A 57,671-nucleotide genomic window follows, 5' to 3' on the forward strand; every position below is an offset into this window, starting at 1 on the left:
CCACCTGGCTGGCTTCCTCGGCGTGCATGCCGATCTGCTGCAGGCCGGCCTGGACTTCGCGGCGCAGCAGGCCGGGATCGTCGGTGGGCAGGCGACCCAGCAGTTCGTCGGTGACGCGCAGGCGCTGCATGAAGAGGGGGCTGCCTTCGCCGTGTTGCAACACGGCGAGCGCCAGCACGTCGGACCAGGCGCGGTCGAGCAGGGTGCGCAGCAGGCCGCGCGGCGGGTTCTCGGCGTAGCGCTCGGCCAGCAGCTCGCTGGCGCGATGACGGGCCAGGTCCAGTCGCTCGCGGCCCTGCATGGCCTCGACATGGCGGCGCTCGGAGGTCTGGGCGCGGCGGCTCAGCTGAGCGAGGTGGTGCTCGATGTCGGCCAGCAGGCTGGTGTAGAGCCCGGCGCTGGGCGGCTCCCTGCGCGCGCGCTCGACCAGCTGGTTGAGCCGGGCGGTGAGTTGCTGGTCGGCATCGCCGTCGGTGCCGTCCAGCCAGTCGTTGGCGGCGTCGGCCACCACGCCGAGCAGGCGGCGTGCGGGGTGCTCCTGCTTGTCGAAGAAGTCGCGGTCGGTGACGGCGAGGCGCAGCATCGGCAGTTGCAGGTCGCCGAGCACGGAGCGGGCCTGGGGACCTTCGTGCAACTGCTTGCCGAGCTGCTCGAACAGCATCGCCATCAGTTCCACCGTATCGTCCTGCTCGGGGCTGAGCCGGGTCGGCACGGCGCCCGCGGGTTTGCCGGCGTTGAGTTGCAGCAGGAGTTCCTCGCGCAGGCGCTGGGCGCTGCGCAGCTCGCGGCTGGCGTTGTCGGTGACCTGGGCCAAGTGCTGCTGCAGGGCGCCCAGCGCGGTCTGCAGTTCGTCCGGCGAGGCGGCCTGCCCCGCGGCGACGCCACCGCCGCCGCCGGTGCGGCGCTGGGAGAGCAGGTCGCGCAGGGTTTCCAGCACGGTGATCGGCGCCTGCGGCGCGCCGTGGTTTTCCGCGCCGGTGGAAGCGGACGTTTCGCCGCCGGGCGTGGTGCGCGCGCCGGGCGCGGGACGCGGCGGGGCGTAGGGGCGGAGTTGCGGCAGCAGGCCGTCGTCCAGCAGCAGGGTGTTGACCACCGTGTACAGCGGCTCCGCCGCCGTGATGAGCGCCTGTTCGAAGGTCTGCAACAGCAGTTGCCGGTGCTCCGACGGCAGGTCCAGCGTGCCCATGGCGACGCGCAGGGCTTCGGCAAGCCCGACCGGTCCGATCGGCAGGGCCGCCCCTTCCAGCGGCGCGGCGCCGACCAGCACGGCGAAGCGGTAGGAGAGTTCGGTCAGCAGCTGGCCATGGTGCGCCTCGCCGCGCGCGGCGAGCTTGTCCAGCGCGGCAAGCAGTTCGTGTTCGCTGAGCTCGAGCAGGCGCAGCGGCTGGTGCATGCGGGCGGTGTCGTCGCTTTCCTCGACTTCGCCCAGGCGCGCGAAGCCGTCGCGCAGGTGGTCGGCATAGGCCTGCATGAAGGCCGGGCGCTGCATCTGCAGCTGCGCGCGGCTGTCGATGCATTGCTGCTGGGCGGCGTGGCTGCGCGCGTGCTCGGCCATCTGGTACAGCTCCTTGTCGAAGCGGTCCAGGCACTGTTGCAGCGCGGGTTCCAGCCATTGCGCGCACTGCGGCCCGATCACGTTGAGCAGGCGCTGCGTGCGCGCGGGCCAGCGCGGGCGGATCGGTCCGCCTGTCGCGTTGGTGGCTTGTGGTTTGCGGTGCTCTGCGTCCATGACGCTTTCCCGATGATTCCCCTGCGCGGCAGTGTAGGCGGGTTGCCGCGGGGCCGCCATGGCCGGGGCCGCTCCCCGGCGCCTGCGCACGGTCCCCATGGTTCATGCCGGGAGCCGCCTGCGCGCAGGCCAGGGAAGGGGGCAGCGGATGTCCGCCCGCGCTCAGTCGAGGAAGCTTGCGATCACGTCGTTGAGGAAGCGCTGGCCCAGTGCGGTGGTGCGCAGCTGTTGCGCGTCGTCGGCGAGCCAGCCGCGCCGGCGGGCCTCGGCCAGCGGCGCGGCGATGCGTTCCGGCGGCAGGCCGGTGCGGGCGGCGAAATCCGCCAGCGGCACGCCGTCGATCAGGCGCAGCGCGTTGAGCATGTATTCGAACGGCAGTTCGTCGGCGCCCACGATGCTGTCGCCGCCGATGCGCTGGGCGCTGGCGCCGGCTTCCATGTAGGCGCGCGGGAGGCGGGTCTTCCAGCGGCGGCGCACCGTGCCCGCCGCGGCATCGCTGAGCTTGCCGTGCGCACCGGCGCCGATGCCGAGGTAGTCGCCGAACTGCCAGTAGTTGAGGTTGTGCGTGCAGCGCCGCCCCGGCTGCGCGTAGGCGGAAATCTCGTACTGGCCGTAGCCCGCCTCGGCCAGGCGCGCCTCGCAGGCTTCCTGCATCGCCCAGGCATGGTCGTCGTCGGGCAAGGGCGGCGGGTTGGCGGCGAAGGCGGTGTTCGGTTCCAGCGTGAGCTGGTAGTGCGAGATATGCGTGGGCGACAGCGCGACCGCGCGCTCCACGTCGGCCAGCGCGCCGTCCAGCGTCTGCGCGGGCAGCGCGTACATCAGGTCGAGGTTGAGATTGGCGTAGCCGGCATCCTGCGCCGACTTCACCGCCGCCTCGGCCTCGGCGGCGGAGTGGATGCGGCCCAGGCGCTTCAGCTTGTCGTCGTCGAAGCTCTGGATGCCGAAGGAGAGCCGGTTGACGCCGGCCTTGAGATAGCCGTCGAAGCGGCCGTGCTCCACCGTGCCTGGATTCGTTTCCAGCGTGGTCTCGCAGCCGGCCGCGAACGGCAGGCGCGCGCGCGCGCCGTCGAGGAAGCGCGCGACCAGTTCCGGCGCGAACAGGCTGGGCGTGCCGCCGCCGAAGAACACGCTGGCGATTTCGCGGGCGTGGACGGCGGCGCCGAAGTCGCGCAGGTCGGCGTCGAGGTCGGCCAGCAGCAGGTCCACGTACTCGGCATACGGCGGCGGGGCGCCGCGCAGGCCGTGCGAGTTGAAGTCGCAATACGGGCACTTCTTCACGCACCAGGGCATGTGCACGTAGAGCGACAGCGGTGGTGCGGCGAGGCTCATCCCGCGTGCAGTTCGCGCAACCGCTCGCGCAGCAGGACCAGCGCCTGGCCGCGGTGGCTGAGCCGGTTCTTCAGCGCGTCGTCCATCTCGGCCACGCTCTGCGCGTAGCCGTCCGGCAGGAACACCGGGTTGTAGCCGAAGCCGCCGGTGCCGCGACCCTCGCCGAGGATGCGGCCGTGCCAGCGGGCTTCCGCAATCAGCGGCGCGGGGTCCTCGGCATGGCGCAGCAGCACCAGCACGCAGATGAAGAAGGCGCCGCGTTGTTCCTGCGGCACGCCTTCCAGCGCATGCAGCAACTTGGCGTTGTTGGCCGCGGCGTCGCCGTGGTTGCCGCTGTAGCGCGCCGAATACAGGCCGGGCGCGCCGCCGAGATGATCCACGCACAGCCCCGAATCGTCGGCCAGCGCGGGCAGGCCGCTGATGCGCGAGGCGTGGCGTGCCTTGAGCAAGGCATTCTCGACGAAGGTGAGGCCGGTTTCCTCGACATCCTCGATGCCTAGCTGGCCTTGCGGCACCACGTTGAAGCCGCTGTCGGCGAGCAGTGCGCCGAACTCCTTGAGCTTGCCGGGATTGCCGCTGGCGAGAACGATCTTGGTCATGTGAGCAGGTCGAAGGCAGGGGCGTAGTCCACGCGGCCGTGGCGGCCATCGAGGCCGCCGGGACGCAGGGCCTGCGCCATGAAGGCGTCGCCGCCGTCGTAGGTGTCGTGCAATCCGCTTCGCGCGGCGGGGGCGAAGCCGAAGCGTGTGTAGTAGCCGGGTTCGCCCAGAACCACCACCAGCGAGTGGCGGCCAGCTTCACGCAACGCACCCAGCGAGGCCTCGATCAGTGCGTGGCCGATGCCGCGCCGCTGCCATGCCGGCAGTACGCCAACCGGAGCCAGCCCGAGCGGCTCGCCATCCCCGCCATGTTCGATGCGTACAGGCGAATACAGCACGTGGCCGACGATCCCGCCGTCTGCCTCGGCCACCCATTCCGCCCTGCTGTCGCCGGCTTCGCGCAGGCGCTGCACCAGGTCAGCCTCGTCGTCGCGGCCGAAAGCGGCGCGTTCGACGGCGAGCGTCGTCGCCAGTTCCTGCGCAGTCGCCTGCAGCGGGCGCAGGATCAGGTTCACGCCTGTCCCAGCGCGGCGCGTTGCGCGGCGACCAATTCGGCGATGCCTTTCTCGGCCAATGCCAGCAGCGCGTCCATTTCGTCGCGGCGGAAGGCGTGGCCCTCGGCGGTGCCCTGCACTTCGATGAAGCCGCCGCCGTCGTTCATCACCACGTTCATGTCGGTGTCGCAGTCCGAGTCCTCGGCGTAGTCGAGGTCGAGCACGGGCACGCCCTTGTAGATGCCCACCGACACCGCGGCCACGGCGCCCACGATGGGGTTGCGCTTGAGGTTCTCGCGCTGGACCAGGTCGTTCACCGCATCGACCAGGGCCACGTAGGCGCCGGTGATCGCGGCGGTGCGCGTGCCGCCGTCGGCCTGGATCACGTCGCAGTCCAGCGTGATCACGCGTTCGCCCAGCGCCTGGCGATTGACGCAGGCACGCAGGCTGCGGCCGATCAGGCGCTGGATTTCCAGCGTGCGCCCACCCTGCTTGCCGCGCGCGGCTTCGCGGTCGCTGCGCGTGTGGGTGGCGCGCGGCAGCATGCCGTATTCGGCGGTGACCCAGCCCTCGCCCTTGCCGCGCAGGAAGCCCGGCACCTTGTTCTCCACGCTGGCGGTGCACAGCACGCGGGTGTCGCCGAAGCTCACCAGCACCGAGCCTTCGGCATGGCGGGTGAAGTGGCGCTCGATGGAGACGGCGCGCAACTGGTCGCTGGCGCGACCGCTGGGACGGCTGCCTGAAGGAGATGGCTGGTTCATGGGGGCGATTGGGCAAGGCTGGGCGGGAAAGTTTACCATTGCGGTCTTTCCCGCCGTTCGCAGGCCGCCGATGATCCGCAGCATGACCGCCTACGCCTCCGCCGAATCCGGTGGCCCTGCTGGTGCGCTGAGCTGCGAATTGCGCACGGTCAATCACCGTTACCTGGAACTCTCGCCGCGCCTGCCGGACGAGTTGCGCAGCCTTGAATCGGCATTGCGCGAACGCATCGCGGCGAAGCTCTCGCGCGGCAAGGTGGACGTGACCGTGCGCGCCCGCAGCGACGTGCAGCGCGAATCGCTGCAGGTCAACAATGCGCTCCTGCACCAGCTCTCCGAGCTGAACCTGGACCTGGTCTCGCGCTTCCCCGGCATGCAGGTGCAGTTCACCGAACTGCTGCGCTTCCCGGGCGTGCTGCAGCAGGATGCGGCCGATCCCGAAGCACAACAGGCCGCCTTGTTCGAGGTGCTCGACCGTGCGCTCGACGCGCTCACCGCCACCCGCGAACGCGAAGGCGCGAAGCTGGGACAGATCCTGCGCGAGCGGCTGGACGCGATCGAGCGCATCGTGCTCCAGGTGCGCGAATGGATGCCGGAAATCCGCGTCGCGTTGCGCGCCCGGCTGGAGGCGCGGCTGGCCGACCTCAGGCAGCCCGCCGACCCCGGCCGGCTGGAGCAGGAGCTGGTGCTGCAGATCACCCGCAGCGACGTGGACGAGGAACTCGACCGCCTCGCCACCCACATTGCCGAGACGCGCCGCGTGCTGGGCCTGAAGGAGCCGGTGGGCCGCCGCCTCGACTTCCTGATGCAGGAGTTCAACCGCGAGGCGAACACGCTGGGCTCCAAGTCGGTGGACGCGCGCAGCACCAATGCCGCGGTGGAGCTGAAGGTGCTGATCGAGCAGATGCGCGAGCAGGTGCAGAACATTGAATGAGCGCATCCGGCAGGCCTTGGCCCTCTCCCCAACCCTCTCCCCGAAGGGGAGAGGGAGCAAACGTGTTGCGCGGCTTTATGAGTATTGAAGCGGGCACCCTGTTCGTGGTCGCCGCGCCCTCGGGTGCCGGCAAGTCCACCCTGGTCAACGCGCTGCTGGAGCGCGAGCCGGCGATCTCGCTGTCGGTCTCGCACACCACGCGGCCGCCGCGGCCTGGCGAGCAGTACGGGCGCCACTACTACTTCGTCGAGCGCGCGGAGTTCGAGCGCGAGATCGCCGAAGGCATCTTCCTCGAGCACGCCGAGGTGCATGGCAACCTGTACGGCACCTCGCGCGACAAGGTGGACGCGCTGCTGGCGCAGGGCCGCGACGTGCTGCTGGAAATCGACTGGCAGGGCGCGGCGCAGATCCGCAAGGGCAAGCCCGATTGCGTGAGCGTGTTCATCCTGCCGCCGTCGCGCGCGGAACTCGAACGCCGTCTGCGCGGTCGAGGTTCGGACGCGCCGGAGGTGATCGAGCGCCGCCTCGCCAACTCGCGCGGCGAGATCGCCCATGCCCACGAGTTCGACTACATCATCGTCAACGACCGCTTCGAGGATGCGCTGGACGAATTGCAGGCCATCGTGCGCGCGGTGCGCCTGCGCAGCGCGCTGCAATGCCGGCGGCACGAGACCTTGATCGCCGAACTGCTGGCCTGAACGCCACGCCGTCGCCCGGGATGACTCCCGGCTTGGCGGCCTTCCGCCGCTCCGCTAACGTAGCCCGCTTATGAATGCCGCCGCCTCCCCCGATGACACGCTGATCCGCATCCGCGGCCTCACCACGGTGCTGAACGGCAAGAAGGTCTTCGACGCGCTGGACATGGACATCCCGCGCGGCAAGGTCACCGCGATCATGGGCCCCAGCGGCACCGGCAAGACCACCCTGCTCAAGCACATCACCGGGCAGATGCGCGGCGACGCGGGGCAGATCCTGGTCGATGGCCGGAACGTGCCGGAATTGAACCGCGAGGCGCTGTACGCGCTGCGCGAGAAGATCGGCTACCTGTTCCAGAACTCGGCCCTGCTCACCGACTTCGACGTGTTCGAGAACGTGGCGTTCCCGTTGCGCCAGCACACGAAGTTGCCGGAGGTGCTGATCCGCAACCTGGTGCTGACCAAGCTGCAGGCGGTGGGCCTGCGCGGCGCGGCGCAGCTGATGCCCAGCGAGCTTTCCGGCGGCATGGCGCGGCGCGTGGCGCTGGCGCGCGCGATCGTGTTCGACCCGATGCTCATTCTTTACGACGAGCCCTTCGTGGGCCTCGACCCGATCGCGCTGAACCAGGTGCTGAAGCTGATCCGCACGCTCAACGAGACGCTGGGCATCACCAGCGTGCTGGTGGCGCACGAACTGGAGGCGATCAAGCAGGTGGCCGACCACATCTACCTGATCGCGAACGGCAAGGTGGTGGCGCAGGGCGATCCCAGGACCATCGCCGACGACGGCTCGCCGTGGACGCGGCAGTTCTTCGGCGGCGAGGCGGACGGCCCGGTGCCGTTCCAGTACCCGGCCGGCGATTACGCCGAGGCGCTGGGCTTCCCGCGGGGTACTACGGCATGAACGCGCGCATCGGCAACGACAACGTGGTAACGCAGGCGCTGGGCCAGATCGGCAACTGCGGGCTGTTCCTGCTGCAGGTCCTTGCGGCGATCCCGCGCAGCCTGCGCCACGGGCGCGAGACGGTGCGCCAGCTGTGGTTCACCGGCGCGATGAGCCTCACCATCATCATGACCTGCGGCCTGTTCGTGGGCATGGTGCTGGAGCTGCAGCTCTACCACGTGCTGTCGATGTTCGGCAGCACCTCGATGAGCGGCACGGTGGTGGCGATCGCCACCTACCGCGAACTGGGGCCGGTGGTCACCGCGCTGCTGTTCGCCGGTCGCGCCGGCACCGCGATCACCGCCGAGATCGGCCTGATGCGGGCCACCGACCAGATCGCCGCGATGGAGCTGATGGCGGTCGATCCGCTGGCCTACGTGGCCGCGCCGCGCTTCCTCGCCGGGCTGGTCGCGATGCCGCTGCTGTGCTGCGTGTTCTGCGCACTGGCCGTGTTCGGCGGCCACCTGGTGGGCGTGTCCTGGCTGGGCATCGACAACGGCACGTTTTGGTCGAACATGACCGCCACCGTGGACGTGTGGCAGGACATCGTCAGCGGCGTGATCTGGAAGAGCCTCGCCTTCGGTGCGGTGGTCTCGTTGATCGCCGTGTTCCAGGGCTATACCGCGCCGCCCACCAGCGAGGGCGTGGCCTATGCCACCACCCGCACCGTGGTCGCCTCGTCCATCGCCATCCTGGCGCTGGACTTCGTGCTGACCGCGTTCCTGATGTGATCCGCATGACTACACGTTTCTTTTCGAGGATGTTGCCGTGAGCCAGAGAAAATCCTATGCCGTCGGCACCGGCCTGTTCATCGTGCTCGGCTTCGCCGCGCTCGCCTATCTCGCCACGCAGACCAGTTCGGTGGCGAACCGCCAGCAGGGCGCCAGCTACACGGTGGACGCGCAGTTCGAGAACATCGGCCAGCTGAAGGAGCGCGCCCCGGTGAAGATCGCCGGCGTGCGCGTGGGCCAGGTGCAGGCGATCGCGCTGGAGCCGGGCAAGCCGGTGGCCGACGTGAAGCTGGCGATCGACAAGCGCTATGCCGACATCCCCGCCGATTCGGTGGCCACGATCTTCACCAGCGGCCTGCTCGGCGACCAGTACGTGGGCATCGAGTACGGCCATTCGAAGAACCACGTCGCCGACGGCGGCAAGCTGGCGCTCACCCGTTCCAGCGAGCCGCTGGAGGAGATGCTCGGCAAGTTCTTCGGCGCCGGCGGCGCAGCCGACAACATCGGCGGCAGCTACCGGGTGACCGCGCGCTTCAGCAACGTGGGCACGCTGTCGGTCGGCTCGCCGGTGAAGATGGCCGGCGTGCCGATCGGCCAGGTGGCGTCGGTACAGGCCGAGCCGGCCAAGCTCGATGCGCTGGTGACGCTGGCCATCGACAACCGCTACGACCAGATCCCCGACGATTCCGCCGCGGCGGTGTTCACCAGCGGTTTGATCGGCAGCCAGTACGTTGCGATCCAGCCCGGCGGCTCGCCGGACATGCTGAAGAACGGCGACGAGATGATCCTCACGCAGTCGGCGATGCAACTGGAAGACCTGATCGGCAAGTTCCTGGTCAACGGCTCCGGCAGCGGCGACGGCAAGCAGGGCGCCAACCCGCCGACCACCCCCGCCGGCAAGCATTGAGCCGGCTGCGCAACAGACACTGGAGTTTCCGCATGATGCGTCATCTCGCCCTCGCCCTCGCCGTTGCCCTCGGCAGCGCATTCGCCGCGCCCGCTTTCGCCCAGCAGGCGGCCCAGCAGCCTGCCGCCCAGCAGACCCCGACGCAGGTGGTGCAGGGCATCGCCCAGCAGCTCGACAGCGCCGTGGCCGGCCACCAGGCCGAGCTGAAGCAGAACCGGGAGAAGCTGATCGGCATCATCAACAACGTGTTCCTGCCGCACTTCGACGTCGACTACGCGGCGATCCTGGTGCTCGGCCAGCACGCGCGCGAAGCCTCGCCTGAGCAGCGCGCGCAGTTCTCCAAGGCGTTCTACAACTCGATCACCCGCCGCTATGCGGAAGGCCTGCTCGACTACACCTCGGGCGCGGTGAAGGTGTTGCCGGCTACCGCCGGCGACGACCTCAACGACAAGCGCAGCGTGGTGCGCACCCAGGTGGCCACCGGCGACGGCAAGACGGTCTCGGTGGATTTCGCGTTCCGCAAGACCGCCAGCGGCGAGTGGAAAGCCTATGACGTGTCGATCGAAGGCATCTCCTACATCACCAACTACCGCAACCAGGTCGATGCGGAGATCCGCAAGGTCGGCCTCGACCAGCTCATCAAGAACCTGCAGACCCAGGGCGACCAGGCGCTGAAGTCGATGGAGCAGGACAAGGGCAAGGCCAGTGGCGGCTGACGACGCGTTCAAGCTGGACCGCGCCACGCCCGGCACGCTGGGCATGTCCGGTACATTGAGCTTTGCCACCGCGACCACGGCCCTGCAGATGCTGGACGACGCGCTGCGCGCGGGCGACCGCCCGCAACTCGACCTTGCCGGCGTGCGCAATTGCGACAGTGCGGGCCTGGCCTGCATGCTGGCCGTGCTGGCCGGGGCGCGTCAGCGCGGTCAGGCCGTGGGCCTGCGGAATGTGCCGGCGGGCCTGCGCACGTTGGCGCAGGTCAGTGGAGTGGAAGCCCTGCTGGTCTGAGCGGTGCCGGGATGCACGCGAAAACGGGGCCGATCGGCCCCGTTTTCGTGTGCACGACGTGCTTCAATTCTGCGAGGGCTGCTGCGCCGGCGTGGTCGCCGGTTGCGCCGAGCCGTGCTGCTTCTCCCATTGCTTCTGTTGCTCCAGCAGCTCGTCGGGATCGAAGCCCTGCTGATCGACGCCCTGCAGCTTGTCGACCACCGCGGCCGGCGGGTTGCCGTCGTACAGCAGGTAGAGGCGACGCTGGCGGTAGGCATCGCGCATGAAGGCATACGGGTCGTAGGCCGTCTGCAGGAAGCCTTCCGCGTCGATCAGCTGCGCGCGCATCGTCACCACATACAGCACCTGCGGCAGGTAGTACTCGCCGAAGTTGAAGCCGTGGTTTTTCGCGATCAGGCTCAGCGGATCGAAGAAGTAACCGTCCACCGGATAGCGCCACATGTCGCGCAGCGTGCTCGGGCCGAGCAGGGGCAGCATCACGAAGTCGCCATCGGGCATGCCCCAGCGCGCCAGGGTGATGCCGAAGTCGGTGGTCTGCAGCGGCAGGCCCAGCTTGCTGGCTGGATCGAACAGGCCGCCCACGCCGACGGTGAGGTTGATGAAGAAGCGCCCGGTATTGCCCAGCGCCTGCGAGGGCCGCGCCTGCAGCAGGTCGTTGGCCACGGTGACCGGCAGCTCGATGTTGGTGAAGAAGTTGTTCACCGAGCGCCGCATGCCCGGCGTGGTCACCTTGCGATAGCCCACGGCAGCAGGACGCAGCACCGCCTTGTCCAGCGTGTCGTTGAGCGCATAGACCTTGCGGTTGACCTTCTGCAGCGGGTCGTCGGTGCGCGGCGGCGCGATCGCGCAGCCGGCCAGCAACGCCAGCGCGAGGAGGATCAGGCTGCGACGCAGCAGGGGAAGTCGGAATAGTCGAAGCATGGGGATGCAATCGCGGCCAGAGTGGGGAAGCGGCTGGTGGAGCGCCTGAGGTGCAATAGTGTACCGACTGGTTTTATATCCTGCACGCGTTTCGTTCCGCTTTCGCATTCCGTGGCGCACGCCTTTGCACCGGCGTGGTTCGCGTTGCCAGCCCAAGGTCCGCTGCTCTAAACTGTCACTCTGTATAAGTCTCTATTCCCTAAGGATTTGGCATGGCACGCATTACCGTGGAAGACTGCCTCGAGGTGGTCGACAACCGATTCGAACTGGTATTGATGGCGACCAAGCGCGCCCGCCAGCTCGCCAAGGGTGCCGAACCGGCAGTCAACCCGAACAACGACAAGCCCTCCGTGCTGGCGCTGCGCGAGATCGCCGGCCGCCGCATCGACCAGGCCACCATCGACGAGATCGACAAGGCCGAGCGCGAGCGCGCCGAGCGCGAGGCGCTGGAGTGGGCCGCGGCCGAAGTGGACGACGACCTCAAGGGCGGCGACGATTGATGGAGGGTGGCTGTAGACCGCGCATGCATGGCACCGGGGCAACCGGTGCGCCCGCACGCGCGGCTGGCCGCACCTGGTTGCACAGCAAGGCCGCGCCGTCGGCGCGAACCTATGGGCGACTCCAGGCATGACCGCCGCCAGCACGCCAGTCGACATCGACCCCGCCGTGCTGCCGCCCTACGTGCTGGCGCTGAAGGAGCAGCTCGGCTATCTCCCTGAGCCGCAACTCGAACGCGTGCTGCGCGCGTTCCACGTCGGCGCGCAGGCGCACGAGGGCCAGACCCGCAAGAGTGGCGAGCCCTACATCACCCACCCGGTCGCCGTGGCCGGCATCCTCGCCGAGCTGGGCATGGATGCCGAGACCATCATCGCGGCGATCCTGCACGACACGCTGGAAGACACCGCGCTCAGTCGCAGCGCGCTGGCCGCCGAATTCGGCGAGACCGTGGCCGAGCTGGTGGACGGCGTCACCAAGCTGGACAAGATGCGCTTCGGCACCCGCCAGGAGGCGGACGCGGAAAGCTTCCGCAAGATGCTGCTGGCGATGGCGCGCGACCTGCGCGTGATCCTGATCAAGCTGGCCGACCGCCTGCACAACATGCGCACGCTGGGCGCGAAAGATGCACCCTCGCGCCGCCGCATCGCGCGCGAGACGCTGGAGATCTACGCGCCGATCGCCCAGCGCCTGGGCATGAACGCGATCAAGGCCGAGCTGCAGGACCTGGGCTTCCGTGCGCTGCACCCGGACCGCTACCGCGTGATCAGCGAACGCATCCGCGCCGCGCTGGGCAACCGCCGCGAGGCGATGGGCAAGATCGAGGCCGCGCTGTCGCAGCGGCTGGGCGCCGAGCACCTGCCTTCGCGCGTGGTCGGCCGGATCAAGTCGCCGTGGAGCATCTATTCGAAGATGCGCAGCGAGCACAAGAGCTTCGCCCAGCTGATGGACGTGTACGGTTTCCGCGTGGTGGTCGAGAGCGCGTTGAATTGCTACATGGCGCTGGGCGTGGTGCACGGGCTGTACAAGCCGGTGGACCGGCGCTTCAAGGATTTCATCGCGATCCCGAAGGCGAACGGCTACCAGTCGCTGCACACCGTGCTGCTGGGACCGTTCGGCGCGCCGATCGAGGTGCAGATCCGTACCGCCGAGATGGATTCGGTGGCCGAGCGCGGCGTGGCCGCGCACTGGGCCTACAAGACCGATTCCGGCCCAGCCAACAGCGCGCAGGCGCGCGCCCGCGAGTGGCTGTCCTCGCTGGCCGACAGCCAGGTCAACACCGCCTCGTCGAGCGAGTTCATCGAGAACGTCAAGATCGACCTGTTCCCCGACGAGGTCTACCTGTTCACCCCGCGCGGCGACATCCTCGCGCTGCCGCGCAATGCCACCGCGCTGGATTTCGCCTATGCCGTGCACACCGACGTGGGCGACCACGCGGTGGCCGCGCGCGTGGACAAGAAGCTGCTGCCGCTGCGCACGCGGCTGGAGTCGGGGCAACTGGTGGAGATCATCACCGCGCCGTCGGCGGTGCCGAACCCGGCCTGGCTGGAATCGGTGGTCACCGGCAAGGCGCGCACCGCGATCCGACAGTATTTGAAGCACCTGCAGCACGAGGACGCGGTGGACTTCGGCCATCGCATGCTCGATCGCGCGCTGGAAGCACGCGGCAGCAGCCTGGACGCGGTCCCGACCGAGGTGCTGGACCGCTTCCTGCACGAGGCGCGGCTCAAGCGCCTGGAGGAATTGCTGGCCGAGATCGCGCTGGGCAACCGCATGCCCGACGTGGTGGCGCGCCACCTGCTGGCGCTGCGCGACGGCCAGTCCGACGACAGCATGCCCGGCGTCGGCATGGTGCACGAGAAGATCCACATCACCGGCGCCGAGCGCGGCGTGCTCAGTTTCGCCAATTGCTGCCACCCGCTGCCGGGCGATGCGATCTTCGGCCATCTCTCGCCTGGCAAGGGCATCGTGGTGCATCGCGAGGAATGCCCGAACGTGGTCGAGCTGCGCAAGTCGCCCGAGCGCTGCGTGGACATCGAATGGGATCGCGATGTACAGGGCGATTACCGCGCCGAGCTGCGCATCGAGGTCATCAACCGCCCCGGCGTGCTCGCCACCATCGCCGCGGCGATCGCGGCGGCGGATTCCAACATCGACAACGTGGAATACGTCGAGCGCGACCTCGCCGCCGCCACGCTGCTGTTCGCCATCGAAGTGAAGAACCGCAAGCACCTCGCCGACGTGATCCGCCGCGTGCGCCGCACCGGCGTGGTGAGCGGCGTCTACCGCTATCCGCTGTGATGCACGCGGAGCCGTGATGGGTTCCGTTACCGCCGTGCTGGTGATCGACCTGCAGGTCGGCGTGCTGGAAGGCTGCTTCGACGTCGAAGGCGTGGTCGCACGCGTCGGCGTACTTGTGTCCCGGGCGCGCCGCGAAGGCGTGCCGGTGGTCTGGGTGCAGCATGAAGAAGCGGACATGCTGCACGGCAGCGCGGGGTGGCAGCTCATGCCGGAACTCGTGCCTAAGCCTGGCGAGGCGATGGTCCGCAAGACCTGTTGCGACGCCTTCGTCGGCACGCCATTGCGCGGTGTACTCGATGGCCTCGGTGCGCGGCGGCTGGTCCTCGCTGGTGCGCAGAGCGATTACTGCATACGCGCAACGGCGCATCGCGCGGTGGGCGAGGGCTATTCCATCGTGTTGGCCAGCGATGCGCACACCGCGGCCAGTACCGCTTTCGGCGACGTGTCGATCAGCGGCGAGCAGATCGTGGCGCATCTCAATCGATCCATCGGTGGCCTGGCACGCCCGGACGTCGCCGTCGAGCTCGCCGCGCACGATGCCGTGGGGTTCTGAAGCCTGCGACGAAGGGCGGGCTCGTTTAGACTGGCAGGCCTGAATTGCAGTCGCGAGGTTTCCGCCATGTCGTCCCGCCAGATCATCGCCACCACCCATGCGCCCGCCGCGATCGGCCCGTATTCGCAGGCCGTACGCGCCGGCGGCACCGTGTATTTCTCCGGGCAGATCCCGCTCGACCCGGCCACCGGCAGCCTGGTCGAGGGCGACATCACGGCGCAGGCGCGGCGCGTGTTCGACAACCTGGTTGCGGTGGCGCAGGCGGCCGGCGGCTCGCTGGCGGAGATCGTGCGCGTGGGCATCTACGTCACCGACCTGGCGAACTTCGCCGAGGTGAACGCGGTGATGGCCGAGTACTTCCAGCAGCCGTATCCGGCGCGTTCCACCATCGAGGTTTCGGCGCTGCCCAAGGGTGCGCAGGTGGAAGTGGACGCGATCATGGTGCTGGACTGATCCGCATCGCCCGATGACGAGCGTCGCCGCCGCAACGGATGCAGGCGCACGACCGGTGGCCGGGCTGCCGGGCGTGGGGCCGGCACTGCAGGAGCTGTTGCACAAGCTGGGGCTGGAGCGCGTGCAGGACCTGTGGTTCCACCTGCCGCTGCGCTACGAGGACCGCACCGGCATTACCCCCATCGCCGACCTGCGCCCCGGGCAGAGCGCGCAGGTGGTGGGCACGGTCGAGGCGGTGGAGCGCGGTTTCCGCTACCGCCCGCAACTGAAGGTGGCGCTGGCCGACGACTCGCGGCAGGCCCTGCAATTGCGTTTCTTCCACTTCAACCGCGCGCAGGCCGAACAGCTTGCGCCGGGCGCGCGGCTGCTGTGCTTCGGCGAAGTGCGCCACGCGGCGCAGGGCCTGGAGATGGTGCACCCGCAATACCGCCGGCTGGCCGCGGGCGAGGAGGCTGCGGTGGAGGACAGGCTAAGCCCGGTCTATCCGACCACCGAGGGCTTGGGGCAGAAACGGCTGGCCGGCGTGATCGCCAAGGCGCTGGCCTTGCTGCCGCCGGAGCCGGCGCTGGAGCTGATTCCGCACGAGCTGTGCGCCGCGCACGGCCTTGCCTCGCTGCGCGATGCGCTGCTCACCGTGCACCGTCCCCCGTTCGACGCGCGGCAGGACCTGCTGCTGTGTGGCCGGCATCCCGCGCAGCAACGCCTGGCCTTCGAGGAATTGCTGACCCAGCACCTGAGCCTGAAACGCATGCGCGCGGCCGTGCAGAAGCGCCGGGCGCCACGGCTGGCCGCGGCCGGTGCGCTGCGCGAGCGGATGCTCGCATCGCTGCCGTTCGCGCTGACCGCCGCGCAGCGGCGGGTGGATGCGGAGGTGCGGCGCGATCTCGCGCAGGCGCATCCGATGCTGCGGCTGGTGCAGGGAGACGTGGGATCGGGCAAGACGGTGGTCGCGGCGTTGGCCGCGCTCGCCGCGGTGGAGTCGGGCCACCAGGTGGCGCTGATGGCGCCCACCGAGCTGCTGGCCGAGCAGCATCTGCGCAACTTCCGCCACTGGCTGGTGCCGTTGGGCCTGGAAGTGGAATGGCTGGCGGGCAAGCAGCAGGGCAGGGCGCGCGATGCGGCGATGCGCCGCGTGGCCGAAGGCGCGCCGGTCACCGTGGGCACGCATGCGCTGATGCAGGAGGGCGTGGACTTCGCGCGGCTGGGCCTGGTGATCGTGGACGAACAGCACCGCTTCGGCGTGCAGCAGCGCCTCGCGCTGCACGACAAGGGCGCCGACCATGCGCGCGGCGAAGTGCCGCACCAACTGGTACTTACCGCTACGCCGATCCCACGCACGCTGGCGATGAGCGCCTATGCCGACCTCGACGTTTCCGCCATCGACGAATTGCCGCCGGGCCGCACGCCGGTGCAGACGGTGGCGGTGTCCAATGCGCGCCGCACCGAGGTGATCGAGCGCATCCGCGTGGCCTGCGCCGAAGGGCGGCAGGCGTACTGGGTGTGCACGCTGATCGAGGAGTCCGACCAGCTGCGCGCACAGGCCGCCGAAGTGGCGCACGCGGAGCTCTCCACCGCGCTTGCCGGCTGCAAGGTGGGCCTGATCCACGGTCGCCTGAAGCCGAAGGACAAACAGGCGGTGATGGATGCGTTCAAGGCCGGCGAACTCGCCGTGCTGGTCGCCACCACGGTGATCGAGGTGGGCGTGGACGTGCCCAATGCCAGCCTGATGGTGATCGAGAATTCCGAGCGCCTCGGGCTGGCGCAGTTGCACCAGTTGCGCGGTCGCGTGGGGCGCGGTGCCGTGGCGTCGAATTGCGTGCTGCTGTACCAGCCGCCGCTGGGTCAGCTCGCGCGCGAGCGGCTGGCGGTGATGCGCGAGACGAACGACGGCTTTCGCATCGCCGAGAAGGATCTGGAACTGCGCGGCCCGGGCGAAGTGCTGGGCACGCGGCAGACCGGCCAGCTCAGCTTCCGCATCGCCGACCTTGCACGCGACGCCCACCTGCTGCCCGCCGTGCAGCAGGTGGGCGAACGCCTGCTGGCGGGGCATTCGCGCGAGGCGGACCTGCTGATCGCGCGCTGGATCGGCGGCGCGGCGCGCTATGCGCGGGCTTAGCTTTGCTTTTGCAATCATCCATGATCGCGAAGATCAAACGGGCGGCCATCCATGGCTGCACTCTTCAGTGCTTCTGCAATCATCCCGATTGCAAAGATCAAACGGGCAGGCATCCATGGCCGCACTTTTCGGTACCTTTGCGATCATCCTTGATCGCGAGGATCAAACGGGCAGGCATCCATGGCTGCACTTTTCAGTGCTTCTGCAATCATCCTGATTGCAAAGATCAAACGGGCGGCCATCCCTGGCCGCACTTTTCAATTGCTGTGACTATCTATTCATGAGCACCGTGAGCAAACCACAACTACTGATCGATACCGACCCCGGCGTGGACGACGCGCTGGCCATCCTGATGGCGCATGCCCATGCCGACATCGCCGCCTTGAGCGTGGCCGCCGGCAACGTGGGCCTGGGCCACACCGTACGCAACGCGCGCACCCTGCGCGACCTGCTGGGCGCCACGTTCCCGGTGTTCCCCGGCTGCGCCACCCCGCTGGTGCGCGCGCCGGACGAGGATGCGGCCTTCGTGCACGGCGTGGATGGCCTTGGCGACGTGGGCTTCCCCGAGCCGGCGGCCGCCGCCGAGGACGAGGCCGCCGCGCTGGCGTTGCTGCGGCTCACCCGCGAGCGCCCCGGCGAATTGACCCTGGTGGCGCTGGCGCCGCTGACCAACCTCGCGCTGGCGCTCAGGCTCGACCCGACGCTGCCGCAGCGCGTGAAGCGACTGGTGGTGATGGGCGGCGCGGTGACTGGCCACGGCAATACCGGCAAGGTGCCCGCCGAGTTCAACGTGGGCTTCGATCCCGAGGCCGCGCACGTCGTGTTCGAGGCTTTCCCCGCCTTCGACCTGGTCGACTGGGAAGCTACCTTGCGCCACGGTTTCGACGATGCCGAGTTCGATGGCTGGATCGCGGCCGGCGACCGGCGCGCGAAGTTCTTCGAGCAGGTGTTCCGCACTGCGCGCGAGTACAATGCCACGCACGACCGCAACGGCGTGGTGGCCGCCGACGCGCTGGCGATGGCGGTGGCGATCGACCCGTCCATCGTCGTGCGCAGCGAGACGCGGGCGGTGGCCGTCGAGCTGGATGGCCGCCTCACCCGCGGCGCCACCGTGGTGGACTGGGCGAAGCGGCTGGGGTTGCCCGCGCAGGCGCGCATCGTGCTGGAAGTGGACCAGGCGCGCTTCGCGGCGATGGTGCGCAGAGCGTTGGGCGCGGCTTGACGCACTGCCGCGAGGCTGGTTAAACTTGTCCTCTTTTCACGCTGCAACAGAGCCCGTCATGAAGCCCGATATCCATCCGAATTACCGCCCGGTGGTGTTCCAGGATCTGTCGTCCGACTTCGCGTTCCTGACGCGTTCGACGATTGCCGCCAAGGACACCGTCAAGTGGACGGACGGCAACGAGTACCCGCTGATCAAGGTGGATATCTCCAGCCATTCGCACCCGTTCTACACCGGCAAGCAGAAGACGCTGGACGTCGGCGGCCGTGTCGACAAGTTCCGCAAGCGCTACGCGCAGAAGTAAGCGCGTTTCGCGGCCATCGCGTGGCGATGGCCTGAAGCATACGCACACGGGGCAGGCAGTAGCCTGCCCCGTGTGTTTTTGCGTCCGCCATCCCCGGCGCGCCCTTCGCGCCGCCGCCGGCGTGGTGCCATGCCGCTCCAGGCGATTTTCTGCGCTCGGGATACGACCATCCGCGAACGCATGGCTGTTGGCCGTTGTGCGATAATGCGCGGATGACATCGCGGCATTCCCCGGTCGCGATGCACGTTTCCCCCTCGTCCGTCGGCGACGCCACGCGCCTCCGGCTGGCGCGACCCACGCTAAGGAGGTTCCCGTGTCCGATCCCAAGACTGTCAAGCTGGTGGATGAGTCGACCCAGCGCAGCAGCACCATGCCGCTGGTTTCCGGCACCCTCGGCCCGGCCTGCATCGACATCAGCACGCTGTACAAGGACACCGGCCACTTCACCTACGACGTGGGCTACGGTTCGACCGCCAGCACCAAGAGCGCGATCACCTACATCGACGGCGACCAGGGCGTGCTGCTGTACCGCGGCTACCCGATCGAGCAGCTGGCCGAGAAGTCCAGCTTCCTCGAGGTGGCCTACCTGCTGCTCAACGGCGAGCTGCCGAAGCAGGACGAGTTCGCGTCCTTCGAGAACCAGATCACGCATCACACGATGATGCACGAGTCGCTGAAGAACTTCTTCCAGGGCTTCCACCACGATGCGCACCCGATGGCGATGCTGGCCGCCGCGGTGGCCTCGCTGTCGGCGTTCTACCACGACGACTTGAACGTCGACGACCCGGCCGACCGCAAGCTCGCTGCGATCCGCCTGATCGCGAAGATGCCGACCATCGCCGCGGCCTGCTACCGCTATTCGATCGGCTGGCCGTTCCGCTACCCGCGCAACAACCTCGAATACGTCGACCGCTTCCTGCACATGATGTTCGAGGTGCCGAGCGAGCCGCTGCAGATGAGCCCGGTGGCCGCCAAGGCGCTGGACCTGCTGTTCATCCTGCACGCAGACCACGAGCAGAACGCCTCGACCTCGACCGTGCGCCTGGTCGGCTCCACCGGCGCCAACCCGTATGCGTCGATCGCCGCGGGCATCACCGCGCTGTGGGGCCCTGCGCATGGCGGCGCCAACGAGGCGGTGCTCAAGCAGCTGCAGGAAATCGGCACGCCGGACAAGGTCGAGACCGCGGTGCTGCGCGCCAAGGACAAGAACGACAGCTTCCGCCTGATGGGCTTCGGCCACCGCGTGTACAAGAACTTCGATCCGCGCGCGAAGATCATCCGCGAGATGTGCCACAAGGTGCTGGCCGAGCTGGGCGTCAACGACCCACTGCTGGACGTGGCGATGAAGCTGGAAGAGGCGGCGCTGAAGGATGACTACTTCGTCGAGCGCAAGCTGTACCCGAACGTCGACTTCTACTCCGGCATCATCTACAAGGCGCTGGGCATCCCCACCGAGATGTTCACCGTGATGTTCGCGATCGCGCGCACCGCCGGCTGGATCTCGCACTGGATCGAGCAGCACGAAACCCCCGGCTCGCGCATCGGCCGCCCGCGCCAGATCTACACCGGCGCCGGCGTGCGCGACTACGTGGCTTCCGGCAAGCGCTGATCCGCAATCAAGCAAGGCAACGCAAAACGCCCGGCAATGCCGGGCGTTTTGCGTTGCCTTGCTTGTGATCCGGTGGGCAGATCGAATTCACCCCGGATCGCGCTCTGCTGTTGCCATGCTGGAACCCGCCACCCGGTCGTAGTGCAGAACCGTCGGAAACGGGTCGTAGAAATGATGCAGCAACTTGCGCCATTCCTGATATTCGCCGGATTGACGAAAGCCGATCTCATGGCACTCGACCGACGTCCAACGGACCAGAAGCATGTAGTGGCCGGGCTTTTCGATGCAGCGCTGAAGTTCATGGCCCAGATAGCCGGGCATTGACGCGATGATGCGCTGAGCCGCATGGAAGGCAGTTTCAAATGCCGCCTCCTGTCCGGGCCTGACTTGCAGCTGCGCGATTTCGAGAATCACGGCATGAAGATTCGATCAAGAATGAATTGATTGATCCGCCTACGCACGTCGCGTCGCGTTGGCGAGCATGCGCTCCAACTCGTCCGTGTCGTTGTCGCCTTCAGCCAGCAGTTCCTCCACGGCGGCCAGTGCAGCGCGACGCATCGGTTTCTCGTCGATGCGGTCCAGCGGCGCCTGGCGCAGCGCATCGTGCGGCAGCACGGTGAGGTCGAATGGCAGTGCATCGGCGGCGAACAGCAGCACCGGGAATTCGGCCTGTCCGTCGCGGCTGGTGCGCAGGCGGCGCGTCTGCGTCTCGAACGGCACGCCGTGCTCGTGCAGGTGGCGGTGCACGGCGTCGGGATCGTCGCTGAACACGTGCAGGCAGACGGCCGAATGCGCGTCGGCGGTGCCGTCGAGCACGGCGCCGACCAGGCGCGGCTCGAAGCGGGCCAGGAAGCGCATCGCCTCCGCCGCCGCCTCGCGGCGTTCCTGCAGCAGTTGCGGCTGGCTTTCGGCGTGGAACAGGCGCTGGTGCTCGCGCAGCGCCTGCTCGATCTCCTGGTTGCGCGGCAGCGCCTGCTCGTCGAGGATGCCCAGCCGCTCGGCGGCCTTGAGCTTGGCGCGATGGAAGTCGCGGATGCCGTGCTCGCTCATCAGGCGGGCCGCTTCCTGCGCCACGCGCAGCCGGTTGCGCTGCTGGCGGTCGCTTGCATGGATGCGGTGGTGTTCGCCTCGTGCCATGTCTGATCCTCCGCCGCTTGCCCCGCCAGACTAGCGCAAGCGGTGGGGCGTGCGAAGCCGCGGCGGCCGGTCAGAAGATGTTGTAGGGGTTCTGCTGTTCCTGTTGCTGCTGGGTGGCCTGGTTGCGCAGGCGATCCAGGTCCTCGACCTTGAAGAACTCGTTCATGCCGTCCGGATCGTCCGGCGTGGTGGGCAGGCCGCTATCGCGGTTGATCGGCACGGTGGCGATGCCGGGCGGCATCGGCAGCGAATTCAGCGGCTGGCCCTTGAGCGCCGTGCCCATGTAGTCCATCCAGATCGGCAGCGCGGCCTTGGCGCCGAACTCGCCATGGCCCAGCGAGCCGTAGTTGTCGAAACCCACCCATACCGCGGTGGAGACGTCGCCGTTGAAGCCCAGGAACCAGGCGTCGCGGAAGTCGTTGCTGGTGCCGGTCTTGCCGGCGAGGTCGGCACGATCCATCGTCTTGGCCGCGGCTCCGGTGCCGCGCAGGATCACGTCCTTCATCAGCGAAGTGATCAGGAAATCGGTGCGCGGGCCCAGCACGTGCGGCGCCAGCACGGGTGCGTGCTCGCCGCCGCCGGCGTCGGCCGGCAAGGTCTCCACGCCGGAATCGTCGGTGCTGGCGGCGCTGGCCGGGGCCGCGGCGCTGGCGTTGTCGACGAGCTGGTTGGCCGGGTGCTTGCCCATGTCGGCGGGCGGTGGGCCGGGCGGGGCGTTTTCCAGCAGGCGCGCTTGGCATTCGCGGCAGGCGCGGGCGGGATTGGCGACGTAGATGGCCTTGCCGTCGCGGTCGTCGATTTCGCTGATGAAGTACGGTGTGACCAGGTAGCCGCCGTTGGCGAACACCGCGTAGCCGCGCGCCATGTTGATCGGCGACGTCGAGGCGGTGCCCAGCGCCATCGACAGGTTGGCCGGCAGCGCGTCGAGCGGGAAGCCGAAGCGCGTGATGAATTCGCGCGCGTAGCGGATGCCGATGGCGTCGAGCAGGCGGATCGAGACGAGGTTCTTCGATTGCACCAGCGCCTCGCGCAGGCGCATCGGGCCGGCGAACTTGTCGTCGTCGTTGCTTGGCGTCCACAGACCGCCGGGCTTCGACGGGTCGGGCAGCGCCAGCGGGGCGTCGTTGATGATCGACGCCGGCGTGAAGCCGTGGTCGAACGCCGCCGAGTACAGGTAGGGCTTGAAGCTGGAGCCGGGCTGGCGCGCCGCCATCACCGCGCGGTTGAACTTGCTGCGGGTGAAGCTGAAGCCGCCCACCAGCGCCTCGATCGCGCCGTCCTCCGGGCGGATCGAGGCCAGCGCGCCTTGCACGGCGGGAATCTGCGCCAGTTGCCAGGCGCCCTTGTCGTCCCGCGACACGCGCACGATGTCGCCGCGCTTGAGCACGGCGTCCACCCGCGCCGGCGCCGCGCCTGCGTGGCTTTCGTTGATGTACGGGCGTGCCCACGCGATGGCGGTGCGGTCCAGCTCCACGCTCTGGCCGGTGGCGGTGACGACGGTGGCCGCGTCGGCCGAGCTGGCCGAGACGATGCCCGGTTCGAGGCCGGAAACGGCGGCATAGCCGGCGAGCGCGCGGACGCAGTCCTGCGTGCCGGCGTCGGCGGCCAGGTCCTGGTGCGCTTCCGGGCCGCGCCAGCCGTGGCGCATGTCGTAGTCGAGCAGGCCCTTGCGCACCGCGTCGGTCGCGGCCAGCTGGTCGGCGGACTGGATGGTGGTCTTCACCACGTAGCCTTCGGTGAGCGCATCGTTACCGAGGCGGTCGAGCACTTGCCGGCGCACCATCTCGGCGAGGTAGGGCGCGTCGACCTGGATCGGCACGTCGTGCGGCGCGGCGTCGTTCGGCTCGGCGAGCGACGCCTGGTATTGCGCATCGGTGATGTAGCGATGCCGCAGCATCTCGCCAAGCACCCAGTTGCGCCGCGCCAGCAGGCGCGCCTGGTTGGTCAGCGGGTTCACCACCGACGGCGACTGGAAGGTGGAGGCGATGGCCGCGCCCTGCGCGATGGTGAGCTGGTCCAGCGTCTTGCCGTAATAGTACGAGGCGGCCGCCGCCACGCCGTAGGAGCGATGGCCGAGGAACATCTTGTTGAGGTACAGCTCCAGGATCTGGTCCTTGTCCAGTTCCTGCTCCATGCGCAGCGCGGTGAATATCTCGATCAGCTTGCGCGAATAGAGCTTCTGCGGGCTGAGGAAGAAGTTGCGCGCCACCTGCTGCGTGATGGTGGAGCCGCCCTGCACCTTGTCGCCGCCGGCCAGGATCACGCGCCAGCCCGCGCGCACTATGCCGCGCCAATCGACACCCGGGTGATGGTAGAAGTCGGCGTCCTCAGCGGACAGCACGGCATGCTTGAGGTTGTCGGGCACGTCGGCGATGGCCACCGGGATGCGCCGCGTCTCGCCGAAAGTGGCGATCAGCTTGCCGTCGGCGCTTTCCACGCGCAGCGGCACCTGCATGTGGTAGTCCTTGAGCACGGCCACCGAAGGCAGGCGCGGGGCCACCAGCCAGTACGCCACGCCCACCGCGAGCACCGCCAGCAGAAGACCCGAGAACGCCAGGATCAGGGCCCAGCGGAGCAGACGCTTGAGAATACGCATGTGTGGCGGAGGCCGGTTTCGAGACCGGCAGAGTATAGAGGTTGTGTCGCCAGCCACCCTGGACCGGCACATCTTAGGTTGCATGGCCGCGCGGAACGCAACATCGTGAGTCCGGGGCGGAATGGGGCTCCCGTCACACCGCAAAAAGGTGTCGACCCAAATGTGGGCGCCATCACGGGAAATACTTGAAAAAAATGCGGCAGGCCATTGCGGGGACGTTAATTTTTCGATCTAATGCCGTCGCGGATCGGCCGGAAATCCGGCCTTGCCGCCCAGGGGCAAAGGGGGAATACCGTGGGGCTCTTCACACCCAAGAAGCCGGCGCTGATCGGTGTCGATATCAGCTCGACCGCCGTCAAGTTGCTGGAGCTCAGCCAGTCGGGCGGGCGTTACCGCGTGGAACACTACGCCGTCGAGCCGCTGCCGCCGAATGCCGTGGTCGAAAAGAACATCGTCGAGGTCGAGGCGGTGGGCGAGGCGATCCGCCGCGCCCTGGCGCGCTCCGGCTCCAAGCTCAAGCACGCGTCCGCCGCGGTGGCCGGCTCGGCGGTGATCACCCGCATCATCCCGATGCCGAGCGAACTGAGCGAGGACGACTTGGAAGGCCAGATCCAGGTCGAGGCGAATCAGTACATCCCTTATCCGATCGAGGAAGTGAGCCTCGATTTCGAGGTGCTGGGCCCAGTCCGTGACAATCCCGAGATGAACAGCGTCCTGCTCGCCGCCTCGCGCACCGAGAACGTGGACATGCGCGTCGCCGCGCTGGAGCTGGGCGGCCTCACCGCCAAGGTGGTCGACGTGGAGGCGTTCGCGATGGAGAACGCGTTCGCCCTGCTCACCGACCAGCTCAACGTGGGCCGCGACGCGCTGGTGGCGGTGGTGGACGTGGGCGCGACCATGACCACGCTGTCGGTATTGCGCAACCAGCGCACGATCTACTCGCGCGAACAGGTGTTCGGCGGCAAGCAGCTCACCGACGAGATCATGCGCCGCTACGGGCTCTCCTACGAGGAGGCCGGTCGCGCCAAGCGCAAGGGCGGCCTGCCCGAGTCGTACCAGAGCGAGGCGCTGGAACCGTTCAAGGAATCGCTGGTGCAGCAGGTCAGCCGCCTGCTGCAGTTCTTCTTCGCCGGCAGCGAATACAGCAAGGTCGACCAGGTGGTGCTGGCCGGCGGCTGCGCCACCATCGACGGCATCGCCGGGATGCTCGAGGAACATGTCGGCGTGCCCTGCGTGGTGGCCAATCCGCTGGCGCGCATGTCGATGTCGCCCAAGGTGCAGGGGCAGTCGCTGTCCCAGGATGCGCCGGCGCTGATGGTCGCGGTCGGCCTGGCACTGAGGAGTTTCGACTGATGGCACACGTCAACCTCCTTCCATGGCGTGCCGAGCGGCGCAAGCTGCGCGAGCGCGAATTCTATGGCCAGCTCGGCGCCGCCTTCGTGGCCGGCCTCGGCTTCGTGTTCCTGTGGGCGCTCTGGATGGGCGCGCGCGTCGACAACCAGGGCGATCGCAACGCGATCCTGCAGGGCGAGATCAAGCAGCTCGACGTGAAGATCGACAAGATCAAGGAGCTGGACAAGGTGCGCGACCACCTGCTTGCGCGCAAGCAGATCATCGAGCAGTTGCAGGCGGACCGTTCGAAGATGGTGCACCTGTTCGACGAGCTGGTGAAGACGATACCCAACAGCGTGCGCCTCACCGCGTTGAAGCAGGCCGGCGACACCATGTCGCTGGACGGCGTCGCGCAGTCCAACGCCAGCGTCGCCGAGTACATGCGCAACATCGAGGCCTCGCCGTGGATGGGACACGTGGACCTGCGCAGCACCGTCAACACCCATGACGCCTCGCGCATGCCCTACGGTTTCGGCCTGAGCGTGGGCCTGGGCAAGCCGAAGGTCGACGACAGTGGCGCGCTGCTGCCTGCGGGCTCCAGCTCCGCGGCGGCGCCGGCGCATGCGGGCAGCACCACATCCCTGCCGCCTGCGTCAGCCATCGCTCCCGGCGCCAAACCGGGGGCGGCCCCTGCTCCGGCCAAGCCGGCTGATGCCGTAACCGCGGCTGCCAAGGGGGGGGCCAAGGCATGAAACTCATAGACGATCTGCGCAGCCTCGACCGCAACAACGTCGGTGGCTGGCCCCAGTCGGTCAAGATCTTCTTCACCACGCTGCTGTTCCTGCTGGTGGTGCTGGTGGGCTGGTATGCCTATATCAGCGGCCAGCAGGACGAGTTGGCCACGCTGGCGGGCAAGGAAGAGCAGCTCAAGCAGGAATTCAGCACCAAGCAGGCCAAGGCGGTGAACCTCGACGTGCTGCAGAAGCAGCTCGACGAGATGAAGGACATGCTGCGCCAGTTGCTACGCCAGCTGCCCAGCAGGACCGAAATGCCCGAACTGCTGGTCGACGTTTCGCAGACCGCGCTGGCGGCTGGCCTGCAGGTGGACTCCTTCACGCCCCAACCCGAGGTGCCGAAGGACTTCTACGCCGAGAAGCCGATCCAGCTGAGGATGGTGGGTACCTATCACCAGTTCGGTACCTTCATCAGCGGCGTGGCCTCGCTGCCGCGGGTGGTGATCCTGACCATGCACGACGTGGCGCTCACGCCCGAGCACGGCGCCAAGAATGGTGCTTCCACCGATGGCGTCCTGGTCCTGCAGGGCACGGTGAAGACCTATCGCTATCTGGACGAGGACGAGGCCGCCGCCGCGGTGAAGGGTTCGGCCAAGCAGGCAGGGGGGCGCAAGTGATGAAGCTGTCCGCTGCCATGAAACCGGTGACGCTGACCCGCATCGGCCTGCTGCTGGCCGCCGTGCTGATGCTGGGGGGCTGCACGCGCGGTACCTCGGACCTGCGCGAGTGGATCGCCCAGCAGAAGGCCAAGAAGGGCCAGCCGGTTCCGCCCTTGCCGGTCATCAAGACCTTCGAGACCTTCACCTACGCCGACCAGGACCTGCGCGATCCGTTCGGGCCCAGCGCCGTGGAGCAGGACGCGGCTGCCAACAGCGGGCCGCGGCCGGACCAGAACCGGCCCAGGCAGCCGCTCGAGATGTTCGCGCTGGACAGCCTGAAGATGGTCGGCACCATCGGCGCAGGCCCGGGCACCGTGGCGCTGGTGAAGGACCCCATGGGCGTGATCCATCAAGTGCACAATGGCGAGTACATGGGCCAGAACTATGGCCGCGTCACCGCGGTCAGCGACGACCACATCGATCTGACCGAACTGGTATCCAACGGCAACGGCGGCTGGATGGAGCGTTCGGCCAGCCTCGCGCTCGGCGATAAATAGGGGACACAGGGGCTGATGCAATGAGCAACCACATTCAATCCGTCCGGGGCCGGGTCATGCGCCACGCCATTCGTAGTCTCCTTCCGTTGCTGCTGCTCGCCGGTGCGGGCTTCAGCCAGTCCGTGCTGGCTGCCGACAGCAATACGCTGAAGGACATCAGCTACACCACGGGAGCCGGCGGCAGTGTGCAATTGCACCTGAACTTCGCCGGGGCGGTGCCGCAACCGCGCATCTTCACCACCGACAACCCCGCACGCATCGCGATCGACTTCGCCGACACCGGCACCACCGCGCAGCGGCACACGGACATCGGCCAGGGGGCGACCTCGGGCGTCTCGGCGGTGTCCGCCGGGGGGCGGACCCGGGTGATCGTGGAGCTGATGCGCCCGGCGTCCTACCAGTCGGCGGTCGAGGGCGACAGCCTGGTGCTGACCGTGGCCGGCGGCGGCGCCAGTGGCGCGCCGCAGTCGGCGTCCGCGCCGACGCAGCGCAGCGTCACCACGGCGGCGATCATCGACCCCTCCAAGCACCTGCCGGCGGCGGTCGATGGCGCCATCAGCGTCACCAACATCGACTTCCGCCGTGGTTCCGACGGGCAGGGACGCGTGCTGGTCAACTTCAGCGGTACGGGCGCCGATGCGCAGATGCACACGATCGGCGACAAGGTCGTGGTCAGCATCCCCAACGCCAATGTGCCGAGCAACCTTACGCGGCGGCTGGACACGATGGACTTCGCCACCCCGGTGCAGTCCATCACCACCCGCGTCGGCGCGGGCGGCGGCGTGCAGATGACGATCGCCACCAAGGGCGTGGTCGATACCTCGGCCTACCAGGAAGGCAACCAGTACGTGGTGGAGGTGGCGCCGAAGAGGGGCGACAACGCCGCCGTGGGCGCCAGCCTGGCGGCGCTGGACCAGCACCCCGCCTACAACGGCAAGCGCGCCACCTTCAACTTCCAGGACATCCCGGTGCGCTCGGTGCTGCAGCTGATCGCCGACACTTCGGGCCTGAACATCGTGGCCGCCGACAGCGTCGCCGGCAGCATCACCCTGCGCCTGGTGAACGTGCCGTGGGACCAGGCGCTGGACGTGATCCTGCGCGCCAAGGGCCTGGACAAGCGCCAGGACGGCAACGTGATCTGGGTGGCTCCGCAGCAGGAGCTGGCCAAGTACGAGGAGGATGTCGCCACGGCACGCATGAAGGCCGAGGACAATGCCCCGCTGGTCACCACCTATATCCCGATCAGCTACGGCAAGGCCGCCGACATCGCCAAGCTGCTGACCACGGGCAGCCTGCAGGGCATGGGCGGCGGCACGTCCGCCAACACGACCCACGGCTTCCTGTCGGCGCGCGGCAGCGTCTCCTCCGACGACCGTACCAACACGCTGCTGCTCAACGACACGGCCGACAAGACCGAGCAGATCCGCAAGCTGGTAGCCGTGCTGGACCGGCCGGTGCAGCAGGTACTTATCGAGTCGCGCATCGTGATCGCCAGCGACAGCTTCACCCGCCAGTTGGGCGTGCAATGGGGTGCGTACGCGCAGCGTGTCAATCCCAGCGGCCAGGTGCTGCAGACAGGTGGTGGCGCAGGCGGCACCACGCTGGGCTGGAGCACTCCTGGCAGCACCACCACCAGCACCAGCAGTGGCGGTGTCTCCAGCAACCCCGGCCTCGTGGTGAACCTGCCGGCATCAACGGGTACCTCACCGGCCGGTTCGCTGGGCTTCGCCATCCTCGGCAAGAACTATGCGCTGGATCTGGAGCTCTCGGCGGCGCAGACCGAAGGCAACACCGAGACCATCGCAAGTCCGCGCGTGATCACCGCGAACCAGCAGGAAGCCGTGATCCGCCAGGGTCAGGAGATCGGCTACGTCACCTATCAGGGCGGTGCCGGCGCCAGCGCGAGCACGGGCACGGCCACGGTGCAGTTCAAGGACGCCGTGCTGCAGCTCAAGGTGACGCCCACCATCACGGCGGACAACCGCGTGTACCTCATGATCAATGTCAACAAGGACACGCTCGCCCAGTTCCTGCAGACGCCGCAGGGCCAGGTGCCGGAAATCAACACCCAGTCGGTGAACACCTCGGTCCTGGTGGACAACGGCCAGACCGTGGTGCTGGGCGGCATCTACGAGGTCGACAAGAGCAACACGGTCACCAAGGTGCCCGGTCTCGGCGACATCCCCATCCTCGGCGTGCTGTTCCGCAGCACCAGCCGCAACAACAGCAAGGCGGAACTGCTGATCTTCGTGACGCCGCGCATCCTCAACGATTCGCTGCAGTAAAGCGCCGCAATCAAGCGGCATGGAAAGAGGCGGCCCCGGCCGCCTCTTTTCTTTTGTGCGCCTGAACACCGCGGGGACACGGTTAAACTTGTGCGTCCGGCTGCTGTCGATAGCGACGGCCCTTGACGCAGGAAACACCATGATGGACATGCCTGAAGCTTCGCCCCGCAGCCGGCTGCACCAGGCTTTCGTGCAACTGCGCGACGAACTGCAGGCCTGCATCATCGGCCAGCCGAGACTGGTCGACTGCCTGCTGGTGGCGCTGCTGGCCGACGGTCACCTGCTGGTGGAAGGGGCGCCCGGCCTGGCCAAGACCACCGCGGTGAAGGCCCTGGCCGCGCGCATCGAGGCGGATTTCCACCGCGTGCAGTTCACTCCCGATCTGCTGCCCGCCGACCTCACCGGTACCGACGTGTTCCGTCCGCAGAGCGGCAGCTTCGAGTTCGAGCAGGGGCCGTTGTTCCACAACATCGTGCTGGCCGACGAGATCAACCGCGCACCGGCCAAGGTGCAGTCGGCACTGCTGGAGGCGATGGCCGAGCGGCAGATCACCGTGGGGCGGGCCACCCGGCCGCTGCCCGGGTTGTTCATGGTGATGGCCACGCAGAATCCGATCGAGCAGGAGGGCACGTTCGCGCTGCCCGAAGCACAACTGGATCGCTTCCTGCTGCACGTCACCATCGGTTATCCCGACGCCACGGCCGAGCTGGCGATCCTGCGCCTCGCCCGCGAGCAGGCCAGCCGTCGCGCGCATCCGGTGGCCGCGCCCGCGTCGCTGTTGAACCAGTCCGACGTGTTTGCCGCACGCGATGCGGCGATGGCGGTGCACATGGCGCCGGCGCTGGAGGAATACCTTGCCCAGCTCGTGCTGGCCACGCGCGATGCCGGCCGCTACGGGCCGGAGCTGAAACGCTGGATCGCCTGGGGCGCCAGCCCGCGCGCCACCATCGCGCTGGATCGCTGCGCGCGGGCGCAGGCATGGCTGGCCGGCCGCGACTACGTGCTGCCGGAGGACGTGCACGCCATCGTGCACGAGGTGTTGCGCCACCGCGTGCTGCTGAGCTACGAGGCCGAAGCCGAAGGCGTGCGCAGCGACCAGGTGATCGCCCGGCTGCTGGACCTCGTGCCGCTGCCGTGAGCGCCGTTTTGTCGAATCGCGTCGATGGCGATGGCCGCACGTGCGTCTCGCTGGCCGAGCTGCTGGGATTGGGTGCACGCATCGGACGCGCGAAATTGCCGCCAACCGAAAGCCGCGCCGCGCGTGGCGGCCAGCATGCCAGCCGTCTCTACGGCCGCGGCATGGACTACGCCGAGTCGCGCGTCTATCAGGCGGGCGACGACGTGCGCCGGCTCGACTGGCGACTCACCGCGCGCAGCGGCAGGTTGCACACCAAGCTGTTCCAGGAGGAGCGCGAAGGGCGCCTGCTGGTCCTGCTCGATACCCATGCCAGCATGCGCTTCGGTACCCGTGCCCGCTTCAAGTCGGTGCAGGCCGCACGCGCCGCCGCCATCGCCGCCTGGCTGGTCGTGCGCGCGGGCGAGCGCGTCGGCATGATGGCGTTCGGCGAGCACGACCGCCTGCTGCGTCCGCAAGGCGCGGCGCGTGGCGCCCTCGCCGCCTGTGGCGCGCTGGCCGAATGGGACGCGTTGCCGCCGACGGGGCGTGCCGAACCGCTGTCCGCCGCCCTGCTGCGGGCGCGTCGCCTGCAGCACGGCGCCAGCCGCGTGCTGGTGCTCAGCGACGGTTTCAGTGCGGATGGCGAAGCGCGGCGGCACCTGCTCGAACTGAAGGCGCGCGCCGAGGTCGGCGTGCTCGTGGTGGCCGATGCGCTGGAGCGCGTGCCGCCACCGCCAGGTCGTTATCCCCTGGAACACGACGGCGAGCGCCGCGACGTGGTGCTGCTCGGCGAACGCCAGCGCCGCGAGTTCCAGCAGGCGCTGGGCAGCGGCCCGGCCCGGCTGGAGGCGCTGGCGCGCGGCACGGGCGTGCGTTGCCGCGTGGTCGACACGCGCGAGGATCCGCTCGCGGCCGTCGGCGAACTGCTGGGCCTGGCAGGGATGCGTCGATGACACTGCCGCCGCCCGATGGTCCGGTGCTGCGCGACATCCACCTGCCGCCCGCGCCATCGTGGTGGCCGCTGGCACCGGGCTGGTGGCTGCTGATGGCGCTGGCGTTGCTGGCGCTGGTCGCGGCTGCGTGGCTATGGCAGCGCGGCCGTCGTTCGCGCAGGCAGCGTGCCCTGCTGCTGGATGAACTGGAAAAGCTGGCCGTTCGCCATGCGCGGGCCGGTGACGATGCCGCGCTGGCGGCGGCGCTGCACCAGCTGCTGCGCCGGGTGGCGCGTCGCCATGATGCGGCCGCGACGAAGCAGCGCGGCGATGACTGGCGGCGGACACTGGCACGCGTGCCGGTGGCGGCATCGGTGCTGGATCGCCTGATGCAGCTGGAGCAGGCGATCTACCGGCCGCGGGCGGTGTTCGATGTGCCCGCCACGCTGGCTGCGGCGCGTCATTGGCTGCAGGCGGCCGCGAACCCGCGCGCCTGGCGGCCGCCCGCCATGGAGCAAGGCCATGTATGAGTTCGCGTGGCCCTGGCTGTTCCTGCTGCTGCCCTTGCCCTGGCTGCTGCGTCGCGCGTTGCCGCCGGTGCTGCCGGGACAGGCGTTGCATCTGCCGCATCCGGGCCTGCGACTCGCCGTGACGGGCGGTGGCGCGGTACGCAGCGTCACACCGTGGCTGCTGGCGCTGGCATGGCTGTGCCTGCTGGTGGCGGCCGCCCGCCCGCAATGGGTGGGGCCGCCGCAGGCGCAGCAGCGCAGCGGTCGCGCGCTGCTGCTGGCGGTGGACCTGTCCGGCAGCATGCGCACGCCCGACATGGAACTGGCCGGACAGCCGGTGAGCCGCTTCGGCGCCGTGAAGGCGATCGCCGGCAACTTCATCGACCGCCGCCGTGGCGACGAGATGGGGCTGATCCTGTTCGGCAGCCAGGCCTTCCTGGTGACGCCGCTCACCTACGACCTCGACGCAGTGCGTGCGCAGCTGCAGGGCGCCGAGGTGGGCCTGGCCGGCACCGAAACCGCCATCGGCGACGCCATCGCGATTGCGGTGAAGCGCCTGTCCGCGCTGCCCGAGCAGGCGCGCGTGCTGGTGCTGCTCACCGACGGCGTCAACAACGCCGGCAACATCACGCCCGCGGAAGCCGCGCGCGCCGCGAAGGCGGCGGGCGTGCGCATCTATACCGTGGGCATCGGTGCCGATCGCATGCGCGTACCGGGCTTCTTCGGCGCGCAGGTCATCAATCCGTCCGCCGATCTCGACGCGACGATGCTGACGAAGATCGCCGACGACACGGGCGGCCGCTTCTTCCGCGCCACGGACAGCGCCCAACTGGCCGATGCCTACCGCGCCATCGACGCGCTGGAGCCCATGCAGCAGCATGGCCCCAGCCTGCGTCCGCGCAAGGAATGGTTCATGTGGCCGTTGGTGGCGGCCCTGCTGCTGTGGCTGCTGGCGACCCTGCCGCGCTGGCGCACGGGCGAGGCGGCGGCATGAGCGCGGCACTGGCGCAGTTCCACTTCCTGCGGCCGTGGTGGCTGTGCGTGCTCGCCGTGTTGCCATGGCTGCTGTGGCAGGCCTCGCGGCGTTCGCGCGGATTGCAGGCCTTGTCGCGCCTGGTCGATGCGGAACTGCTGCCGTCGTTGCTGCATGGCCGGTCCACGCGGCAACGCCTGCCCGCGGGACTGCTGGCGCTGGCCTGGCTGCTGGCGGCGCTGGCCCTGGCCGGGCCGACGTGGAGCCGTGTCGCGCAGCCGCTGTACGCGCGCCGTGCGGTGCAGGTGGTGGCGATCTCGCTGTCGCAGCGCATGTCGTCGCACGACGTGGCGCCCAGCCGCATCGATCGCGCGCGCTACAAGGCGCACGACCTGCTGGCGGCCAACCAGGACGGCCTCAACGCCCTGATCGGCTACGCCGGCGAAGCGTTCACGGTGGCGCCGCTCACTTCCGACACGCACAGCCTGGACGCCCTGCTCGATGCGATGGCGCCCGATACCATGCCGGTGGACGGCGACAACGCGGCCGCGGCGATAGCGCGTGGCGTGGCCTTGATCCGTGGCGCGAAGGCGGATGGCGGTTCGCTGGTGCTGCTGAGCGACGCCGCCGATGAAGCGGCGCAGGCCGCCGCACGCAAGGCGCTGGCCGAAGGCGTGCGCGTCTCGGTGCTGGGCATCGGTACGCCGCAGGGCGCGCCGATAGCGTTGCCGGGTGGCGGCTTCCTGCACGACGCCGACGGCAACATGCAGTTGGCCGCGCGCGACGACGCGGCGCTGGCGGCGGTGGCCGCGGCGGGCGGCGGCCGTTACGTGCCGATGAGCACCGACGACGGCGACGTGGCTGCGCTCAAGGGCGAATTGCGCGCCAGTTCCACGTCGGGCGCAAGGGGCCAGTTCGGCGACGAATGGCAGGATCGCGGCCCGTGGCTGCTGCTGCTGTTGCTGCCGTTGGCGGCGTTGGCCTTCCGTCGTGGCTGGCTGCTGCTGTTGCCGCTGGTGCTGCTGCCGATGTTGCCCGGTACCGCGCACGCCGCAAGCTGGAGCGGGCTCTGGCGGAACCGGAACCAGCAGGCGGCCGCGGCGCTCGGGCAGGGCGATGCGAAGCAGGCCATGCGGTTGGCGGACGATCCCGCCTTGCGCGGCGCGGCGGCCTATCGCGCCGGCGATTACGCTGCCGCCGCGCAGGCGCTGCGCGGCGCGAAAGGCAGCGACGCGAGTTACAACCTCGGCAATGCGCTGGCCCGCGAAGGCAAGTACGAGGACGCCATCCATGCCTACGACCAAGCGTTGCAGCGCGATCCGGCGAACGCCGACGCCAGGGCGAACAGGCAGGCGATCGAGGACTGGCTGCGCAAGCAACAGAAGCCGCCGCAGAAGTCGTCTTCTTCGCAGCAAAAGCAACAACAGCAGCAGGGCGGCTCGTCTTCGGCGCAAGGCCAGGGCGGCAACGGGCAGGGCAAGGACACGCAGGGCAAGAGCGGGCAGGACAAGAGCGGCGAGGACCGGCAGGGCCAGGGCGACCAGGGCAAGGACGACGGGCAGTCCGGCAAAGCGGATGAGCAGGGCAAGGCGCCGCGGCAGCCGGACCCGCAGCACTCCCCGGACGATGCCGGTCAGTCGTCGCAGGGCCAGTCGCAGCAGGACAAGGCGAAGCAGGGCGAGCCTCCTTCGTCCGCCGGCGCGGATGCGCAGCCGGGCAAGCCGCCGCAGCCAACGCCTGCGCAGCAGGCCGCACAGCAGGCACAGGCCGAACAGGCACAGCAGGCACTGAAACAGCAACTCGACAGGCAACTGGGCGCGCCCGGCAAGCCCGCGGCCAACCCGTCGCCCGCGCATCAGCTGGGCATGGCGGGTGCCGACGATCCGCAGGCGAAACTGCCCGCCGACCTGCGCCAGGCCCTGCAGCGCGTGCCCGACGACCCGGGCGCGCTGCTGCGCCGCAAGTTCGAACTGGAATACCAGCGTCGCCACGGCGATGCGCCCGACGAGGATGGGCCGTGATGGATGTATCTGTGCGTTCGTCCATGATCGCGAGGATCAAACGGGCGGCCATCCATGGCCGCACTCTTCAAGGGTTCATTCTGCTGCTGTGTCTGCTGCTTCCGTTCGCCGCGCATGCCGCCGACGTGCAGGCCACGCTGGATCGCACCACCATGCAGCTGGGCGAGACGGTGACCCTGAACCTGCACATCAAGGACGGCACCGGCATGGCGATGCCCGACCTGGGCCCGCTCCAGCAGGACTTCGACATACTCGGCAGCTCGCAGAGCAGCGACCTCAGCATCGTCAACGGCCAGCGCAGCGCCGAGCTGGTGATCGGCGTGGTGCTGCGGCCGAGGCACGCGGGCACGCTGGTGGTGCCGTCGCTCGACGTGGGCGGGGCACGGACGGCGCCGTTGCAGCTGGTGGTCGGCCAGGCCGACCCGGCGTCGACCGCGACGGCGGACAAGAGTGTCTTCATGGAATCCGAGCTGGCACCGCAGCGCGCGTGGGTGGGGCAGCAGCTCAGCTACGTGGTGCGGCTGTACATCAGCGGCAACGTCACCAGCGGCACGCTGGATGCGCCGCAGGTCGATGGCGTGCAGCTCGACCAGGTCGGCGGCGACCTGCGCTACGACAAGGTGCGCGGCAACCGCGCATACCGCGTGATCGAGCGGCGCTATGCCGTGGTGCCGCAGCACGCGGGCACGCTCACGATCCCGTCCCTGGGTTTCCGTGGCGTGGCGCTGGATCCCAACGATCCCGACAGCTTCTTCGGGGCGGGCACGCAGGTCGGCGCCAGCGCTCCCGCGCAGACGGTGCAGGTGCAGGCCGCGCCGGCGGACTGGGGGTCGTCGGCGTGGTTGCCGGCGCGCGCGCTCAGCCTCTCGCTTTCGGGCTGGCCGGATTCCGGCACGCCGGTGCGCGTGGGCCAGCCGATCAACCTCACCATGATGCTCAGCGCCACCGGCCTGCCGGCCGAGGCGCTGCCGCCGCTCAGCCTGCCCGCGATGGCCGGCGCCACCGTGTATCCCGACCAGCCCAAGACGGCCACCGCGAACGACGACGCGTGGCTGCAGGGCAGCAGCGAGCGCAAGTTCGCGGTGATGCCGGAACGGCCCGGCACGCTGACCCTGCCGGCGACCACCCTGCGCTGGTTCGACGTGACGTCGGGGCAGGAGCAGACCGCCGAGATTCCCGCGCACAGCATCACCGTGCTGCCCGCGGCGGGTGCGGCGGCGGCCGCGTCGGTGGCGGCGCCGCCCGTCGCGCCGGCGGCGTCCGCCTCCGTCGCGGCAATGCCGGCCAGTGCGATGCTGCAGGGCGTGCCATGGCGCTGGGTCGCGCTGGCCAGCCTGCTGTTGTGGCTGGGCACGGTGCTGGCGTGGTGGCTCTGGCGGCGCCGCATGCCGCGCGGTGCCGTCACGGCGACCGCGAAGCATGCCTCTGGCGGCGATGCGCGCCAGCAACGGCAGGCTTTCCTCGCTGCGGCGCGTGGCGACGATGCGGCGGCGCAGTTGCGCAGCCTGCTGGCGTGGGCGCAGGCGGAGCGGCCGGCCATCCGCAACGCCGGCGAACTGGAGGCGGCGCTGGCGGATGCCGCGCAGCGGCAGGCCATCGACGAGTTGCAGCGCCGCCGCTATGGCAACGTCGCGCGGGCGGCGAATGTCGACCTGGCGGCCACCTTCGGCAACGGGTTCGCCTGGCGCGACGACGTCGGCGACCGGGACGACGGCTTGCCGCCGCTGTATCCCTTCAGGCTGGAGTGAGCGCGCGCTGGAACACCGCGCGCATCGGCTCGCTGTAGCAGCACAGGACGATGTCGAGCGCGGGATCGCGCGCCAGTTCCTCGCGCAGCGTGCCTATGGCCACCGCGGCCGCGAGTGGCGCGGGATAACCGAACACGCCGCAGCTGATCGCGGGGAAGGCGATGCGGCGCAGGCCGTGTTCGCGCGCGAGGCGCAGCGCATTGCGGTGGCAATCCGCCAGCAGCGCCGCTTCGGCGCGGTCGCCGCCATGCCATACCGGGCCCACGGTGTGGATCACCCAGCGCGCGGGCAGGTCGAAGCCGGGCGTGATGCGCGCTTCGCCGGTGGGGCAGCGCACGCCGGGTGCCACCTGTGCCAATGCGCGGCAGGCGGCGAGCAGGGCCGGGCCGGCGGCGCGATGGATGGCGCCATCGACGCCGCCACCGCCCAGCAGCGTCTCGTTCGCCGCGTTGACGATGGCGTCCGCGGCCAGCGTGGTGATGTCGGAGGCGACGACGGCGAGGGGCATGTGGCGACCGCGAACAGGTTCTATGCTTGGTCCAGTGCTGGCGAGGTTGCGACGATCATGGCGAAAACGGAAGAGCTTTCCTTCGGCTACCTGCTGAACGACGTGACCCTGTTGTTCCGCAAGCACTTCGACCGGCGCGCGGTGAAATACGGCCTGACGCGCGCGCAATGGCGCGCCACCAAGATGCTGTACCACCGCGAAGGCATGCGCCAGAACGAACTGGCCGAGGCGCTGGAGATGGAACCCATCGCGGTGGGCCGGGTGATCGACCGCCTGCAGGCGGCCGGCTTCGTGGAGCGCCGCCCCGATCCGCGCGACCGCCGCGCATGGCGGCTTTACGTCACTGCGCAGGCGCACGACGTGGTGGACGACATGGAGCAGGTGGCGCGCGAGTTGCGCCGCGAATCCACCACGGGCATCGAATACGACGAGCTGAAACGCGCGCTGGACGTGATCGAGCGGATCAAGGCGAACCTGCAGGCACTGGACGCGGCAGAGGCGCCCATGGTCCACGGGGAATAGGCGCTAGTCGCATCGGATACATTTGCCAAGTGCCGTGCGTCGTTGCAGTCGATGCGTCGACGTGCCCTGCGTTGCGCGATACTTTTGGACTCCACCGACCCTCCTGGTGCGTGATCCCGGGACGGTGATTTCCGTACGCATCAACGGGGAGCCCATGCCTCAGCGCAATTCCTGGAAGAAAATCGTGGCCTTGCTGGCCGCGGCGGGGCTGGTCGCGTTGATCGCGCATGCGTGGTCGGGCCACGACAAGGCCGGATCGAACAAGCCGAAGGCCGCGGAAGCGGTGCCGGTGAAGGTGGCGACGGCCGCGCGCGGCGACCTCGACCTCTCGCTCAAGGTGAACGGCTACGCCGAGGCGTATTCCACCGTGACCGTGCAGTCGCGCGTCAGCGGCCAGCTGGAGTCCATCGCGTTCGCGCTGGGCGGCCGCGTGCGCGCGGGCGAGGTGATCGCGCGCATCGATCCCAGCCTGCTGCAGGCGCAGCTGGACCAGGCGCGCGGCAACCTCGCCAAGGACCAGGCCCAACTGGTGAATGCCCAGCAGGTGCTGCGGCGCTATACGCCGATGCTGGCCAAGGGCTACGTGGCGCAGACCGACTACGACGGCTACAAGGCGAACGTGGGCATCTACGCGGCCTCGGTGAAGGCGGACCAGGCCGCGGTGGAAATGGCGCAGACGCAGCTCGGCTACGCGCAGATCAGCGCGCCGGTGGACAGCATCGCCGGCGCGCCGCTGGCCTATCCCGGTGCACAGGTGAGCGCCAACAGCACCAACCTCGTGGTGCTCAACCAGGTGCGGCCGATCCACGTGACGTTCTCGGTGCCGGAATCCGCGCTGGGCGACATCAGGGTGGCGGAGGCGCGCGGCCGGCTCGCGGTGGACGTGCGGGTGCCGGGCGCGGCGGCGCCGCTGCAGGCCACGCTGGATTTCGTCAACAACACGGTGGATACCGGCACCGGCACGATCCAGCTGAAGGCGAGCTACGCCAACGGCGACGACCGCCTCACCCCCGGCCAGTTCGTGCAGGTGAGCCTGCCCACCGCACGCCTGCACGACGTGGTGACGGTGCCGGTGACGGCGCTGCAGAACTCGCCGGACGGCAGCTTCGTGTTCGTGCTGGACGCGGATGGCAAGGCACGGCAGCAGATGGTCACCGCGGGCGCGGGCAACGGCGCGAGCATCGTGATCGAGAAGGGCCTGAGCGGCGGCGAACGGGTGGTCACCGACGGCCAGATGCTGTTGACGAACGGCACGAAGGTGCAGGTGGTGACACAGTGACGAAGGTTTCGGCGAGAGCGACCCCTCACCCCAACCCTCTCCCCGGCGGGGAGAGGGGGCGAACGGGCCGTGCGGGTTCGCCTGCCGGGCCGTGCGGTGATCCGATGCCGCGTCGCCTGCGGGGAGGGCGGATCCTTTGAATCTTCCCGCCCTGTGCATCCGCCGCCCGGTGATGACCGCGCTGCTGATGATCGCGCTGATCGTGTTCGGCGTGGCTGCGTATCCGCAATTGCCGGTGAACGAACTGCCGAACGTGGACTTCCCCACCATCTCGGTGAGCGCGAGCCTGCCCGGCGCCTCGCCGGAGACGATGGCGACGGCGGTGGCCACGCCGCTGGAGAACCAGTTCTCGACCATCGCCGGCATCAGCCAGATGACCTCGACCAGCGCGCTGGGCGCGACCTCGATCACGCTGAGCTTCGACCTCAGCCGCAACATCGACGGCGCCGCGCAGGACGTGCAGGCGGCGATCTCGGCGGCGATGCGCCAGCTGCCCACCAACATGCCCACGCCGCCCACCTTCCGCAAGGTGAACCCGGCGGACAAGGCCATCCTCTACCTCACGCTCAGCTCCGACACGCTGCCGCTGTCCACCGTCGACGAATACGCCGAGACGCAGCTGGCGCAGGAGTTGTCGATGATCGAGGGCGTGGCGCAGGTGGGCGTGTTCGGCTCGCAGAAGTACGCCGTGCGCATCAGCGTCGACCCCGCCAGGCTCGCCGCCAACGGCGTCGGCATCGACGTGCTGGAACAGGCCATCGCCAACGCCAACGTCAACCTCGCCACCGGCTCGCTCAACGGCACGCGCCAGCTGCTGCAGGTGAGTTCGGACGGCCAGTTGCAGCGGGCCGCGCCGTACAACGACATCATCGTGGCCTGGCGCAACGGCGCGCCGGTCATGCTGTCGCAGCTCGGCAAGGCCGAGGACAGCGTGCAGAACGACCAGGTGGCGAGCTGGTACAATGGCAAGCGCGCGATCGTGCTGGCGATCGACCGCCAGCCCGGCTCCAACACCGTGGCCACCATCGACCGCATCCGCGCGGTGCTGCCGCAGTTCCTCGCCACGCTGCCGCCGTCGATCAAGCTGGACACGCTGTACGACCGCTCTGTTTCGATCCGCGCCTCGGTGGACGACGTGCAGTACACCCTGCTGCTGGCCGGCGTGCTGGTGGTGCTGGTGATCTACCTGTTCCTCGGCAACGCCTCGGCCACGCTGATCCCCGCGCTGGCGTTGCCGGTGTCGATCATCGGCACCTTCGGCGTGATGTACGCGCTGGGCTACAGCCTGGACAACCTCTCGCTGCTGGCGCTGACCCTGGTGGTCGGCTTCGTGGTGGACGACGCCATCGTGATGCTGGAGAACATCGTGCGCCACATCGAGACGGGCATGGACCCGTACGAGGCGGCGATGGTCGGCGCCGGCGAGATCGGCTTCACCATCTTCTCGATGACGCTGTCGCTGGTGGCGGTGTTCCTGCCGGTGATGTTCATGGGCGGCATCGTGGGCCGCCTGTTCCACGAGTTCGCGGTGACGCTGAGCGTGGCGATCCTGATCTCCGGCTTCGTCTCCATCACGCTCACGCCGATGCTGTGCAGCCGCTTCGTGAAGCATGCCGAACACGAGAAGAAGTCGCGCGTGGTGCTGTGGTTCGACCGCGGCTTCGACGCGGTGCGGCGCGGCTACGTGCGCACGCTGGACTGGTCGGTGGCGCATCCGCGCAGCGTCCTCGGCGTGTTCTTCGCCAGCCTCGTCGCCACCGCGGTGCTGTTCGCGGTGGTGGACAAGGACTTCATCCCGGCCGACGACACCGGCCAGCTGCAGGTCAACACGGAAGGCCCGGACGACATCTCCATCGTCGGCATGAGCCAGCGCCAGCAACTGCTGGCGGAGATCGTGGCGAAGGATCCGAACGTCGAAAGCTACATGTCGTCGGTGGGCTCGGGCGGTTCGCGCACCACCACCAACAACGGCTCGATCTTCATGCGGCTCAAGCCCGCAGACGAACGCGCGCTGACGCCCGAGCAGATCATCCAGGAACTGCGGCCGAAGCTGGCCAGGGTGCCGGGCATCCGCGCCTACATCCAGAACCCGCCACAGATCCAGGTGGGCGGCCGCGCGTCCAAGGCGGAATACCAGTACACCCTGCAGTCCACCGACCTCGATGCGCTGTACGCCGAGTCGGGCAAGGTGCTCAATGCCTTCGCCAGGCTGCACGGCTTCCAGGACGTCACCAGTGACCTCGACCTCAACGGCCCGGCGATCGACGTCAAGGTGGACCGCGCCAAGCTGGCGCCGCTGGGCCTCACCATGTCGCAGGTGCAGAACGCACTGGGCACCGCGTTCGGCGAGGGCCAGGTCTCCACCATCTACGGTACGGCCACTCAGTACTGGGTGATCCTGCAGGTGGACTACGCGCAGCAGAACGACCCGGCGGTGCTGTCGCAGCTCTACGTCACCGCCAGCAACGGCACGCTGGTGCCGCTCAGCACGGTGGCCAGCTTCACGCGCACCGCGCAGCCGCTCACCGTGAACCACCAAGGCGAGCTGCCGGCGGTGACCATCTCGTTCAACCTCGCGCCGGGCGTGAGCCTCAGCCAGGCGGTGGCGGAGATCGACGGCGCGATGCGCCAGCTGCGCCTGCCCGCGTCGATCACCGGCAGCGTGCAGGGCACCGCGCAGGCCTTCCAGGATTCGATGCAGGGCATGGGCCTGCTGCTGGCGCTGGCGCTGTTCGTGATCTACCTGGTGCTGGGCATCCTGTACGAGAGCTTCATCCACCCGCTGACCATCCTCTCCGGCCTGCCCGCGGCGGGCGTGGGCGCGCTGCTCACGCTGATGCTCTTCCATGCGCCGCTGGACCTGTTCTCCTTCGTCGGCATCGTGATGCTGATCGGCATCGTGAAGAAGAACGCGATCATGCTGATCGACTTCGCGCTTGAGCGCCAGCGCACGGAAGGCATGTCGCCCGCCGAGGCCATCCTCGAGGCCTGCCACGTGCGCTTCCGCCCGATCATGATGACCACCATGGCCGCCTTCGCCGGCACCCTGCCGATCGCGCTGGGCATGGGCGCCGGCGCGGCCTCGCGCCGTCCGCTGGGCCTGGCCGTGGTCGGCGGCCTGCTGGTGTCGCAGGTGCTCACCCTGTACCTGACACCGGTGATCTACCTGTACATGGACCGGCTGCAGCGGCGTTTCGGCGGCAAGCGCAAGCCGGCCGCCGCGGCGCTGCCGGAGGGCCATGGCTGAGAGCCTGCCCGTTGGACGGGCTCCGGGGCGGCTTGCGTCATAATCCGGGCGACGACCATGGGCCTTGGGCATGACCGGACGGATCCCCGCTTGAACGAGCATGCTGTGCCGCCCCTCTTCGCGGTGGTGCCCGGCGGACTGTTCGGGCCGCTGGCCAGCGCCAACCGCGAACGCTATTGGGCCTTGCTGTACCGGTTGTTCGAGGAACTGTTCGGACCGGATGCGCCGCTGCCGCCCAGCATCGGTTTCCCGCGCCGCGAGATCACCGCGGCGGTCGAGCGCTACCTGCTCACCGACGATCCGTGGGAAAGCGAGGAAGGCGACGTGCCCGGTGCCTCGCTGCTGGAACGCGCCAATGCCATCTACGAGCGTTTCCGCGCGGCGGGCTGGCTGCGGCAGGAGCGCGTGGGCGCGCGCGAGATGGTCACGATGCTGCCCGTGGTGGCGCAGTTCCTGTCCGCGCTGGTGGAGTTCGCCGAGCACGGCCCGACCTTCGTCTCCGCCAAGGTGCGTTCGATCGAGCTGCAGTTGCGCCAGGTGGTGGAGGGCAAGGCCGCGGGCGACGCGCTGGACGAGGCCGCCGACCAGGCGCGCCGCCTGCTGGTGTCGCTGTCCTCGATGAGCCTCAAGGTACGCGACCTGATGCCCGAGCTGTCGCGCGCGGAAACCACCGCGCAGTTCGCGCGGCAATGGTTCGAGCGCTACGTGTCGAGCTTCTTCGTGGGCGACTACGCCGACCTGCACAAGGCCGACCACCCGCTGGCGCGGCGCGGCGCGATCCTCGCGATGGCGCAGCAGGTGGAAGGCACGGCGCTGCACGACAGCCTGCTCGGCTGGTACCGCGAACACCTCACTGGCGGCGACGCCGCGCGCGCCGTGGAGCGCCTGCAACGCAGCCTGCGCCGCCTGCGCGAACTGGAGCGCATCGACGAATACCTGGGCCGCCTCGACGAGGACATCCGCCAGGCCAACCGCCGCGCGCTGGCCTTCCTCGACTACCGGCTGCGCGCGCCGGCGAAGCTCGACGTGCTGCTCAGGCGGGCGGTCCGCGGCGCGCTGGACGCACCGGAGGACGCCTTGCGCCTGCCGGTGGCGCCGGGCGCGCTGATGGACGATGCGCAGCTGCGGCCGCCGCGCCGCAAGCCGCAGCCGATCCCGCGCAGCGCCAACGCCGTCGAGCATCCCACGCCCGAGCAGCTCGCCCGGCTCAGCCTGCTGCGGCGGATGAAGCGCGCGCGGCTGGTCGACGCCGAGGACATGGTGCGCTACGTGGCGCGCCACCTGCCGCATGCCGGCAGCGTCGAGTCCGCGGGGCTGGCCATCGCCTCCATCGAGGACCTGCGCGCCTACCAGACCCTGCTCACGCTGGCGCTGCGCAGCCACCGCATCGGCGGCCTGCGCCGCGACGATCCGCTCGGCCGCCTTGCGCGCGGCTTCCGCGTCGAGCTGCTGGACGCCGGCGAGCGCGACGACAACGGCTACCTGCGCGCACCGCGCTTCGTCATCCACCGCCTGAAGAACATCGCTTGAAGGGCCGCGCATGAAACGCAGCTGGAACCAGTTGAGCCAGCAATCCAACGGTATCCACGTGGTGGCCGATTTCGAGCGCGCCGCCTACCGGCTGGTGACGGAGCAGGTGCTCTACGCCAGCGACCGCACGGCGCGCACGGCCTATCATCTGGTGGAAGACCACTTCGACGACTACGTGGCCGCGCTGGCGCCGCTGGGCATCCGGCTCGAACGCAACGCGCACTACCGCTACGTGGTCGCCATGCCCGCGCACGGCGAAGGCACGCCGGTGACGCTGGAGGAAACCCTGCTGCTGCTGGTGCTGCGCCAGCGCTACGACGAGGCCGCGCGGCAGGGACAGATCGAGGAGCAGGGCGAGGTGGTGGTGGAACTGCCCGAGCTGCAGGAGGCCTACCAGGCGCTGGCCGGCCGCGCGATGCCCGACGTCGGCGCGTTGCGCACGCTGGCACGCACGCTCAGGCGCTGGGGCGTGTGCCGGCTGGTGGAATCCGAGGGCGACGACCCGCAGCCCTTCCACCTGCGCGCGCGTCCGGCCATCGTGGAGATCGCCGGCGAGCAATGGCTGCAGCGGCTGGACCAGCACAACCGCGGCGACGCGGAGGCCGACGACGCCACGGAGGACGACGATGCAACTGCTTGAGCGCGTGCACCTGGTGCAGTTCTTCCTGTTCGAGGCGCAGACGCTGGAACTCGACGCCACCAGCGCCATCATCGCGCCGAACGGCGCGGGCAAGAGCGCGCTGCTCGACGCCCTGCAGGTGGTGCTGCTGGGCGGCGACCGTTCGCGCATCCGTTTCAACGCACAGGCCGGCGGCAGCGCCCGCGCGCGCAGCATCCGCGACTACTGCCTGGGCGTGTACCGCAGCGGCGAGGAAGGCCGCAAGCGCCGCACCGCCACCACCTATATCACCCTGGTGTTCCGCGACCAGGACAGCGGCGTGCAGCTCAGCGCCGGCATCGCGCTGGGCGCTTCCGCCGACGAGCCCGAGCACCGCGTCTACGGCCAGTACATCGTGCCCGGCGTGGCGCTGGAACTGGCCGACCATCTCGAGGCGAACGGCCGCCTGCCGCTGGAATGGGCCACGTTCAAGGAACTGGCCGTGCGCCGCTGCCGCGAGGCCGGCGGCAAGCCCGAGCTGCATTCCAGCAGCGAGCGCTTCGTCAAGGACCTGCTGTTCCGCCTGCGCGCCGCGCCCGGCGCACATCCCGACGTCAACGCCTACCGCAAGGCGTTCCAGAACGCGCTGAACCTGCAGCGCGTGGAAGACGTCGATCTGTTCGTGCGCACGCTGGTGGCCGAGGACAGGCCCACCGACATCGCGCGCTTCCGCGCCCTGCTGGAGACCTTCCGCCAGCTCAAGGAGAAGATCGCGCAGGTGGTGGCGCGCATCGCCGCCGCGGAAACGGTGGATGCGCAATACGAGCGGATCGCGCAGCAGGCGACGCGCGCGGCCAGCCATCGCGCGCTGGGCGCCGAGTACGCGCGCGACCTGCTCGCCGAACAGGTGGAGCAGGCGGAACTGGCCTGCGAGGCCGCCGCCGACAAACTGGCGGCCACGCGTCGCGCGCTGGAGGAGGCCGGCTACGAACAGCAGGCCGCCGAGGACGCCCACGCGCAGGCCAATGCCCGCCTGCAAGGCAGCCAGGGCTACGGCGAGCAGGCGCAGATCGACGAACTGGCCGGGCGCGACCGCGCTGAACTGGCGCGGTTGAAGAAGGAGCTCACGCGCGACGTTGCCTTCGTGCGCGAGCAATGGCAGGCGCTGGGCAAGCTCGGCCTGCCCGCCGTGGATGTGCACGCGTTGGCCGGCGCGCAGGCCCGTTGGGATGCGTGGTACGACGTGCTGGCGGAATTGTCCGACGAAGCCGCGCTGCCGTGGCCGGCGGAAACCGTGCATGGCGAGGCGCGGCAGGCGCTGGCCGCCGCGCGGCCCCTGATCGACGCGCTGGACGGCCACGCCCGCGCGCTGCACGCGCGCTTCGACGAGGCGCAGGGAAAACTCGCCGCCGCGCGGCAGAACCAGAAGCGCCTCGCCGCCGGCCAGGCCGAGTTGAATGCCGACGTGGTGCGCCTGATGGGCTACCTGCGCGACGAGGGCATCGATGCGAAGCCGGTATGCGACCTGGTGCGGGTGGACGATGCCGCGTGGCAGCCGGTGATCGAGGCCTACCTGCGCAGCAACGTGGAAGCGCTGCTGATCCCCGCCGCCGACGAGGAGCGCGCGGTGAAGCTGTACCGCGCGCTGGCCGGCGGCCGCAGCGTCTACGGCGTCAAGCTTGCGCTTTCCAGCCATGCGCGCCAGGGCGGCGGCGATGCGAAACCGGGCAGCGTGGCCGCCCTGCTTGGCGGCGACAACACCGATGCGCTGGCCTTCCTGCGCCGCCAGCTGGGCGAGTTGCGCTGCGTGGACAGTGAGGCGGAACTCGTCGCCAGCCGGCAAGGCCTCACCCGCGACGGCCTGCTCGCCAAGGGCGGCAGCATCGAGCGCCTGCGACTGCCCGCCACCGGCGAACTGAAGATCGGCGCCACCGACAACCGCGCGCGCCTGCGCGTGCTGCGCGAGGAGATCGACGCCGCCGAGCACGCGGTGCGCGAACTGGAGCCCGGGCTGCGCCGCGCCGAAGCCTGCCAGCGCGGCCTCGCGCGGCTGGCCGATCCCGACGAGGCCGCGCAGGCGCTGCGCGACCGCGTGCTGGAGCACCGGCAGGTCGAGCAGCGCTATCGAGCGGCGCTGGAAAGCCGCGACGCCGCGGCCGATCCCGATCTGCTGCGCCTTGCCGAGCAGGTGCGCGAGTTGCACGACCGCCTCGTCGCATGCCGCACGTTGCGCGACGGGTTGCTTGGCAAGGTGGCGGTGGACGAAAGCAACGAGAAGAATGCGCAGCGCCTGCTGGAGGGGTTGCAAGCGCAGGAAGACCTGGTGGCCCGACGTGCCGTGGAGGCGTTCCGGCACCCCGACGTCGATCCCAACCGCGTCGAGCGCCTGCGCGAGGAACTGGACGCGAAATGCCCCGCGCTGGAAGAGCGCAGCCGGCGCTGCGAGGAACGCGCGCAGGACAGCGACAAACAACTCGGCAACCTGCTGCCCGAGGCGTGGAGCCAGCTGGCGCAATACGCCAAGGATCACGCCCTCGCGCTCGAATTCGACACGGTGGACTGGCGCGCCGCGCGCACCCTGCTGGCGAAGGAGCTGGCCCACCTGCGCGACAGCGAACTGGCCAACTACCAGGGCGAGGCCGACCGCGCCTACGCCACGGCCACGGAAACCTTCCGCAGCAACGTGGCCAGCACGCTGCACGACAACTTCGACCGCCTCAGGACGCAGATCAACACGCTCAACCGCACGCTGCGCGCCAGCCCGGCGTTCTCCAACAACGAGCGCTACCAGTTCCACCACGAGGTGGCGCCCGAGTACCGCGAGCTGTACCGCTTCATCCAGCGCGTGGTGGAAGTGGGCGGCGAGGACAACCTGTTCGACAGCGCGGGCGAGGTGCCGGCCGCTTTCCGCGAGCTGATCGAGGACAACGCGGCGCAGCGCGGCGCCGCCTCGCCGCTGGACGACTACCGCCGCTTCTTCCGCTTCGAGGTGCAGATCCGCCATGACGACAAGGTGATCGGCTCGCTCAGCGAGCGCATGCGTTCCGGCTCCGGCGGTGAGCACCGCGCGCCGCTCTACGTGATCGCTGGCGCCGCGCTGGCCGCCGCCTACGGCAAGAGCGAGGCGCACCCCGGCGGCATCGGCCTGATCCTGCTCGACGAGTTCGGCGACAAGATCGACGCGCAGAACGCGCGCGCCACCGTGGACTACCTGCGTTCGCTGGGCCTGCAGCTGGTGCTGGCCGCGCCGGACACCGCGCAGGGCACGCTGTCCGGCGTGCTGGACAGCTACATCGAGCTGTTCCGCGACGGCGACCTGCTGCAGGCCCTGCGCATGGAAGTGCAGCCGGCCGCGCGCGAACTCTTGCTCAGCGACCAGTTCGACCTGCATCCCGAACTGCTGGCCGAGGAAACCGCGCGCATCGCCGGCGAACAGGCGACGACGTGAGCCACGCGCGGCCCGTGCTCGAACGCCTGCTGCGCCGCGCCGAAAGCGCGCGCCGGCGCGGCACGGACGAACGCGTGTCGCTGCCCATGCGCGGCGTGGACGAGTACACCGGCAGCCTCGCGTCGCTGCCCGAACTGGAAGCCTTCCATGCCGAGATCGCGCTGGCCGAGCGCGCCGGCGCCATCGCCGCGCAACGCGACGTGCATCGGGGCGACGGCGCGCGGCTGCTGCGCCTCACGGTGACCGATCCGTCCGCGTTGGCGCGTCACCTGGGCGTGACGCTGCTGGATGAACGTGTGGCGGAAGCGGCGCAGCGGCTGGCGCCCTGGTGCGCCCGCTTCCCGGTGCTGGACGAAGCCGTCGCCGCCTGGCGGCAAGGCCGCAGGCTGCGCGGCCACGGTCCCGAAGCCGCCGCCGAGCTCGCGGATGCCGCGCGTGCGGTGGCGGCGCGTGCGGACGATGCGGGCCACGAGCGCATCCTGCGCCGCGAAAGCGTGCGCCTGTTCGGCGACAGCAAGCGCCTGGAAAGACTCACGCCGTGGCTGGAGCTGCTGGTCACCGGCGAACTGGCCGCCAGCGGCCTCGCGAAGGAGGACGTGTGGTCGGCGATCGGCCTGCGCCGCGAACCGCAACCCCTGCTGCTGGCCGGGCGCGGTATGGTGACGCTGGCCGATGCCAGCCTGCCTCTGGTGCGTCCTTACCTTGGCGTGCCCGTCGAGTCGTTGCATGCGGTGGCCACCACGGCGCGCTGCCTGCTCAGCATCGAGAACCTCGCCAGCTTCCACGATGCGGCACAGGCGAACCCCGCCGGCGACGCGCTGCTGCTCTACACCGGCGGCATGCCATCCCCCGCGTGGCGCGCGGCCTATGCGCGCGTGTTGCGCGCATTGCCGCCACGCTTGCCGGTCTTCCACTGGGGCGACATCGACGAGGGCGGCTTCCGCATCGCCGCCACGCTGGCCGGCGTCGCGCGCGAATCCGGATACAGGTTGCGGCCCTGGCGGATGTCGCCATCCGAGCTGCCGTCCGCGGCGGTGGGCGCTGCGGAAATCCCCGAGCCCGGCTTGCTCGCCGGCATGCTGCGCTGGGCGGAGCGCGCCGGATGGCCGGACGTGGCCGCGGCGCTGGCCCGGCAGCCGATCCGCCTCGAACAGGAGCGGCTCGATCCCGTCATGCCCGGTCCGGATTCATCCGGCATCGGATGAGTGCGGCAGCTCCAGCCGCTCGTTGAAGTCGAAAGCCAGCTGCTGCGGGATGCGTTCCGTGCGCCGCCGCCGCCACGGCCCGAGTTGCGGCGATGTGTCGACCGGTTCGCGCCGCCACGGGATGGGCAGTTGGCAGGTGGCCAGCCATTTCGCCCTGGCGCAGCAACGGTAGGCATGGGAAACGGAAACCAGCAGCCGGGCGGCGACCGTGCACATGCGCCGGTCGTGCCGGCGCAGCAGCATCACCCACGCCAGTGCCAACGAGAGCGGCAGGCGGTCTTCGTCCTGCGGTTCCGTCGCCGCGGCCTGCTCCAGCAGCGTGGACAAGGGGTTGCGCCCTTCGTCGCTGACCAGGCGCCTGGCCAGCGGGTGAGGACCGTCGTCGCCGTCGAAGCCGTGATCCAGCCGCGCGGTGGCGCGGAACCAGCGGCCGGGATGGAACAGCCGGCGGTACAGGCGATGGATCGTCTGCTGCTGGAACACCGGATCGAGGAAATCGGGCGGCTGGCCCTGGGCGGCGGCCAGTTCATGCGCTTCCAGCCACGCCTGCTGGCAGACATCCGCGTAGCTGTGCTCGCCACGCGTGGCCCTGGCGAGCCGCACCAGCGGCGTCTTGCATTGCGCGAGGAAGTGCGTGAACCCGTCCATCGACGCCCCGCGGGACAGCCTCGTTGGAGGCATGTTCTAGCGCAGGACCTGCGACAGCCGGATGACGGCGCGATGTCGCCGCGATGTCGTCGCGATCGACGGTCAGCCGGCCGCGCCCGCCTGCAGTTCGGCGATGGTGCGGCTGGCCTGGGCGAGGCCGTTGGCCTGCGCGTGGGCATCGTCGGCGATCTGCCGGATCAGCTGGCCGACCTGGATCGACGAGCCGGTGATGCCCTGCATCGCCTGGCCGGCGCGCTCGGCATGGCTGGCGCAACTGGCCACGGCATCGGTGGTGCTTTGCACCAGGGACTGGATGTCCTTGGCGGATTCCGCGCTGCGTTGCGCCAGCGCGCGCACCTCCTGCGCCACCACCGCGAAGCCCTTGCCCAGTTCGCCGGCATGCGCGGCCTCTACCGCGGCATTGAGCGAAAGGATGTTGGTCTGGAAGGCGATCGAGTTCATCACCGAGATGATTTCGGTCATGTCCCTGGAATGCTGGTTGATGTCGGCGATGTCGGTGACCAGCTGCGCCACCAGCGCGCTGCCGGCGTTGGCACTCTCGTTGGCCGCGGTGGCCAGCTTGTTGGCGGCCTGCGCCTCGCCCGCGATCGCGGGCACGGTGGCGTTGAGTTCCTCGACCGAACGGTGCAACGCCTGCGCGGCCAGCGTCTGGCGGGTCACGTCGGTGGCGAGCTTGACCACCCTGTGCGGCTGGCCCGAGGCGTCGAGAATGGGGTTGTAGCTGGCCTGCAACCACACCGGCGCGCCGTCGCGGCGCACGCGCTGAAACAGGCCGGCGTTGTACTCGCCCTGGTGCAGGCGTGCCCAGAATTCGCGGTAGGCCGCGCTTTCGCGCTCCTTGCGGTCGACGAACATGCGGTGGTGCTGGCCGACCACTTCGTCGCGCCGGTAGCCCATCACGGCGAGGAAGTTGTCGTTGACCTCCTGCACGACGCCGTCGAGGTCGAAGGTGATAACCGCCTGCGCGCGGTCGATGGCGGCGAGCCGGCCGGCCATGTCCGCCGCCGCGAGGCGCTGGGCGGTGACGTCGGTGGCATGCTTGACCACGCGGCGCACCCGGCCGAGCGGGTCGCGGATCGGGCTGTAGCTGCCCTGGATCCATACCTCGCGCCCGTTGGCGTCGATGCGGCGGTAGACCCCGCTGTCGTGCTGGCCGTTGCCCAGTCGTTGCCAGAATTCGCGATAGGCGTCGCCCTCGCTTTCGTCGGACGGCACGAACATGCGGTGGTGCTGGCCGACGACCTGTTCGCGGCTGTATCCGAAGCAGCGGAGGAAGTTGTCGTTGGCCTCGAGGATGGTGCCGTCCGGCGCGAACTCGATCACCGCCTGTTCGCGGTCGACGGCCGCAATGCGGCCGAGCAGTTCATGGCGCTCGCGCTGGTCGCGCCACAGTTGCCGCAGGCCGCGCAGGCGGTCGAACAGCGAATACAAGGTAGTTGCCACGCGATCCCCCTGATGCGCAGATTGTCCCTATCCCCGTGCTAACGGCGGCGGGCCGGCGGACTTGAGCCTCGCTGGCCGTTCCTCCATGGCATTCCGGTGCCGGGCCGGCCATGCACCGGGCGTCAGAACAGCCACTGCGCGGCCTGCTGGCGCTGGTCCCCGTCCAGGCGCGGGTTCGGCGGCATGGGGCCGTAACCCAGAAGGTAGTCGATGGCGCGATGGCCCTTGGTGTCGGCCTGGCACGGGTCGGCGCCAGCGTCCAGCAAGGCCTTGATCAGGTCCAGCGAGCCGTTGGCGGCGGCGTACATCAGGGCGGTGCGGGCGTCGTTGCCGAGTTCCGGGTTGAGGCCGTCCTGGTTGCCCCAGGTCGTCGCGTCGACCGCGGCGCGGTGTTCCAGCAGCAGCTTCGCGACGCCAGCCTGGTCGAACTGCGCGGCTTCCATCAGCGCCGTCTTGCCGATGGGGTTGCGCTCGTTGATGTCGGGCTCGTGCTGCATGACCAGCGGGAACGCAGCGGGATCGGCCACCGCGACCAGCAGCAGCGGGTCGAGTCCAGCGTATCTGGAGCAATCGGAGATCTCCTGGGCATACGCTGCGCCATTGCCCAGCAATTGCCTGATTTCGTCTGGTGGCGCGCGTTCCAGCAATCTTCTCCAAAGCGACACGGTGGGAACGTCTCCGCCGCAGTTGCCGCCGAACGTTGCGAGGAACAGCGCCGCCTTCGCAGCCTGTTCGCTGTCGGCGCGGTTGAGCTGCATGTGCTTGCGGTAATACGCGGCCAGCTGGTCATGTGCTGCAAGGTAGAGCTTGCGCAGGTGCTGGCTGACGACGTAGTTGTTGAGGCTGGTGTAGCCCCAGACTTGGTACGGGTAATCGAAACTCTGGGATCGGTCGGGGAATGACTGCATGAGGGCTCGCGGGTCGATCCTCATGGATGTGTTGACGGCATTTTGCTGGGCTTCGAATCCGTACACCATCGTCCCTTGGAATGTGTCGATGAAGTTTCCGTCAGCTTGGGTGGAAGCTGCTTCAAAGGTGGCCACGGCTTCGGCAGGGAAGCCCATGCGCTCGTAATCGCGATCGCTGCAGCCCGAGCGCGGCATGAAGTTGTCGCGGTTGCTGCCGTAGTACGCCTGGGTCGCGGCGATGAGCGCGGGGTGCGCGCTCAGGAACGGGCAGGGGATGTCGTAGTCCGAGCTGTTCGTTATGCCGGTTTCGGAAGCCAGCCGGATGATGTTCAACAGCGAATCGTCGCTGCCGTCGTAAGGTGTGGGAGGGAAGTCGTCGACCTTGCCCGGCGCAGCCATCGCCTTCTGGTACAGGTCGGCTTGCAGGGCCCGGATGGCCGCGTCGCGCGCAGGCGTGGGTGGCTCGAAGCTGTGCAGGAACAGCGCGTAGTCGAGTTCGCCCTGCGCGTCCACGTGGGAGTAGTGCTCGAGGATGGGAGCGGCCTGCTGCGGGTGCGTGTCCATCTCGCCGAGCGCGGCGTCACGGCTGTCGGGCGGTGACGGGGCGGGCGCGCCGGGGGTGGCGACGGCCCGATTCGTGGAAGTCGGTGGAGTGACGTGCGGTTCCAACTGCCCGGGATGGAGCGCGAGCGCCTCGTCTTTCGCGTAATCGACCGGGCCATCGACCGGGCAGTCGAGCACGGGGCCGCCCAGCGACTTGAGCGTATCGGCTGCCGCGACGAATTGCGGCACGCGCCCGAGCACCGTGCGGCAGGGCAGGCGTACCCATGTGCCGTCCAATGGAGAAGGTCCCCCCCGCATTCCATCGGCGTTGCGGTCGAATGGATTGCCAAGCGTGTCGAACAGGCTGCCGTCCACATCGCGTAGCGCGGCGTAAAGACGGATCAGCGGTGACTGGCTTTGTATGGCCGAGGCGAAGCTCTTGTGGAAGCCTGCGTCTTTTGTCTTCCAGTCGTAAGCCTTTTGCCCGGGGAATGCCGGGTGAAATTCGTCGGCGGCTTGCTCGGCTTTCGCGATCGCCGCATCCATGCCCTTGAAATCGCCGTGCAGGAAATCGGCGTAGGCATCGACGATCTGCGAGCGGACATCGGGCACGGTACCTTTTGGCGCGGGCCAGATCGGTTGGCCCGCCGAGACGCGGTCGAGGTTGGACTGGATGACGACCATCAGGCCGCGGGGATCGCCGGCGTTCTTCCACTCGTCGGCATCGACGACGACGTTCGGCTTGGTTCCGGACGTGCATTCCGACTGTCCGGCAGCGCAGGCCGTGCTTGCCGGCGGCATGCCGGCGCTGGCGGCGAAGCACGGCGCGCACAGCGCAAGCATGGCGAGCCAGCATGCGTGCGCGATACGGCGCTGGGCGCCGGATGATGTGGTGCTGGCCGCTTCCTGCATGGTCGGAGCCTGATGCGCGAGGTGAAGCGGATGCTGGCAGATTCCACGGCGGGTGCGCGGTGCCGCGCCGTGGTTGCCCTCATTCTTCCGCGCCGTCGCCCTTGAACGCGCCCGAAGCGGAACCGAAATCGCCATCCGCCTGCGCCGCCATGTACGACCACGCCGCGTAGGCCGCCACGTTCTGCGCCAGTTCCTTCGGATCGACCTTGTCCAGCGTGTCGTTGCTGGTGTGGTGCCAGTCGAAGTAATGCGTGGCGTCCTGGTCGAGGGTGAGCGCGGCCATGCCCTTGGCGTGCATGGCGCCGAGGTCGGAGCCGCCGCCGCCGGGACGCCCGGGGTCGTAGGCCACGCCCAGCGGCTTGAGCACGTCGGCGATCTGCTCGATGGCGTGCCGCGCTTCGGGCTTCACGCTGGCGCTGATGCGGTACACCTTGCCGGCGCCGAGGTCGGAGTCGGTGCCGAGCATGAAGTCCGTCACTTCCTTGGCGTGCCTGTCGGCATAGGCGCGCGCGCCCCACAGGCCCATTTCCTCGTTGGCGAAGGCGATCACCCGGATGGTGCGGTCGGGGCGCTGCGGCAGGTCGTGGATCAGCTTGGCGGCGGCCATCGAGATGGCGACGCCGGCGCCGTCGTCGATCGCACCGGTGCCCGGGTCCCAGGAGTCCAGGTGGCCGCCGATCGCGACGACCTGCTCGGGATGCTTGCGGCCGGTGATCTCGCCGATCACGTTGGCGCCGGTGTATTCGCCCACGACGCCGCAGTCGAGGTCGAGCTGCACCGTCACCGGCTTGCCGTAGGCCAGTTCGCGTTCGAGCTGGTCGGCGTCGGGATTGGAAAGCGCCGCGGCGGGGATCGCCTTGGCGGGATCGCGGAAGCCGGTGACGCCGGTGTGGGCGATGCGCTCGTGCGCGTCGGTGCCGGCCGAGCGCAGCAGGTAGCCGGCCGCGCCCTTCGCGGCGGCAATCACCGGGCCGGCCACGCGTACCATCGAACCCATGCCGTAGTCGTGGCCGTCCTGGCTGCGCTGCATGCGGTAGCCGACGTAGACGATCCTGCCCTTGATCGTGGCCGGGTCGGCGGCTTTCAGCGCGGCGATGCCGTCGAAGGCGACCACCTGCGCGGTGAGCCCGCCCTTGGGCGTGCCCGGGGAATAGCCCAGCGCGGTGAGCACGAGGTGCTGCGGGAACGGCGCCACGATGGAGCCGCTCTCATGGCGGCGCACCCACAGCGGATAGGTCGCCGGCTCGGTGTAGACCTTGTCGAAGCCCAGCGCCTTGAACTTCGCCACCGCCCAGTCGCGGCCGCGCTGGTCGTTCGGACCACCGGCCAGTCGCGGGCCGACCTCGGTGGTCAGCGATTGCAGCACGGCGTAGGCGGTGCCGTCGCCGAGCGCCTTGTCGCGCAACTGCTCGGCCGTCTTTACGGCCGAAGCGGGAATGGTGGTGTCGGCGGCGCTGGCGGCGCCGGCGGCAAGCAGCAGGCTGGTGGCGAGCAGGGTGGGGGCTGGGTGGCGCATGCGGTTTCCCGTGGCGTTGACTAGTGGTTCCCTCTCCCTCCGGGAGAGGGTGGCGGCAGCCGGGTGAGGGTCCGGGCGGAGCGAAGTGTCGGTGGCTTGCGCAAGACGTCAGCAGCACGCTTGATGCCAGTAGAGCGCCTGGGCCGAGTCCTCGCCCCCGACCCCTCTTCCTCGCTCCCCAAGGCAGGGCCATCCATGGCCCTTCCTGTGTCCGGAGGGAGCGGGAAGAAGTGCGCGGCTTACTGCTTGTTCTTGAGCAGGTCGCGGATTTCGGTGAGCAGGGCCACGTCGGCCGGCGGTGCGGCGGGGGCTTCTTCCTTCTTCTTCTGCAGCCGGTTCATCACCTTGATGACCATGAAGATCGCGAAGGCAACAATGATGAAGGTGATGACGGTGTTGATGAAGCTGCCGTAGTTGATCGCCACTTCGGCGATCTTGTGCTTGGGGTCGCTGTCGTCAGCCGGCTTGAGCACCCATTTCATCGCCGAGAAGTCGATGCCGCCGGTGAGCACGCCGATCGGCGGCATGATGACGTCGCTGACCAGCGAGCTGACGATCTTGCCGAATGCGCCGCCGATCACGATACCGACGGCCATGTCCAGCACGTTGCCGCGCATGGCGAATGCCTTGAATTCCTGCATCATGCCCATTGCTGCTACTCCCCGAGTGATATGCCGGTTGGCCGGGAAACTCTAGCGCAGCAGATGCCGTTGCAGCATGAATCGGACAGGCAGAATCTTCTGAAATCTCAGGCGATGCGGCCGCCCAGTTCGGCGTAGCCGCGCAGTTCGGCGTGGAAGCGGTCGCCCCGTGCCAGCGCCGCCACGCCGGCCGGCGTGCCGGTGAACACCAGGTCGCCGGGCTTGAGTTCGAACAGCGTGGAGAGCGCGGCGAGGATGTGCGGCACGTCGTGGATCATCTCGCCCAGCCGCGCGTGCTGGCGCAGGGTGCCGTTCACGGTGAGGCGCAGCTCGGTGTCCGGGCCGGGCAAGGCGCCGGCCAGCAGGCGCAGCGCCGACACCGGCGCGGAGTGGTCGAAGGCCTTGGCCACGTCCCAGGGATGGCCCTTGGCCTTGGCCTGCGCCTGCAGGTCGCGGCGGGTGAGGTCCAGCCCCACGCCCACGCCCCATACCAGTGCGGCGGCGCTTTCCACCGCCACGTCGCGGCCACCGCCGCCCAGCGCCAGCACCATCTCCACTTCATGGTGGAGCTCGTTCGTGAGGGTCGGGTAGGGGACGTCGCTGCCGTCGGCCACCACGGCGTCCGCCGGCTTGCAGAAAAACATCGGGCGTCCGGTTTCCACCGCGGCGCCCATTTCCTTCGCGTGCTCGGCGTAGTTGCGGCCGATGCAGAACACGCGTCGGACCGGGAAGCGCTGCGTGCTGCCGAACACCGGCAGGCTGGGCGTGGGGGGCGGGGCGATGACGTAGTCCATGCCGCCTAGCGTAGCGCCTCGCGGGCGCCGGATGACAGCTGTCACGCGCGATGCCTGATGCCTGCTCATGTCGGCAACGCCATGCCGGACCTACCGTATCCGGGATGAAGCCATCAAGGGGACTGCGGTGAGCAACACCGACCTGCTGAAGGAATTGCGCATCGAGCGCCACCAGCGCGAGGCGCACGACGGGCGCCCGCCGCGCTGGCCATGGATCGCCGGCGCCGGGGCGCTGTTGCTGGTGCTGGCCGGCGGCGCCGCATGGTGGGCGACCAGCCATCGCGCGATCGTGGTGCAGACCGTCGCGGCGGTGTCGCCGGCCAGCGACCCGGGGGCCGGCGCGGTGCTGCAGGCCACCGGCTACGTCACCGCGCGGCGGCAGGCCACGGTGTCGGCGCAGATCACCGGCACGCTCACCGAGGTGCTGATCGAGGAAGGCGACCACGTGAAGCAGGGCCAGGTGCTGGCCCGGCTGGACGACAGCGCCTACCGGGCCGCGCTGGACGCGGCCAAGGCGCAGGCTGCCGCCGCGCACGCGCTGGTGCTGCAGTACCAGGTGCAACTGGCCCAGAACGAGCGCGACGCCGCCCGCCAGCAGTTGCTGGCCGCGCAGGGGCTGGTGCCGAAACAGACGGCCGAACAAGCGCGAACCCTGGCCGAGAGCACGCGCGCCCAGCTGGTCTCGCAACAGAAGACCGCCGTTTCGGACGACGCTCAGGTGACCCAGGCCCAAGTCAACTTCGACTACTGCGTGGTGCGCGCACCGTTCGACGGCGTCATCACCACCAAGGACGCCCAGGTGGGCGAGATCATCTCGCCGTTCTCCGCCGGCGGCGGCTTCACCCGCACCGGCATCGGCACCATCGTCGACATGGATTCGCTGGAAGTGGACGTGGACGTCAACGAGGCCTACATCGGCCGCGTGAAGCCCGACATGCCCGCCGAGGCGGTGCTCGATGCCTACCCGGACTGGAAGATCCCGGCCCACGTGATCGCCATCGTGCCCGCCGCCGACCGCGGCAAGGCCACGGTGAAGGTGCGCGTGGCGCTGGAGCGGAAGGACGCGCGCATCGTGCCCGACATGGGCGTGCGGGTGTCCTTCCTCGAACAGAAATCGACGGGCGTGGCGCAGGCGCCGCAGGGCGTGCTGGTGCCGGCCAGCGCGATCGTGCAACGCGACGGCCGCAGCGTGGTGTTCGTGGTCGCC

50 protein-coding genes (2 of these 50 only partly in view) are annotated in these 57,671 nt (G+C 69.2%); 34 read left to right on the forward strand and 16 right to left on the reverse strand.

Annotated elements, in window-relative coordinates:
- From IHE47_RS08075 to rph, 5 genes are all read right to left on the reverse strand, one after another.
- Positions 1-1,729, reverse strand: partial view of a DUF1631 family protein gene (locus IHE47_RS08075; protein WP_192105378.1) — the 5' portion only. The gene continues 599 nt to the left of window position 1, outside the view; only the first 1,729 of its 2,328 coding nucleotides appear in the window; it begins with the start codon at positions 1,727-1,729; its stop codon lies off the left edge, out of view.
- Positions 1,730-1,891: 162 nt separating this feature from the next.
- Positions 1,892-3,058, reverse strand: a complete 1,167-nt coding sequence (gene hemW / locus IHE47_RS08080) for a radical SAM family heme chaperone HemW (RefSeq protein ID WP_192105379.1) — start codon at positions 3,056-3,058, stop codon at positions 1,892-1,894.
- Complete coding sequence (gene rdgB, locus IHE47_RS08085; RefSeq protein ID WP_192105380.1) at positions 3,055-3,657, reverse strand: RdgB/HAM1 family non-canonical purine NTP pyrophosphatase; 603 nt, start codon at positions 3,655-3,657, stop codon at positions 3,055-3,057. Before rdgB ends, hemW begins: the two co-directional genes overlap by 4 nt.
- Positions 3,654-4,172: an N-acetyltransferase gene (locus IHE47_RS08090; protein WP_343227457.1), complete on the reverse strand. Its 519-nt coding sequence runs from the start codon at positions 4,170-4,172 to the stop codon at positions 3,654-3,656. The genes rdgB and IHE47_RS08090 overlap by 4 nt, the downstream gene beginning before the upstream one ends.
- A complete protein-coding gene (gene rph, locus IHE47_RS08095) occupies positions 4,169-4,912 on the reverse strand; it encodes a ribonuclease PH (RefSeq protein ID WP_192105381.1) in 744 nt (247 codons plus the stop codon). The genes IHE47_RS08090 and rph overlap by 4 nt, the downstream gene beginning before the upstream one ends.
- Before the next feature lie 70 nt (positions 4,913-4,982).
- Here rph and IHE47_RS08100 point away from each other — a divergent pair, with 70 nt between their 5' ends.
- The 7 genes from IHE47_RS08100 to IHE47_RS08130 all read left to right on the forward strand — a co-directional run bounded on the left by IHE47_RS08100 (position 4,983) and on the right by IHE47_RS08130 (position 10,127).
- A complete protein-coding gene (locus IHE47_RS08100; RefSeq protein WP_192105382.1) occupies positions 4,983-5,843 on the forward strand; it encodes a YicC/YloC family endoribonuclease in 861 nt (286 codons plus the stop codon).
- Between the two features lie 77 nt (positions 5,844-5,920).
- Positions 5,921-6,541: a guanylate kinase gene (gmk, locus tag IHE47_RS08105; protein WP_192105383.1), complete on the forward strand. Its 621-nt coding sequence runs from the start codon at positions 5,921-5,923 to the stop codon at positions 6,539-6,541.
- Between the two features lie 70 nt (positions 6,542-6,611).
- Positions 6,612-7,442: an ABC transporter ATP-binding protein gene (locus IHE47_RS08110; RefSeq protein WP_192105384.1), complete on the forward strand. Its 831-nt coding sequence runs from the start codon at positions 6,612-6,614 to the stop codon at positions 7,440-7,442.
- The gene (gene mlaE, locus IHE47_RS08115; RefSeq protein WP_192105385.1) at positions 7,439-8,212 is read left to right on the forward strand and encodes a lipid asymmetry maintenance ABC transporter permease subunit MlaE; all 774 of its coding nucleotides are present in this window, start codon (positions 7,439-7,441) and stop codon (positions 8,210-8,212) included. Before IHE47_RS08110 ends, mlaE begins: the two co-directional genes overlap by 4 nt.
- A gap of 37 nt (positions 8,213-8,249) precedes the next feature.
- A complete protein-coding gene (gene mlaD / locus IHE47_RS08120) occupies positions 8,250-9,119 on the forward strand; it encodes an outer membrane lipid asymmetry maintenance protein MlaD (protein ID WP_192105386.1) in 870 nt (289 codons plus the stop codon).
- Positions 9,120-9,151: 32 nt separating this feature from the next.
- Positions 9,152-9,835, forward strand: coding sequence for an ABC transporter substrate-binding protein (locus IHE47_RS08125; RefSeq protein ID WP_192105387.1), 684 nt, complete (start codon positions 9,152-9,154; stop codon positions 9,833-9,835).
- Complete coding sequence (locus IHE47_RS08130) at positions 9,825-10,127, forward strand: STAS domain-containing protein (protein ID WP_343227458.1); 303 nt, start codon at positions 9,825-9,827, stop codon at positions 10,125-10,127. Before IHE47_RS08125 ends, IHE47_RS08130 begins: the two co-directional genes overlap by 11 nt.
- A 63-nt stretch (positions 10,128-10,190) precedes the next feature.
- On the opposite strand, the gene IHE47_RS08135 is transcribed toward IHE47_RS08130, so the two are convergent.
- Complete coding sequence (locus IHE47_RS08135) at positions 10,191-11,048, reverse strand: VacJ family lipoprotein (RefSeq protein ID WP_192105388.1); 858 nt, start codon at positions 11,046-11,048, stop codon at positions 10,191-10,193.
- Between the two features lie 212 nt (positions 11,049-11,260).
- Between IHE47_RS08135 and rpoZ the strand changes: the two genes are divergently transcribed.
- The 8 genes from rpoZ to IHE47_RS08175 all read left to right on the forward strand — a co-directional run bounded on the left by rpoZ (position 11,261) and on the right by IHE47_RS08175 (position 20,101).
- Positions 11,261-11,548, forward strand: a complete 288-nt coding sequence (gene rpoZ / locus IHE47_RS08140) for a DNA-directed RNA polymerase subunit omega (protein WP_192105389.1) — start codon at positions 11,261-11,263, stop codon at positions 11,546-11,548.
- Between the two features lie 127 nt (positions 11,549-11,675).
- Complete coding sequence (locus IHE47_RS08145; RefSeq protein ID WP_192105390.1) at positions 11,676-13,844, forward strand: bifunctional (p)ppGpp synthetase/guanosine-3',5'-bis(diphosphate) 3'-pyrophosphohydrolase; 2,169 nt, start codon at positions 11,676-11,678, stop codon at positions 13,842-13,844.
- Positions 13,845-13,860: 16 nt separating this feature from the next.
- Positions 13,861-14,397, forward strand: a complete 537-nt coding sequence (locus tag IHE47_RS08150; protein ID WP_192105391.1) for an isochorismatase family protein — start codon at positions 13,861-13,863, stop codon at positions 14,395-14,397.
- A gap of 66 nt (positions 14,398-14,463) precedes the next feature.
- Positions 14,464-14,850, forward strand: a complete 387-nt coding sequence (locus tag IHE47_RS08155; protein ID WP_192105392.1) for a RidA family protein — start codon at positions 14,464-14,466, stop codon at positions 14,848-14,850.
- 13 nt (positions 14,851-14,863) lie between these two features.
- Positions 14,864-16,966, forward strand: a complete 2,103-nt coding sequence (recG, locus tag IHE47_RS08160; RefSeq protein WP_192105393.1) for an ATP-dependent DNA helicase RecG — start codon at positions 14,864-14,866, stop codon at positions 16,964-16,966.
- 289 nt (positions 16,967-17,255) lie between these two features.
- Positions 17,256-18,188: a nucleoside hydrolase gene (locus IHE47_RS08165; protein WP_192105459.1), complete on the forward strand. Its 933-nt coding sequence runs from the start codon at positions 17,256-17,258 to the stop codon at positions 18,186-18,188.
- 58 nt (positions 18,189-18,246) lie between these two features.
- A complete protein-coding gene (locus IHE47_RS08170) occupies positions 18,247-18,492 on the forward strand; it encodes a type B 50S ribosomal protein L31 (protein ID WP_192105394.1) in 246 nt (81 codons plus the stop codon).
- Between the two features lie 313 nt (positions 18,493-18,805).
- Positions 18,806-20,101, forward strand: coding sequence for a citrate synthase (locus tag IHE47_RS08175; protein WP_192105395.1), 1,296 nt, complete (start codon positions 18,806-18,808; stop codon positions 20,099-20,101).
- A gap of 87 nt (positions 20,102-20,188) precedes the next feature.
- On the opposite strand, the gene IHE47_RS08180 is transcribed toward IHE47_RS08175, so the two are convergent.
- The 3 genes from IHE47_RS08180 to IHE47_RS08190 all read right to left on the reverse strand — a co-directional run bounded on the left by IHE47_RS08180 (position 20,189) and on the right by IHE47_RS08190 (position 23,834).
- Positions 20,189-20,515 carry an antibiotic biosynthesis monooxygenase gene (locus tag IHE47_RS08180; RefSeq protein WP_192105396.1) on the reverse strand — a complete coding sequence of 109 codons (327 nt, stop codon included), beginning with the start codon at positions 20,513-20,515 and terminating at the stop codon, positions 20,189-20,191.
- 39 nt (positions 20,516-20,554) lie between these two features.
- Positions 20,555-21,238, reverse strand: a complete 684-nt coding sequence (locus IHE47_RS08185; RefSeq protein WP_192105397.1) for a hypothetical protein — start codon at positions 21,236-21,238, stop codon at positions 20,555-20,557.
- Positions 21,239-21,308: 70 nt separating this feature from the next.
- Positions 21,309-23,834, reverse strand: coding sequence for a penicillin-binding protein 1A (locus IHE47_RS08190; protein WP_192105398.1), 2,526 nt, complete (start codon positions 23,832-23,834; stop codon positions 21,309-21,311).
- Between the two features lie 294 nt (positions 23,835-24,128).
- On the opposite strand from IHE47_RS08190, the gene IHE47_RS08195 reads away from it, so the two are divergent.
- The 11 genes from IHE47_RS08195 (at position 24,129) to IHE47_RS08245 (ending at position 36,701) form a co-directional block, all read left to right on the forward strand.
- Positions 24,129-25,187 carry a pilus assembly protein PilM gene (locus tag IHE47_RS08195; RefSeq protein ID WP_343227459.1) on the forward strand — a complete coding sequence of 353 codons (1,059 nt, stop codon included), beginning with the start codon at positions 24,129-24,131 and terminating at the stop codon, positions 25,185-25,187.
- Positions 25,187-25,918: a PilN domain-containing protein gene (locus IHE47_RS08200; protein WP_192105400.1), complete on the forward strand. Its 732-nt coding sequence runs from the start codon at positions 25,187-25,189 to the stop codon at positions 25,916-25,918. The genes IHE47_RS08195 and IHE47_RS08200 overlap by 1 nt, the downstream gene beginning before the upstream one ends.
- Positions 25,915-26,577: a type 4a pilus biogenesis protein PilO gene (gene pilO / locus IHE47_RS08205; protein ID WP_192105401.1), complete on the forward strand. Its 663-nt coding sequence runs from the start codon at positions 25,915-25,917 to the stop codon at positions 26,575-26,577. Before IHE47_RS08200 ends, pilO begins: the two co-directional genes overlap by 4 nt.
- Positions 26,577-27,116: a pilus assembly protein PilP gene (locus IHE47_RS08210; protein ID WP_192105402.1), complete on the forward strand. Its 540-nt coding sequence runs from the start codon at positions 26,577-26,579 to the stop codon at positions 27,114-27,116. The genes pilO and IHE47_RS08210 overlap by 1 nt, the downstream gene beginning before the upstream one ends.
- Positions 27,117-27,172: 56 nt before the next feature.
- Positions 27,173-29,401, forward strand: a complete 2,229-nt coding sequence (gene pilQ, locus IHE47_RS08215; protein WP_192105403.1) for a type IV pilus secretin PilQ — start codon at positions 27,173-27,175, stop codon at positions 29,399-29,401.
- Positions 29,402-29,543: 142 nt separating this feature from the next.
- The gene (locus IHE47_RS08220; protein ID WP_192105460.1) at positions 29,544-30,539 is read left to right on the forward strand and encodes a MoxR family ATPase; all 996 of its coding nucleotides are present in this window, start codon (positions 29,544-29,546) and stop codon (positions 30,537-30,539) included.
- Entirely contained in the window at positions 30,536-31,471 is a 936-nt protein-coding gene (locus IHE47_RS08225; protein WP_192105404.1) for a DUF58 domain-containing protein, read from the forward strand. Before IHE47_RS08220 ends, IHE47_RS08225 begins: the two co-directional genes overlap by 4 nt.
- Complete coding sequence (locus IHE47_RS08230; RefSeq protein WP_192105405.1) at positions 31,468-31,980, forward strand: DUF4381 family protein; 513 nt, start codon at positions 31,468-31,470, stop codon at positions 31,978-31,980. Before IHE47_RS08225 ends, IHE47_RS08230 begins: the two co-directional genes overlap by 4 nt.
- Positions 31,973-32,953: a VWA domain-containing protein gene (locus IHE47_RS08235; RefSeq protein WP_192105406.1), complete on the forward strand. Its 981-nt coding sequence runs from the start codon at positions 31,973-31,975 to the stop codon at positions 32,951-32,953. Before IHE47_RS08230 ends, IHE47_RS08235 begins: the two co-directional genes overlap by 8 nt.
- A complete protein-coding gene (locus IHE47_RS08240; protein WP_192105407.1) occupies positions 32,950-34,953 on the forward strand; it encodes a tetratricopeptide repeat protein in 2,004 nt (667 codons plus the stop codon). The genes IHE47_RS08235 and IHE47_RS08240 overlap by 4 nt, the downstream gene beginning before the upstream one ends.
- Before the next feature lie 23 nt (positions 34,954-34,976).
- On the forward strand, positions 34,977-36,701 hold the full coding sequence (locus IHE47_RS08245) for a BatD family protein (protein ID WP_192105408.1): 1,725 nt from the start codon (positions 34,977-34,979) through the stop codon (positions 36,699-36,701).
- Here IHE47_RS08245 and IHE47_RS08250 read toward each other — a convergent pair.
- Entirely contained in the window at positions 36,688-37,209 is a 522-nt protein-coding gene (locus IHE47_RS08250; RefSeq protein WP_192105409.1) for an O-acetyl-ADP-ribose deacetylase, read from the reverse strand. The two genes, IHE47_RS08245 and IHE47_RS08250, sit on opposite strands and share 14 nt — an antisense overlap.
- Before the next feature lie 57 nt (positions 37,210-37,266).
- On the opposite strand from IHE47_RS08250, the gene IHE47_RS08255 reads away from it, so the two are divergent.
- From IHE47_RS08255 to IHE47_RS17970, 7 genes are all read left to right on the forward strand, one after another.
- Positions 37,267-37,731 (forward strand): MarR family winged helix-turn-helix transcriptional regulator, encoded by a 465-nt coding sequence (locus IHE47_RS08255; RefSeq protein ID WP_192105410.1) that lies wholly within the window; start codon positions 37,267-37,269, stop codon positions 37,729-37,731.
- Positions 37,732-37,885: 154 nt separating this feature from the next.
- Positions 37,886-39,010, forward strand: a complete 1,125-nt coding sequence (locus IHE47_RS08260) for an efflux RND transporter periplasmic adaptor subunit (RefSeq protein ID WP_192105411.1) — start codon at positions 37,886-37,888, stop codon at positions 39,008-39,010.
- A gap of 136 nt (positions 39,011-39,146) precedes the next feature.
- On the forward strand, positions 39,147-42,257 hold the full coding sequence (locus IHE47_RS08265; protein WP_192105412.1) for an efflux RND transporter permease subunit: 3,111 nt from the start codon (positions 39,147-39,149) through the stop codon (positions 42,255-42,257).
- A gap of 90 nt (positions 42,258-42,347) precedes the next feature.
- The gene (locus tag IHE47_RS08270) at positions 42,348-43,787 is read left to right on the forward strand and encodes a Wadjet anti-phage system protein JetA family protein (RefSeq protein WP_192105413.1); all 1,440 of its coding nucleotides are present in this window, start codon (positions 42,348-42,350) and stop codon (positions 43,785-43,787) included.
- A 10-nt stretch (positions 43,788-43,797) separates the two neighbouring features.
- Entirely contained in the window at positions 43,798-44,427 is a 630-nt protein-coding gene (locus IHE47_RS08275; RefSeq protein ID WP_192105414.1) for a DUF4194 domain-containing protein, read from the forward strand.
- Positions 44,414-47,833 (forward strand): SbcC/MukB-like Walker B domain-containing protein, encoded by a 3,420-nt coding sequence (locus IHE47_RS08280; RefSeq protein ID WP_192105415.1) that lies wholly within the window; start codon positions 44,414-44,416, stop codon positions 47,831-47,833. Before IHE47_RS08275 ends, IHE47_RS08280 begins: the two co-directional genes overlap by 14 nt.
- Positions 47,830-49,038, forward strand: a complete 1,209-nt coding sequence (locus IHE47_RS17970; protein ID WP_192105416.1) for a Wadjet anti-phage system protein JetD domain-containing protein — start codon at positions 47,830-47,832, stop codon at positions 49,036-49,038. The genes IHE47_RS08280 and IHE47_RS17970 overlap by 4 nt, the downstream gene beginning before the upstream one ends.
- Here IHE47_RS17970 and IHE47_RS08290 read toward each other — a convergent pair.
- The 6 genes from IHE47_RS08290 to IHE47_RS08315 all read right to left on the reverse strand — a co-directional run bounded on the left by IHE47_RS08290 (position 49,021) and on the right by IHE47_RS08315 (position 56,464).
- Positions 49,021-49,686, reverse strand: coding sequence for a hypothetical protein (locus tag IHE47_RS08290; protein WP_192105417.1), 666 nt, complete (start codon positions 49,684-49,686; stop codon positions 49,021-49,023). The two genes, IHE47_RS17970 and IHE47_RS08290, sit on opposite strands and share 18 nt — an antisense overlap.
- Before the next feature lie 102 nt (positions 49,687-49,788).
- Positions 49,789-51,150: a PAS domain-containing methyl-accepting chemotaxis protein gene (locus IHE47_RS08295; protein ID WP_192105418.1), complete on the reverse strand. Its 1,362-nt coding sequence runs from the start codon at positions 51,148-51,150 to the stop codon at positions 49,789-49,791.
- A gap of 122 nt (positions 51,151-51,272) precedes the next feature.
- Entirely contained in the window at positions 51,273-53,513 is a 2,241-nt protein-coding gene (locus tag IHE47_RS08300; RefSeq protein ID WP_192105419.1) for an ankyrin repeat domain-containing protein, read from the reverse strand.
- Between the two features lie 79 nt (positions 53,514-53,592).
- On the reverse strand, positions 53,593-55,029 hold the full coding sequence (locus IHE47_RS08305) for a M20/M25/M40 family metallo-hydrolase (RefSeq protein ID WP_192105420.1): 1,437 nt from the start codon (positions 55,027-55,029) through the stop codon (positions 53,593-53,595).
- A gap of 239 nt (positions 55,030-55,268) precedes the next feature.
- Entirely contained in the window at positions 55,269-55,679 is a 411-nt protein-coding gene (gene mscL / locus IHE47_RS08310) for a large-conductance mechanosensitive channel protein MscL (protein ID WP_225561700.1), read from the reverse strand.
- A 98-nt stretch (positions 55,680-55,777) separates the two neighbouring features.
- A complete protein-coding gene (locus tag IHE47_RS08315) occupies positions 55,778-56,464 on the reverse strand; it encodes a fumarylacetoacetate hydrolase family protein (protein WP_192105421.1) in 687 nt (228 codons plus the stop codon).
- A 127-nt stretch (positions 56,465-56,591) separates the two neighbouring features.
- Between IHE47_RS08315 and IHE47_RS08320 the strand changes: the two genes are divergently transcribed.
- A protein-coding gene (locus IHE47_RS08320) for an efflux RND transporter periplasmic adaptor subunit (protein ID WP_192105422.1) crosses the window boundary here: on the forward strand, positions 56,592-57,671 show its 5' portion. The gene runs 162 nt beyond the window's last position; only the first 1,080 of its 1,242 coding nucleotides appear in the window; it begins with the start codon at positions 56,592-56,594; its stop codon lies beyond the right edge, outside the window.

Origin of the sequence: Rhodanobacter sp. DHB23, assembly GCF_014842975.1 — a bacterium.
GTDB lineage: Bacteria > Pseudomonadota > Gammaproteobacteria > Xanthomonadales > Rhodanobacteraceae > Rhodanobacter_A.

Bases quoted from the DNA above. Each gene is read 5' to 3' on its own strand.
- hemW (WP_192105379.1), bottom strand. From the start codon at position 3,058: ATGAGCCTCGCCGCACCACCGCTGTCGCTCTACGTGCACATGCCCTGG.
- rdgB (WP_192105380.1), bottom strand. From the start codon at position 3,657: ATGACCAAGATCGTTCTCGCCAGCGGCAATCCCGGCAAGCTCAAGGAG.
- rph (WP_192105381.1), bottom strand. From the start codon at position 4,912: ATGAACCAGCCATCTCCTTCAGGCAGCCGTCCCAGCGGTCGCGCCAGC.
- IHE47_RS08100 (WP_192105382.1), top strand. From the start codon at position 4,983: ATGATCCGCAGCATGACCGCCTACGCCTCCGCCGAATCCGGTGGCCCT.
- gmk (WP_192105383.1), top strand. From the start codon at position 5,921: ATGAGTATTGAAGCGGGCACCCTGTTCGTGGTCGCCGCGCCCTCGGGT.
- IHE47_RS08110 (WP_192105384.1), top strand. From the start codon at position 6,612: ATGAATGCCGCCGCCTCCCCCGATGACACGCTGATCCGCATCCGCGGC.
- mlaE (WP_192105385.1), top strand. From the start codon at position 7,439: ATGAACGCGCGCATCGGCAACGACAACGTGGTAACGCAGGCGCTGGGC.
- IHE47_RS08125 (WP_192105387.1), top strand. From the start codon at position 9,152: ATGATGCGTCATCTCGCCCTCGCCCTCGCCGTTGCCCTCGGCAGCGCA.
- IHE47_RS08135 (WP_192105388.1), bottom strand. From the start codon at position 11,048: ATGCTTCGACTATTCCGACTTCCCCTGCTGCGTCGCAGCCTGATCCTC.
- rpoZ (WP_192105389.1), top strand. From the start codon at position 11,261: ATGGCACGCATTACCGTGGAAGACTGCCTCGAGGTGGTCGACAACCGA.
- IHE47_RS08145 (WP_192105390.1), top strand. From the start codon at position 11,676: ATGACCGCCGCCAGCACGCCAGTCGACATCGACCCCGCCGTGCTGCCG.
- IHE47_RS08150 (WP_192105391.1), top strand. From the start codon at position 13,861: ATGGGTTCCGTTACCGCCGTGCTGGTGATCGACCTGCAGGTCGGCGTG.
- IHE47_RS08155 (WP_192105392.1), top strand. From the start codon at position 14,464: ATGTCGTCCCGCCAGATCATCGCCACCACCCATGCGCCCGCCGCGATC.
- recG (WP_192105393.1), top strand. From the start codon at position 14,864: ATGACGAGCGTCGCCGCCGCAACGGATGCAGGCGCACGACCGGTGGCC.
- IHE47_RS08170 (WP_192105394.1), top strand. From the start codon at position 18,247: ATGAAGCCCGATATCCATCCGAATTACCGCCCGGTGGTGTTCCAGGAT.
- IHE47_RS08185 (WP_192105397.1), bottom strand. From the start codon at position 21,238: ATGGCACGAGGCGAACACCACCGCATCCATGCAAGCGACCGCCAGCAG.
- IHE47_RS08190 (WP_192105398.1), bottom strand. From the start codon at position 23,834: ATGCGTATTCTCAAGCGTCTGCTCCGCTGGGCCCTGATCCTGGCGTTC.
- IHE47_RS08200 (WP_192105400.1), top strand. From the start codon at position 25,187: ATGGCACACGTCAACCTCCTTCCATGGCGTGCCGAGCGGCGCAAGCTG.
- pilO (WP_192105401.1), top strand. From the start codon at position 25,915: ATGAAACTCATAGACGATCTGCGCAGCCTCGACCGCAACAACGTCGGT.
- IHE47_RS08210 (WP_192105402.1), top strand. From the start codon at position 26,577: ATGAAGCTGTCCGCTGCCATGAAACCGGTGACGCTGACCCGCATCGGC.
- pilQ (WP_192105403.1), top strand. From the start codon at position 27,173: ATGCGCCACGCCATTCGTAGTCTCCTTCCGTTGCTGCTGCTCGCCGGT.
- IHE47_RS08220 (WP_192105460.1), top strand. From the start codon at position 29,544: ATGGACATGCCTGAAGCTTCGCCCCGCAGCCGGCTGCACCAGGCTTTC.
- IHE47_RS08230 (WP_192105405.1), top strand. From the start codon at position 31,468: ATGACACTGCCGCCGCCCGATGGTCCGGTGCTGCGCGACATCCACCTG.
- IHE47_RS08235 (WP_192105406.1), top strand. From the start codon at position 31,973: ATGTATGAGTTCGCGTGGCCCTGGCTGTTCCTGCTGCTGCCCTTGCCC.
- IHE47_RS08240 (WP_192105407.1), top strand. From the start codon at position 32,950: ATGAGCGCGGCACTGGCGCAGTTCCACTTCCTGCGGCCGTGGTGGCTG.
- IHE47_RS08245 (WP_192105408.1), top strand. From the start codon at position 34,977: ATGATCGCGAGGATCAAACGGGCGGCCATCCATGGCCGCACTCTTCAA.
- IHE47_RS08250 (WP_192105409.1), bottom strand. From the start codon at position 37,209: ATGCCCCTCGCCGTCGTCGCCTCCGACATCACCACGCTGGCCGCGGAC.
- IHE47_RS08255 (WP_192105410.1), top strand. From the start codon at position 37,267: ATGGCGAAAACGGAAGAGCTTTCCTTCGGCTACCTGCTGAACGACGTG.
- IHE47_RS08260 (WP_192105411.1), top strand. From the start codon at position 37,886: ATGCCTCAGCGCAATTCCTGGAAGAAAATCGTGGCCTTGCTGGCCGCG.
- IHE47_RS08275 (WP_192105414.1), top strand. From the start codon at position 43,798: ATGAAACGCAGCTGGAACCAGTTGAGCCAGCAATCCAACGGTATCCAC.
- IHE47_RS08280 (WP_192105415.1), top strand. From the start codon at position 44,414: ATGCAACTGCTTGAGCGCGTGCACCTGGTGCAGTTCTTCCTGTTCGAG.
- IHE47_RS08290 (WP_192105417.1), bottom strand. From the start codon at position 49,686: ATGGACGGGTTCACGCACTTCCTCGCGCAATGCAAGACGCCGCTGGTG.
- IHE47_RS08300 (WP_192105419.1), bottom strand. From the start codon at position 53,513: ATGCAGGAAGCGGCCAGCACCACATCATCCGGCGCCCAGCGCCGTATC.
- IHE47_RS08305 (WP_192105420.1), bottom strand. From the start codon at position 55,029: ATGCGCCACCCAGCCCCCACCCTGCTCGCCACCAGCCTGCTGCTTGCC.
- mscL (WP_225561700.1), bottom strand. From the start codon at position 55,679: ATGGGCATGATGCAGGAATTCAAGGCATTCGCCATGCGCGGCAACGTG.
- IHE47_RS08315 (WP_192105421.1), bottom strand. From the start codon at position 56,464: ATGGACTACGTCATCGCCCCGCCCCCCACGCCCAGCCTGCCGGTGTTC.